General features: G+C 39.0%; 32 protein-coding genes. 19 read left to right on the top strand and 13 right to left on the bottom strand.

Annotated elements, in window-relative coordinates; translation table 11 throughout:
• Positions 1-209 precede the first annotated feature (209 nt).
• Positions 210-581: a LecA/PA-IL family lectin gene (locus Xentx_RS03780; RefSeq protein WP_074018940.1), complete on the bottom strand. Its 372-nt coding sequence runs from the start codon at positions 579-581 to the stop codon at positions 210-212.
• A 780-nt stretch (positions 582-1,361) separates the two neighbouring features.
• On the opposite strand from Xentx_RS03780, the gene rnd reads away from it, so the two are divergent.
• Positions 1,362-2,519 (top strand): ribonuclease D, encoded by a 1,158-nt coding sequence (gene rnd / locus Xentx_RS03775; protein ID WP_074018939.1) that lies wholly within the window; start codon positions 1,362-1,364, stop codon positions 2,517-2,519.
• Between the two features lie 167 nt (positions 2,520-2,686).
• On the opposite strand, the gene minE is transcribed toward rnd, so the two are convergent.
• The 3 genes from minE to minC are packed head-to-tail and all read right to left on the bottom strand — an operon-like array spanning position 2,687 to position 4,479.
• Positions 2,687-2,956 carry a cell division topological specificity factor MinE gene (minE, locus tag Xentx_RS03770; RefSeq protein ID WP_074018938.1) on the bottom strand — a complete coding sequence of 90 codons (270 nt, stop codon included), beginning with the start codon at positions 2,954-2,956 and terminating at the stop codon, positions 2,687-2,689.
• Between the two features lie 3 nt (positions 2,957-2,959).
• Entirely contained in the window at positions 2,960-3,772 is an 813-nt protein-coding gene (gene minD / locus Xentx_RS03765) for a septum site-determining protein MinD (RefSeq protein WP_074018937.1), read from the bottom strand.
• Positions 3,773-3,795: 23 nt separating this feature from the next.
• Positions 3,796-4,479 carry a septum site-determining protein MinC gene (gene minC, locus Xentx_RS03760; protein WP_074018936.1) on the bottom strand — a complete coding sequence of 228 codons (684 nt, stop codon included), beginning with the start codon at positions 4,477-4,479 and terminating at the stop codon, positions 3,796-3,798.
• Between the two features lie 159 nt (positions 4,480-4,638).
• Between minC and Xentx_RS03755 the strand changes: the two genes are divergently transcribed.
• Genes Xentx_RS03755 through Xentx_RS03740 form a run of 4 tightly spaced genes read left to right on the top strand, consistent with a single transcriptional unit; the run spans position 4,639 to position 7,202 of the window.
• On the top strand, positions 4,639-4,920 hold the full coding sequence (locus tag Xentx_RS03755; RefSeq protein WP_074018935.1) for a YcgL domain-containing protein: 282 nt from the start codon (positions 4,639-4,641) through the stop codon (positions 4,918-4,920).
• Positions 4,921-4,966: 46 nt separating this feature from the next.
• Positions 4,967-6,052 carry a lytic murein transglycosylase gene (locus Xentx_RS03750; protein WP_074018934.1) on the top strand — a complete coding sequence of 362 codons (1,086 nt, stop codon included), beginning with the start codon at positions 4,967-4,969 and terminating at the stop codon, positions 6,050-6,052.
• Between the two features lie 37 nt (positions 6,053-6,089).
• Positions 6,090-6,746 carry a fumarylacetoacetate hydrolase family protein gene (locus tag Xentx_RS03745; RefSeq protein WP_074018933.1) on the top strand — a complete coding sequence of 219 codons (657 nt, stop codon included), beginning with the start codon at positions 6,090-6,092 and terminating at the stop codon, positions 6,744-6,746.
• A gap of 18 nt (positions 6,747-6,764) precedes the next feature.
• The gene (locus tag Xentx_RS03740) at positions 6,765-7,202 is read left to right on the top strand and encodes a YcgN family cysteine cluster protein (RefSeq protein WP_208607538.1); all 438 of its coding nucleotides are present in this window, start codon (positions 6,765-6,767) and stop codon (positions 7,200-7,202) included.
• A 512-nt stretch (positions 7,203-7,714) separates the two neighbouring features.
• Here the strand turns inward: Xentx_RS03740 and Xentx_RS03735 are convergent.
• Positions 7,715-8,710, bottom strand: a complete 996-nt coding sequence (locus Xentx_RS03735; protein ID WP_074018931.1) for a 2-hydroxyacid dehydrogenase — start codon at positions 8,708-8,710, stop codon at positions 7,715-7,717.
• A 215-nt stretch (positions 8,711-8,925) separates the two neighbouring features.
• On the opposite strand from Xentx_RS03735, the gene Xentx_RS03730 reads away from it, so the two are divergent.
• The 10 genes from Xentx_RS03730 (at position 8,926) to Xentx_RS03685 (ending at position 25,129) form a co-directional block, all read left to right on the top strand.
• The gene (locus Xentx_RS03730; RefSeq protein ID WP_074018930.1) at positions 8,926-11,550 is read left to right on the top strand and encodes a YdbH family protein; all 2,625 of its coding nucleotides are present in this window, start codon (positions 8,926-8,928) and stop codon (positions 11,548-11,550) included.
• Positions 11,551-11,585: 35 nt separating this feature from the next.
• Positions 11,586-11,771, top strand: a complete 186-nt coding sequence (locus Xentx_RS03725) for a YnbE family lipoprotein (RefSeq protein ID WP_139292425.1) — start codon at positions 11,586-11,588, stop codon at positions 11,769-11,771.
• A 10-nt stretch (positions 11,772-11,781) separates the two neighbouring features.
• Entirely contained in the window at positions 11,782-12,102 is a 321-nt protein-coding gene (locus tag Xentx_RS03720; protein WP_074018928.1) for a YdbL family probable chaperone protein, read from the top strand.
• 139 nt (positions 12,103-12,241) lie between these two features.
• Positions 12,242-16,414, top strand: a complete 4,173-nt coding sequence (locus Xentx_RS03715) for an inverse autotransporter beta domain-containing protein (protein ID WP_074018927.1) — start codon at positions 12,242-12,244, stop codon at positions 16,412-16,414.
• Positions 16,415-16,708: 294 nt separating this feature from the next.
• A complete protein-coding gene (locus Xentx_RS03710; protein WP_074018926.1) occupies positions 16,709-18,487 on the top strand; it encodes a hypothetical protein in 1,779 nt (592 codons plus the stop codon).
• 445 nt (positions 18,488-18,932) lie between these two features.
• The gene (locus Xentx_RS03705; protein WP_139292423.1) at positions 18,933-20,168 is read left to right on the top strand and encodes a hypothetical protein; all 1,236 of its coding nucleotides are present in this window, start codon (positions 18,933-18,935) and stop codon (positions 20,166-20,168) included.
• A 313-nt stretch (positions 20,169-20,481) separates the two neighbouring features.
• Positions 20,482-22,125 carry a hypothetical protein gene (locus Xentx_RS03700; protein WP_074018924.1) on the top strand — a complete coding sequence of 548 codons (1,644 nt, stop codon included), beginning with the start codon at positions 20,482-20,484 and terminating at the stop codon, positions 22,123-22,125.
• 71 nt (positions 22,126-22,196) lie between these two features.
• Entirely contained in the window at positions 22,197-24,056 is a 1,860-nt protein-coding gene (locus Xentx_RS03695) for a hypothetical protein (RefSeq protein WP_074018923.1), read from the top strand.
• Positions 24,057-24,069: 13 nt separating this feature from the next.
• The gene (locus tag Xentx_RS03690; RefSeq protein ID WP_074018922.1) at positions 24,070-24,504 is read left to right on the top strand and encodes a hypothetical protein; all 435 of its coding nucleotides are present in this window, start codon (positions 24,070-24,072) and stop codon (positions 24,502-24,504) included.
• Positions 24,505-24,712: 208 nt separating this feature from the next.
• Positions 24,713-25,129, top strand: coding sequence for a hypothetical protein (locus tag Xentx_RS03685; protein ID WP_074018921.1), 417 nt, complete (start codon positions 24,713-24,715; stop codon positions 25,127-25,129).
• A 254-nt stretch (positions 25,130-25,383) separates the two neighbouring features.
• Here the strand turns inward: Xentx_RS03685 and Xentx_RS03680 are convergent, their stop codons facing one another.
• The gene (locus Xentx_RS03680; protein ID WP_074018920.1) at positions 25,384-26,022 is read right to left on the bottom strand and encodes an FMN-dependent NADH-azoreductase; all 639 of its coding nucleotides are present in this window, start codon (positions 26,020-26,022) and stop codon (positions 25,384-25,386) included.
• Positions 26,023-26,306: 284 nt separating this feature from the next.
• Between Xentx_RS03680 and Xentx_RS03675 the strand changes: the two genes are divergently transcribed.
• Complete coding sequence (locus Xentx_RS03675) at positions 26,307-27,743, top strand: MFS transporter (protein WP_083600866.1); 1,437 nt, start codon at positions 26,307-26,309, stop codon at positions 27,741-27,743.
• Between the two features lie 206 nt (positions 27,744-27,949).
• Here the strand turns inward: Xentx_RS03675 and Xentx_RS03670 are convergent, their stop codons facing one another.
• Entirely contained in the window at positions 27,950-28,297 is a 348-nt protein-coding gene (locus tag Xentx_RS03670; RefSeq protein ID WP_074018919.1) for an ArsR/SmtB family transcription factor, read from the bottom strand.
• A gap of 310 nt (positions 28,298-28,607) precedes the next feature.
• Between Xentx_RS03670 and hrpA the strand changes: the two genes are divergently transcribed.
• Positions 28,608-32,528, top strand: a complete 3,921-nt coding sequence (gene hrpA / locus Xentx_RS03665; protein WP_074018918.1) for an ATP-dependent RNA helicase HrpA — start codon at positions 28,608-28,610, stop codon at positions 32,526-32,528.
• Between the two features lie 160 nt (positions 32,529-32,688).
• Here the strand turns inward: hrpA and Xentx_RS03660 are convergent, their stop codons facing one another.
• The 6 genes from Xentx_RS03660 to ydgH form a co-directional block, all read right to left on the bottom strand.
• A complete protein-coding gene (locus tag Xentx_RS03660; protein WP_074018917.1) occupies positions 32,689-33,687 on the bottom strand; it encodes a fimbrial protein in 999 nt (332 codons plus the stop codon).
• A gap of 67 nt (positions 33,688-33,754) precedes the next feature.
• On the bottom strand, positions 33,755-36,217 hold the full coding sequence (locus Xentx_RS03655) for a fimbria/pilus outer membrane usher protein (RefSeq protein ID WP_244149815.1): 2,463 nt from the start codon (positions 36,215-36,217) through the stop codon (positions 33,755-33,757).
• A gap of 197 nt (positions 36,218-36,414) precedes the next feature.
• Positions 36,415-37,101 carry a fimbrial biogenesis chaperone gene (locus Xentx_RS03650; RefSeq protein WP_074018915.1) on the bottom strand — a complete coding sequence of 229 codons (687 nt, stop codon included), beginning with the start codon at positions 37,099-37,101 and terminating at the stop codon, positions 36,415-36,417.
• An 81-nt stretch (positions 37,102-37,182) separates the two neighbouring features.
• Positions 37,183-37,713 carry a fimbrial protein gene (locus Xentx_RS03645; protein WP_074018914.1) on the bottom strand — a complete coding sequence of 177 codons (531 nt, stop codon included), beginning with the start codon at positions 37,711-37,713 and terminating at the stop codon, positions 37,183-37,185.
• A gap of 804 nt (positions 37,714-38,517) precedes the next feature.
• Complete coding sequence (locus Xentx_RS03640; protein WP_074018951.1) at positions 38,518-39,909, bottom strand: basic amino acid/polyamine antiporter; 1,392 nt, start codon at positions 39,907-39,909, stop codon at positions 38,518-38,520.
• Positions 39,910-40,458: 549 nt separating this feature from the next.
• Positions 40,459-41,412 (bottom strand): DUF1471 family protein YdgH, encoded by a 954-nt coding sequence (ydgH, locus tag Xentx_RS03635; RefSeq protein ID WP_074018950.1) that lies wholly within the window; start codon positions 41,410-41,412, stop codon positions 40,459-40,461.
• A gap of 351 nt (positions 41,413-41,763) precedes the next feature.
• Between ydgH and pntA the strand changes: the two genes are divergently transcribed.
• A complete protein-coding gene (pntA, locus tag Xentx_RS03630) occupies positions 41,764-43,299 on the top strand; it encodes a Re/Si-specific NAD(P)(+) transhydrogenase subunit alpha (protein ID WP_074018913.1) in 1,536 nt (511 codons plus the stop codon).
• Positions 43,300-43,309: 10 nt separating this feature from the next.
• A complete protein-coding gene (gene pntB, locus Xentx_RS03625; protein ID WP_074018912.1) occupies positions 43,310-44,698 on the top strand; it encodes a Re/Si-specific NAD(P)(+) transhydrogenase subunit beta in 1,389 nt (462 codons plus the stop codon).
• Positions 44,699-45,048 lie beyond the last annotated feature (350 nt).

Raw genomic sequence — 45,048 nt, 5'->3', positions numbered from 1 at the left:
TCATTTGTATTACCACGGGGCGTTATACAGTAAATTACTTTTCTGGTACCTTGATGGGATATTATCTAATTTATGAAATGGCAGGTGTAATTAATTAACGCAGAACGCAATAAAAAATATATTTCAAATTAAAACTGTATTTTATGGTTATTATTGATGAGGTTGACATAATAAACCCGCAGGAAGTCGCGGGTTATATTTGAGATTATTTATTTTATTTCTTGGAGAGGAGAATAACGTGATTCTATTTTTACTTCAGCAAGGAAGTTGCCCGAGTTATCAAAATACCTACCTTGATCGTCAGAAAATATAAGTATCAGTTCACCATCTACGGGAACTGTTTTATGAAGCACACCATTACCAACTTTGTAAGTGTTGTTACCGATTTTTGCAATAAGGGTGTATCTTGTCTCTGTGTATTGATGAATACTACCTTGAGGTGCAGACAGCATATTGTCATCGTAGCCATATTTTACCCATCCATTGGCGACAATCGATATAACGTCTCCTTTTTTAAGGATAAGCCCTGTAGGTTGACCATTTTGGGCTAAGGCAGGAACAACTCCAGACCAATCGCACATAGTGTTACCTCTAATCATTATGTTTTGAAAGCGACTTTCTTAGTCTATGAAGGCGGTGGATACTTCTCCGCCGGTGAGCATCAATAAAATAGGTTCATCATACTGGAGAGTACGGCTTGACTATATTTGATAGGTTGCATGTTTTGTTGGCAGGATGACATAAAATGACAGGTGGGGAATTAATAGAATTTATCAGATGGGTAATACAATTCAGCATGCTTCCATTTCAAACGGAGGCGTGAATAACTACAGGAATTCCTTTAGTTTAAGGAGTCCCGTTACCGAGGTCATTAACTCAGTGACCTCGAAGAATACCGTAGTCCTCACTTTGGCTTGTCAATCAGCGAAACTTTGCGCTCAGTTCCAATCGGAGAAATATTTCGCTGATGGGTATACGAATATTTTCAGACACCTACGGCAACCCATTGATTCTTCCGAAGTCCTCACTTTGGCTCAACCATTACGGAAATCCCAATAGTTGATTCATGTGCTGGACAAAAGGAATAAACGTATTGATTTTATTACTTTTACTGGTCGACAACCCCGCTTTCCTTCCGTTTCAAACGGAGATGTGGGATTTAAAAGCCCATTTACGTCAAGGGCGGATTTCTGTCCTATAGTGACAAAGGTGAGTGAATTTCTCAAAGTTGTGGTAAGTGAAAAGTATGTCTAATACTATAGAAACAGTTATCCGAGTACAGGACGTTTGAGATTTTTTATTGTGTGTACATAACTGTGTACATTGTTATATTTTATTAGAATTTATGGTTATGTAACATAATGTATTTAAAGAATATTTTATTATCAAATTGTAATTATCAGTTGATTACTACCGATGCCCAATTGCAGTCAATCTGTGAGCAGGCAAAAAAACAAGCAAGAATTGCACTGGATACTGAATTTGTACGTACACGGACGTATTATCCTCAATTAGGTTTGATACAACTGTTTGATGGTGAACAGCTTTCTTTGATTGATCCTCTCGAAATTTCACAATGGCAACCCTTTAGGGAGCTATTGACTGATTCGAACGTATTAAAATTTATTCATGCTGGCAGTGAAGATTTAGAGGTTTTTAGTAATAGTTTCCAGTGCTTGCCAGAACCCATGATTGATACTCAGGTACTGGCTGCATTTATTGGTCATCCTATGTCATGCGGTTTTGCGACATTGGTTGCTGAGTATTTGCATATCGAATTGGATAAGAGTGAATCCCGCACTGATTGGTTGGCTCGGCCACTGAGCGAAAAGCAATGTCAATATGCTGCGGCAGATGTCTACTATTTATTACCGCTGGCCGATATCTTGATGGAAAAAACAGAACAGGCAGGATATTTGGATGCGGCAAAAGATGAAAGCAATTTGATAGCCCAACGCCGTAAAGAAGTATTGATGCCGGAATATGCTTATAAGTATATTGGTAACGCATGGCAATTGCGCTCAAGGCAATTAGCCTGTTTGAAAAAACTGGCTGCCTGGCGTTTAAATCAGGCTCGTGAGCGTGATCTGGCGGTCAATTTTGTGATCCGAGAAGAAAATTTATGGCAGGTTGCCCGTTATATGCCAACTTCTTTGGCAGAATTGAATGCCTTGGGATTGAGTGGGCAAGAAATTCGTTGTCATGGTCGCCGCTTGTTGGCGATGGTTGCGGAGAGTAGAGATATTCCAGAAGAAGAATGTCCGGCTCAAATTATGAATTTGATTGATTATCCTGATTATCGTAAGGCGTTTAAAGAAATTAAATCTTTAGTCACTCAGGTGGGGGAATCTCATCATTTCAGTGCCGAACTGCTGGCTTCTCGCCGTCAAATTAATCAATTACTTTGTTGGCATTGGAAATTGAAATCACCGGAGTATCAACCTGAGTTAATTAGGGGCTGGCGAGGTAAGTGGCTGGCTGAACCTATCGCTGAAATATTGGCAAATTATTCGGAGTAATAACGTTAGTTCAATAATCACCACAGTTTTATTTAAGAAATGTAAATTCCATTCCCTGCCTGATATATAGGCAGGGAAAATTGTCTTTACTTCTTGATCTATTATTTAAATAACGAATGGTTTTGCAAAAATCGCCACTTTAGATTAAATAGCGTCGTTTGATACTGCTATTTTAGCGATTCCTCAACCTCAGGTAATGTTACATTAAGTTCCAGTACAGAGATGTCATCATTTTTTTGCTCAAACTGTACAGAAAGCATGTCTGGATCGATTTGTACATATTTACAAATTACAGCCAGAATATCCCGTTTCATATCGGGCAAATAGGAAGGCTCAGAGTCACCACGGCGCCGCTCTGCCACGATGATTTGTAGCCGCTCCTTGGCGATATTGGCTGTCGGTTTTTTTCTCGACAGGAAGAAATCTAACAAAGCCATGCGTTACCCCCCAAACAGGCGTTTTAAAAAACCCTTTTTTTCTTCTTCGATGAAACGGAAAGGCCGTTCTTCACCGAGTAAACGTAAAACAGTATCTTCGTATGCTTTACCCGCGTCAGAGTCTTTGTCCAAAATGACGGGTTCTCCTTGGTTGGATGAACGGAGAACAGATTGATCTTCTGGGATGACACCGAGTAAAGGGATGCACAAAATTTCCAGTACATCTTCCATACTCAGCATATCGCCGCGGTTCACGCGCCCTGGATTATAGCGCGTCAGCAGAAGGTGCTCTTTGATAGGTTCGTCACCTTGTTCTGCACGGCGTGATTTGGATGCTAGGATACCTAAAATACGATCAGAGTCACGAACAGAAGAAACTTCCGGGTTTGTTGTAATAATTGCTTCATCGGCAAAGTAGAGCGCCATCAATGCGCCGCTTTCAATACCAGCAGGCGAATCACAAACAATAAACTCAAATCCCTGTTGATCCAATTCATTCAGGATCTTCTCAACGCCATCTCGGGTGAGTGCTTCCTTATCACGGGTTTGGGAAGCGGGCAGAATATAGAGATTATCTGTGCGCTTATCTTTGATAAGTGCCTGATTTAAGCTGGCGTCACCTTGAATGACGTTCACGAAGTCAAAAACCACACGGCGTTCACAGCCCATAATTAGGTCGAGGTTCCGTAAACCGATATCAAAATCGATAACGGCGGTTTTTTTTCCTCTTTGAGCGAGACCGGTAGCAATGGCCGCGCTTGAAGTGGTTTTGCCAACGCCACCTTTACCAGATGTAACAACAATAATGCGTGCCATGAAGCGATTCCTTGTTATAAGGGCTAGACTAAAGTTTCAATAGTTAATTCATTGTTTACCAGACGTAATTTTGCGGCCTTACCAACAAAATTTTCTGGGATTTTCTCGCTGAGCCAATATTGACCTGCAATAGAGGTGAGCTCAGCGTTTAAATGGGTGCAGAAAATCTGGCTTTCTTGATCACCAGATGCGCCTGCCAATACTCGTCCACGCAGCACACCATATATATGAATATTTCCATCAGCGATTAATTCTGCACCAGCACTCACATTATTTGTCACAATAAGATCACTGTTTGGTGCATAAATTCTTTGTCCTGAACGAACAGGTGTATTAATTATACGAGTTTTTTTGAAAATAGGTTCAGCCGGTTTATTTTCTTGAGTAAGAACTTTCTGACTTTTACCTTCTTTCAATAAAGGAAGTTCAGATTTTAGAACAACTTCTCGTTGTTCTTCGTTTTGACAACCGCTGATGCCAACGATGCGCAACCCAACTGACTCAATGGCTTGGTGGAGTGCGAGGAGATCTGCATCAACAGGGAGAGCAGATATATTGATGACAACGGGAGCATTTTTTAGGAATTCGGGTGCCTGCTCCATTTTTTCCTGCATAGCTTTATGAATAACTTCCGGCTGGTCATCATATAAATGAACGACCGAAAGCGTAAAATTACTGCCTTTTAGCTCAATTGGCGACTGTGACATCGATATTCTGACTCAGTAAGGTTAAGTTTCCCAAGGTAGTTTAACAAACATTTTCCTAAAATAGCCTCTGGGAGACGATATTCTTAAATATAATAAGCATGTTATAGTTAGTGAATTATTCAAGCAAGTCACAGAGTTAATTTAAAAGAGTTTATAACAATGATTTGTGTAATCTACAGAAGCCCAAAACGTGACCAGACATATCTGTATATTGAAAGAAGAGGTGATTTTTCGCGCGTTCCTGAAGATCTGTTAAAAGCATTTGGTGAACCTCAATATTCAATGATGATCTCATTATCTGAAAGAAAAAAACTGGCTAATGCTGATATTGAAAAAGTAAAAACCGCATTGAGTGAGCAAGGTTTTTACCTGCAAGTACCGCCGCCAATAGAAAGTTTGCTCAATGGACATCTGGTAACAAACAAGCCACTTATGCAATAAAAATCGCCGGCAACTGCCTGATCCTGAATTGAGGAGGAGCTGATTTATGAAATTAATCACTGGGCTAACTTTATTGACAGCAACTCTGTTGGCAGGGTGCAGTACATCAAGTAGTAAGCAATTGTACAATCCATCTGTGTTGACTCCACGCTCCCAGGCTGAAGCCAGGGCATTGGAGCAGGATTTTCCGTTGAATACCCGTGAGCCATCACAGTTTCCCGCTTATGTGGCTTTGCTGAAACAGCAAGCCAGAGAGCAGGGGATCAGTGAAAAAACATTGGATCGGGCATTTGCTAATATCCATTTTATTCCGCGCGTCATTAAAGCTGATCGTAACCAGCCAGAAAAAAAAGTAACTCTGGATGATTACCTGAACCGCGTCTTGCCAGCCTGGAAGATTGAACAGGGTGTTAAGGCATATGAAGATAATAAGTCCCAGTTAGAAAGGATCAGCCGCAAATACGGTGTACCCAAAGCCTATATTGTTGCTTTGTGGGGATTAGAAAGCGGTTTTGGCAAATTTCAGGGAAAAGAAGATGTCATTTCGGCGTTATCCACGCTGGCCTTTGAGGGGCGCCGAGAAGTGTTTTTTATCAAACAGTTACTGGCAGCGTTAGAAATAATTGAAAATCAATATATTGATGAAGATCAGGCGCTAAAAGGCTCTTGGGCGGGTGCAATGGGGCAAAATCAATTTATGCCAACCTCTTACTTAACGTATGGTGCTGATGGCGATGGTGATGGCCAAATTGATATTTGGCACAATAAAGCAGATATCTTTGCCTCGACTGCCAATTACTTACATAAGGAAGGATGGAAGCAAGGCTTACCTTGGGGGTATGCCATTTCGTTACCTACAGGCTTTGATATCTCCTTAGAAGGCATTAAGCCCGAACAGGGGAAAACCATTACCCAATGGCAGACATTGGGGATTTCATCTCCACATTTTGCTAAGTTGCCTGCAAATACCAAAGGTTGGATAGTCATCCCTGATGATTCGGCTCAACGGGCATTTTGGGTGACACAAAATTTCCGCACTATCATGCACTGGAATCGTTCTTACTATTTTGCTCTCAGTGTTGGTATGATGGCGGATGGTATTATGCAACGTACTCATTTTCTCACTCGCTGAAAATCAGATCCTGAAAACAAGATAAAGGAACAATGTTATGTACCAGCATCGGGATTGGCAGGGCGTATTGTTGGATTTTCCTGCTAATAAGGTTGTTTGTGTCGGTAGTAATTACGACAAACATATGAAAGAGATGGGTTCCCAATCCACTGTAGAGCCGGTGATATTCATTAAGCCTGAAACTGCACTGTGTGATCTACGTCAGCCTGTTTTTATTCCACAGGAATTAGGTGCTGTGCACCATGAAATCGAATTGGCTGTTTTGATTGGTTCGTCACTCAAAAATGCCAATGAAGAGCGAGTCAGTCAGGCGATTGCAGGCTTTGCAGTTGCACTGGATTTGACATTACGTGATTTGCAGCGTGAATTTAAACAATCAGGGCAACCGTGGGAAAAAAGTAAGGCATTTGATCGATCATGCCCGATATCGGGATTTATTCCTGTCAATGCTTTTGGTGATCCACAAAATGCTGAACTTTCTTTGACCGTAAATGGTGAATTGCGCCAAAACGGCAATACGAGTGACATGCGAACGCCTATCATCCCGTTGATTAGCTACATGTCGCGTTTTTTTACCTTACGTCCGGGCGATATTATCTTGACGGGAACGCCTGAAGGCGTAGGGCCATTGCAATCTGGTGATGTGTTAGATGTTTCTCTTAATGAGCACGTTTTGACAACCAGAGTGATTTAACTACGAGGAATGACAGAAATTATGTCTCAACCTTTCTGGCAGGTGAAAACCTTAGAACAAATGACAGATCAAGAGTGGGAAGCACTATGTGATGGCTGTGGTCAGTGCTGCTTGCATAAGTTGATGGATGAGGATACGGATGAAATTTATTTCACCAATGTTGCTTGCAATCAACTGAATATTAAAACCTGCCAGTGCAAGAATTATGAAGATCGTTTCAGATACGAGCCTGACTGTATCAAATTGACCCGTGAGAATATGAATACCTTTGAATGGCTGCCAAAGACGTGTGCTTATCGTCTGATTGGCGAGGGGCAAAGACTCCTTCCTTGGCATCCACTGGTCAGTGGTTCAAAATTGGCCATGCATGCGGAGCGTATTTCTGTCAGGCATATCGCTGTGCGTGAAGTGGATGTGGTGGATTGGGAAGAGCATATCCTTAATAAACCCATGTAATTATCTTTTGTTTGATATAAAAGGGATTTTATATCATGCATTGGATGTTTGGGGCATGGCATATGTGAGAAAACCTTATTAAATGCAATACGTTATGATATCAAGAAAAATTGTGCAGTTTTGTGAAATTGGGCATACTTATTAAAGATGATTATTTTTCAAAAATTAAATTTCACAGTATTTATATCGAGTGAAATGTAGTCATAAAAACAATTTTTTAAACTTTTATAGTAAACCATAGGGTTAAAGAACAAAATTTACATTTTGAGAATAAATATTAATCAAAGTATGCTCGCGCCCTGGGGCTCCGGGTGGTCAAGTGGCACAGGATGAGTGGGAAATGACTTTTGAAAACAAAGCAGACAATTAATTTTATCATAAAAGACTCACGAACAGGATACATTGTGTTTTCTGTTCGTGAGATTTGTAGCATTGTATTTTGGTTAAAAGGATTATCCAGTTAATATTGAGTAATCATAACCGTAGAAACGGTTGTTAGTGATTATTGAAAATTATTCAACAAGATTTGAACAAACCTTTCCAGAAACTAATTGCTGAATATTTTGCAAAGTTGTTTCACTGATACTGGTTAAGGCTTCTTCGGTTAAGAATGCCTGATGGCCGGTGAATAGCACATTATGGCAAGAAGATAAGCGGCGGAAGATATCGTCTTGAATAACGTCATTTGATTTATCTTCAAAGAATAAATCTCTTTCATTTTCATAAACATCCATACCCAGTGCGCCAATTTTTTGTTGTTTCAGTGCATTAATAGCAGCCACAGAATCAATTAAGGCACCTCGGCTGGTATTGACAATCATCACGCCATCTTTCATTTTGTTGAACGCTGTTTCATCCAATAAATGGTGGTTTTCCGGTGTCATGGGGCAATGCAAGGAGATTACATCCGATTCCGCATATAAAGTATCCAGATCTACATATTCCACACCTATATTCAAGGCCTCAGAATTGGGATAGGGGTCATGTGCCAGTAAACGCATACCAAAGCCTTTCAAAATTCGCAAAGTAGCAATACCGATTTTTCCTGTTCCGATAATGCCCGCAGTGCGCTTATACATGTTAAAACCAGTTAATCCTTCAAGAGAAAAATTGGCATCGCGGGTACGTTGGTAGGCACGGTGGATACGTCGATTAAGACATAACATCAATCCAACAGTATGTTCAGCAACGGATTCAGGAGAATAAGCAGGCACTCTGACAATCTGGATACCTAATTCTTTCGCTGCATCCAGATCGACATTGTTGAATCCGGCACAGCGTAGTGCCAGGATTTTGATGTTCATCTCTGCCAGTTCTTGCAGCACTTCCCTGCCACCATCATCATTGACAAAAATACATATGGCATCTGCTCCAACGGCATTTTTGGCGGTTTGTGGACTTAAAGGAAAATCAAAAAACTCGATATGATAATCAAAGCCAAGTTTTTGGTTGAGCATTTCAAAATGCTTACGGTCATACTGCTTTGTACTGTAAACAACCAGTTTCATAACAACATCTCCACTATACAGTAACTATAGAATCATTCGAGCCTGCAATAATGACGCTCCTGAAGGTTCTAAGCGTTATCTTTCGCTATACTCGAATAAATCGCCGAATAAGCTATTCATCGGGATAGCTTGTATAATAAATCGGCTTAGAGCCTGATATGAGATTATCATAACAGGAAGTTGTTCTCAGGGTGATAAGAAGAGACAAGGGTTTAATGGCAAAAATACTCAAAGTGTTTGCAGTGATGGTAGTTCTGTTGGTGTTATTGGGATCGGTGGGATGGTATACACTTCCACGTTGGTTACCTTTGATTGCCAGTTATTGGTTGCCACAGGGCGTCACTTTTTCTTTGAGCCAACCTCAATGGAAAAATAGTGCATTGTGGTTAGACGAACTGTCATTGCAGACAAAAGAGTGTGAATGGGTCAGGATCTCTGAGTTATCTGTGGAGTATTTATCCGGGGAAAATAGTGAAAATCGCCTCTGGAATATTCGTGCAGCTAATATTGACAGCCAGAGCCAATGCCTGTTGCAATTACCTGTAGCAGAAGGGCAAACAACCCCACTATCTGTGCAAGGAATATTATCCGCAATACCTTCGGTTAATCTTACTGTTGATCGTCTGGCTCTTATGCCTTGGCAGGAGTTTGCTGGCAAATTTCAATTTAGTTCCTCCTCTCAGAGGAAAATTTTTTCTTATCAAGGTGAAAAATTAAAACTCAATGCACATATTGCAGATAAACAGGAACTCACTGTTCAGCGCTTTTTCGTGAAATTGCCTGAACAGGTGATTTCCCTGAATGGAAATATTGCACTGCCCTTAAATACTGCAACGCTACCAAAACAAGGCCAAATCATAGCGCACTTATCTCTGAGCCAATATCCCGCTCCGTTGCAATTGACATTGAATTGGCAGGAACAGCGTGGGTTGCTCACCGTTATTGAAGGTAAAAATCAGCAGATATTAGCTGAATTACCCTGGTCACTAGACGAATCGCAGTTCCAGGTTGCTAATGGTAAATGGCAATGGTTGGAGGGCAATCAAACGTTGTCTGGAAGGGTGAATGTTACGATTGAACAATGGAAAAAAGGCCTGTCAGGCATGTTTGTCAGTGGGCGGGTAAATCTAGTCACTCAAAATGAGCAAGGTAAAGGTAATATTGTTCTTTCCGTGAAACCAACCCCAATCAATATAATCAATGCTCATATTCCGTTTCAGTTTACCGGGCAAATAAATAGCGGCAGGATGGTTATGACGATGTCATTGCCTGCCGTTATTACAGGATCATTGGTTAATCCTAAAATTATTTTTCGTCCAGGTGCCCTGTTTCGGGCATGGGGGAAGCTCAGTGAAACATTGACGGTCAAGGAAGCCAGATTACCTTTGGCGGGCACTTATTTGACTCGTAATGGCTTTACTGGCCGTCTTCAAGCCATTGTGACGGTCCAAGACCGTTATTGGGGGAGATTTAAGCTACATTTGGATGGTTCTGCAAAGGATTTTATACCTGATCATGGAAATTGGAATTGGCGTTATTGGGGGAATGGGCATTTACTACCGTTACAAGCCAAATGGGATATTGCGGGCAAGGGAAGTTGGAATCAATCAAAGATAACAGTAGATACATTAAATACTGGTTTTGATCTTATCCAATATGGTCTTGTGAAGATGCAGGAACCACGCTTAAAACTGACAAAACCGTTAATTTTGGATAGGGAGGCAGATCGCTCTAACTTAACGGGAGATTTGCAATTGTCTGTCCAGAAAACAGAATTTCGTTCTGGTGGTTTTTTGCCTGCTTTTGATTTTAAAGCCACGCTTGCAGGAGAATCCCCTGATAACTTTATGTTGAATGGCAAGCTGTACTCTAACGGTATCGAACCAATTCCCTTTTATGGTCGTTGGGATGGGGAACGATTGAGGGGAGAAGCCCGATGGCCGAGGCAATCTTTATTAGCCTTTCAACCTTTAATTCCGCCAGATTTGGGTATTACCGTGCTTGGTGGAACGATTTATGCTCAGGCTGCTTTTTCCGCAGCAAAGGGGCAAGAATTGCGGGCTGGTGGTCATTGGGTAGTCAAAAATGCGGGTATGTGGCTGAAAAATGGGGAAGTTAATGGCCTGGATTTTGTTTTGCCATGGCGTTTACAGGGTCACACGTGGCAATTAGGGCTGGGATCTCCCGTCCAGTTGCGGATCAAGGCAATTAAGAGTCTGTTTGATATGCAAAATGTAACAGCCGATCTGCTGGGTTACTATCCAGCAACGGACGAACAGCCATTGACGTTGAGTAATGTGAATGTGGATATGCTGGATGGGAAATTGGCCATGGATCAATTACAGATCCCACAAAAAAAAGCGGCGGTATTACGGTTTAACAAGCTGAATTTGAGTAAATTGTTTGGCGTATTGAAAGTCAAACAAATGGCGATGTCAGGAAAAATTAATGGTGAATTACCCGTATTATTGAATGATAAACGTTGGATTATTCAACGGGGTTGGGTATCCAATGAAGATTATCTGACATTAAGGTTGGATAAGGATACAGTTGATTCTATAGGAAAAAATGACTTATCGGCAGGTATGGCAATGGATTGGCTGCGTTATTTAGAAATCGATCGTTCAAAAGCTTATGTTACGCTCGATAATTTGGGGATCTTAACATTGCATTCAGAGATTAGTGGTGTAAATCCTGTAGTGGATAGAAAACGTGAAGTCAGACTTAACTATCATCACGAGGAGAATATTTTTCAATTATGGCGTAGTCTGCGTTTTGGCAGTAACTTGGAAGAATGGTTGCAGAAAAATATATCTGTAATGGATGGGAGTGATAAATGATAACGAACGTTGAATTCAAGTTGCCAACGGTCAGAATGGGTGTAATGTTGGTCAGTATAGCCTTATTCAGTATGACATTGGCGGGCTGTCTCAGGCTGGAAGTAGCGACACCAGATAAGCCCATCAACATCAACATGAACGTCAAAATTGAGCATGAAATTCATATTAAGGTCGACAGGCAAATTGAAGATATGCTCAAAAACAACTCTAACTTATTCTAAGGGCTAAAACATGAAAAAAGTAGGAATGATAATTCTGTTAAGCCTGTTATTCAGTTCTTTTGCTATGGGCATGACGTTGAATGAAGCAAAACAGCAGGGGCTGGTGGGAGAGACATTTAGTGGCTATCTGGCACCGATAAAAAATACCCAAGATGCCCAATCAGTGGTGAAAAAAATCAACAGTGAACGGCAAAAGAAGTATGCTGAAATTGCGGCTCAAAATAATATGACGACAGATCAAGTTGCTAAAATAGCGGGAGAAAAATTGGTAAACCGTGCAGCTTCAGGAGAATATGTGCTCGGTATTAATGGCAATTGGGTGCAGAAATAGGGGTAATGACTGGCTTGGTTGTAACATTAAAAATTTTTATCAATTAGTTGTTAAAAACCTAATTTTATGTACTATATAATTAGTTGACATTTTATTGTGCTTTTCAAATGAAAGAGAATAATATCTTAGGAACAGCAATATGTTACCGTATATAGTCAACATTATCCGTTTCTTTGTTTTTATGTGTTTTTCATTACTATCATTGTCATTGATGAGTGCTGGTGCTGATCACAATATAAAAACGGAAGAGAAATACTTACAAAATACAGAACAAAAAAACAACACAGATTTTAGGATTAAAAAATCAAGTAAAAAATTATTGAATTCAAATAATAAGAGAGAAGATAACTTAAATAAAAATAATGATGCTTCCATAAATCATAACTTAAATTCCATTAACCAAAATATCCAAATCGCAGGTAATATTCTATCTTCTTCGCCTTCGGAGCTAGCTGAACAGGCCAAATCTTATGCGTTGAGTAAATTTAACAGCACAGTAGCTTCCGGAGCACAAAAATGGTTATCACAGTTTGGTACTGCCAGAATTAGTTTTGGACTGGATAGAAAGGGAACGCTAAAAAACAACTCATTCGATCTGTTACTGCCGCTTTATGACAATAAAGTGGATTGGTTGTTCTTTTCCCAACTTGGCTATCGTAATAAAGACAATCGAGATACCATTAACCTGGGATTAGGTGGACGTTATTTTTACCAGAACTGGATGTATGGACTGAATACCTTTTATGACTACGATCTGACGGGCAAAAATCAGCGCCTTGGACTGGGTGGAGAAATATGGGGAGATTACATTAAACTTTCCGCTAATACCTATTATCGTTTAAGTAATTGGCAAAACTCACGGAATTTTGTCGGTTATTATGAGCGCCCTGCCAACGGTTATGACATTAATGGGGAGTTTTTTTTACCCGCTTACCCTAATTTGGGCGCCAAACTGACCTATGAGCAATATTTTGGCGATAACGTGACTTTATTCAATCGTGACACGAAACAGAAAAATCCTAACCTGGCTAAATTGGGGCTGACATACACGCCAGTTCCGCTACTTACTCTGGGTGTGGATTATAAACAGGGAGAAAGCGGGCACAGTGAAACGCAGTTTTTGGCGAATTTCAACTATAAACTAGGAGTTTCCTTGAGCGGGCAGTTATCACCAGAAAATGTGGCAGCGGCAAGGACATTAGCGGGCAGCCGTTATGACCTTGTAGAAAGGAATAATCATATTGTACTTGAGCACCAGAAAAAACCGATTGCGCAATTGTCGTTACCGGAAACTATCGTTGGATACAGCCAGGAACAGCACGAAATTACCGTCAAATTATCATCTAATGCTTTTGTTAAGCAGATTCATTGGACAACCAATAAAGATTTTGAGTTGCGTGGTGGAAAACTTTCTTCCCGCGTCGGCCACACCATAAAAATCATTCTGCCAACCTATTTATCCGGCGATAACCAAAATAACAATTACCCCATCTATGCTCTCGCTGAATTAGAAGATAACCAAAAATCAGCACCTGTCGAAATGCGTGTAATTGTCAGGCCATTTATGCTGAAAAAACAGGAAGGGACTTACTTTACCCCTGCGGGGCCACTGCCGGCAACGGGGGATAAAAAGGATGGCTATATGTTTAACCCCGTGATTACCTTTGATACGGTCAATGGTGCCCCAATAAAAAATGCTACCATTAACCATGTTCAGTGGATAACCGATCCTAAAATCGGACCGGATTCTGGATTGAAATGGATTGATTGGGAAACATCAGACTCTATTACACTTGATGAATATGGGCATTTCAAACGAAAACCAATATTAGTGAGTACCCGACCACATAAAGATGTCAAAGTGTACCTGCAACTGAATAACCAGCCGCCACAATCCGTGGGGGAGGTCAGCTTTGATAAGAAATCAACCAGTTTCCACATTGATAAAGTTGAGGTTTTACCACCTATACCGTCGCAGATAGCCAATGGTTCCCAGACTTACACTTACAATGCTGTGATATTATATGCTAATAACAATCCTGTAATAAAACAGAAAATCGCTAATGTGAATTGGAGTAAAGATAAGAACCACGATGGGCTTATTTGGAACCCACAAAATGGTGATGTCACAACGGATGAAAACGGGAGATTAACGGCAACCCTGGCCAGCACAGAGGCAATAAAAGATGTCACGGTTTCGCTGTCCATTGAAGGCCAACAGCCTGTTTCTGCACAATTTCCGGTGACCTTTACTGAGGATACCCAAGATTATCAGGTTAAAGGCGATATGCAGGTCAGCCCGTCAGGGACGTTAACGGCAGACGGTGTCCAGAAATATACCTATACGGCGATTATCGTAGGTCTTGATGGAAACCCTGTTTCCAAGAAAAACATTTCGAATGCGACGTGGAAGATAGAACATCCCGACAATATGCCTGAACTCACGCTAGATCAATCAGATAAGACAACCGATGACAAAGGACAATTAACGGCAATCTTAACCAGTACTAAGGCAGTCAATGGGGTTGTCGTTTCACTCACGGTTGGAAACCACAATCCGGTACAGGCAAAACGGGCGGTAGATTTTAAACCGGAACAAATGTCAGTAACAGTGACACCATCAAGCCCAAGATTAGTAGGTAATAGTTATACTCTGACAGTGAGTGTTAAGGATACTACAGGTAAAAATTCAGAGGCTGGTAAGACAGTTAATTGGACTATAAAGGCGCCTGACCAGACAGCGGTCACGCTTACCTCAACAACCAGCACGACTGATGGTAATGGTAATGCCAGTACAACGTTGACCAGTACGCAGGCTCAAACAGTGACGGTAGAGACTTCTGTAGAAGGTTCTGAAATCAAAAAGTCTGTGGATTTGATGTTCAAATGGCCAACAATTCAGAAAATAAAGTTAAAACAAAAAAATGGGAGCATTCTTCCAGGTGGGGAATATGATTTCACAGCAACAATATCAGGTACTGAGGCTGATGATATTGACAAATATAAGGGTAAATTTGAATGGATACTTAAGACTCCAACAGATAAAGGACTCTCTCTTTCACCGCAGGGAGAAATCAGTATTTCACCGAATAGCGGGACATTAACAGCGAAATTAATAAGCCAGAAGAATCAGCCTGCTGTTAAAGGCGCTGTTGTCTGTTTGATAATTGTAGGCGCACCTGCCTCTGAATTTCCGAAATGTGCCGATCCTGTCGATTTTCAAATAGAATTTGAAATTAGCCATGTTGAAGTTTGGCGTGTTAATCGGGCAGGGAAAGAAGAAGGATTTGATCCCAATAAACCATTACTTGGTGATGGAAAGTCAGAATATCAATACAGGGCGCTGATCGTTGAGAAAAAAGGTAATAAAAAGCCAATTTCTAATTATTCATTCAGTGATGTTACGTGGGTTAGGGATCATTCAGAAGTTACGGATCTAGAATTACCTCAGCCTGAATGGGATAAGGCAGGTAAGACGGATGGAGACGGGTATTTACATGCAACATTGAAGAGTAGAGTAGTGGGAGTGGGGATTGATGACGTTGCAGTAACATTAAGTATGGATGGGTCAGATGGAAATACGTTATCCCAGTCTGCCAATGACAAAGTAAGTTTTAAGGTTGTGCCAGAGCCAGTAGCGATAAAGGTCTATAAGTATAATTATAAAACAGGAACAGTGGATAAATCCGTTAGCAAACTTTTTACTGAGCAGGAAAGGCCATATAATATTTTTAGGCAATTGGCCGCTGAATTAAAATCAGTGAAAGGTGAAGAACTCGTTGAACCTGGGGATACTGCCGACTATAGCCTGCAACAAGACGGAGGGTGGCCTGCAATAAATGTAAACTCTCAAACCGGATTGGTTACATTTAACAATACAGGGCACGGGAAAGTTATTCTTGATATTACGAAAAAAAATGGAACAAAGCGTCAATATACTTATACATTTTTTCCAAAAATGTGGCTTATATCTATACCGGGAGCTTACAATAACACCTACCCATTGAATGACAATAATAATTGTGAACGTCCAATAAAGAGTGATCAACATAACCTATCACCTCTTTATTCAGAACTGATTTCAACAGGAACAGGAACGGCATTATCTGATGAATTTCCGGACGCCTATAAATTTGGTATTTTGGATGATTTTAATCATATAGATAAAACGACTTATATTAAAATGCTAAAATCTCGTCAAAATAATGGGGATTATTTAGCATATGACACAGCTACTGGTAAGGAAATACCAAATGATGGCCCGAGTCAATCAATAAATGCATATGTTTTATGTGCACTATATTACAATTAACCAAGAGTATAATTTAACAAAGAGCAATATTTCACATCAAGCCGTGTAATTTTATCTATACTGCACTTATATTAATTAATGGATCATCTATTCTTCGGAATGATTTCATTAATATTATTAAATAAGTTATATCAGAAGCCATTCTCCAAAATACCATATAGTGAAAATAAACTCAGGTGATAACTTTTAATTATCACCTGATAACTATTTTTCATTATACATTTAACTTAAAATTTAGCTTAATATAGTAGAGTTCATAGGTAATATTTATATATTCACACAGTGAGGTGTATTATGTCAGAAGCAAAAAAAAGTAACTTAAAGGGTAGTGGTACTCCCACAATAAAAATAGACGAAAAGTTATCAGTAACACCTGATACCACTTTAATTTATGGGCAGCAATTTTACCTTGATGTGACATTAACAGCCAGCACTGGTAATTTACCACAGGGGTATTCTATTAATATCACCGCAAAAGTCGATAGTGGTATAACAATAGCTCCACCGATGTTTAAAGTTGTAACATCGGGTCATGAAAATAGTATAAATTCCGGACTATATAGCATAGTAATTGATGATTATGATGATAATACCATAAAAAACGGTAAAGTATCTTTTACTGTTGATCTAAAGAGTAGAATGAACAATAATTCTATTTATAACACCACATTTAGCTATAACGTAAAAAAAATACTTTTCTATTCTTTGCAATTATTGCCTGACAAACCGGTTTGCGTTATTCCTAAAAAATATTCTGATCCAAAATTCAATGATCCTAATGATAAATATATTCGGTATGAAACACAGTTATTAGAAGATACAGGGAGTTTATCATCAAATATTCCAATGAAAAAAGTGCTGGTTTATATTACATCTATACCTGGAGGTGATTTCAGTAAGGATATTATTATTACATCTGATCCAGATTCGAACGGTCCAAATACACCGCTAATAATTTATACGCCTGAAACTGTAGATGGTGTAACATTTATTAATATTACAAGTAATGAGAAAAATGGAAAAATAAGATTCCGTGTCTATCCAAATAATAAACCAAAGGACAACAATAGTAAGGCTAATTATAAGCCGACTTTGCTTTCTTTGGGGTGTGTGATTTCAGGACTGGAAAGGTATACGCATATGGCAGAAAGTGTATGTTTTATTACTCCCAGACCGATTTTTAACTTCGATGATTTAGATCTATTATTGATCCCTAGCGCCAATGGTGGTGTAATAAATCGTAGGTCATCAGATGAGATTACTTTTGAAGTTATGATCCAATCTTATGATAACCCTAGTTCAGATGATAAAATTTTATTTTTCACCAAAGAAAAAGACCATATTCCTGATATTAATAGCTTAATATTACCCATTTACAGTATGCAGACAGGAGAAGAAGCTAATTATTCTTTTTCTATTCCTTTTGCCAACTTTAAACCTGATGAATGGACGGAGATTTTTTATGTGATTACTAACACAGGAAATACGCGTTATTCAGGTGGACAGCAGATTAAATACTCAGGTGAAGATGCAGACTTTGTACCATCTGATGGAGTAAAAAGAACCTATAATAAAGTTCAGGTTTATTCCAGTTTGGCTGATTATAAAAATGACCCACAGTTAGAGCAGGCAGGGGAAGAAAACACATTATTCTGGGAGAATAGTTATACCACCAGAGTGGAGTTGTCAAATTATATTAACAATGGCGGTAATGATGCTTATGTAAAAATAACAGCAACTAACGATCCAACAGATGATAAACGGCCAAAAGTGGGAGATACTGTATATGTAAATATGTACGTCAAGTCGGGTAATAAGAATTTTTCCCACCAATTCACTGGCACAAAACTTTTATCGACTCCAGATACTGTTCCGGCAGGTAATAAAACATTATGCTCTACAGTGATTCCAATTAAGCACCCGTTATATTATGGAATAAGATCTTATAATGACGGTTCACCCGCATTCGTTTATTTTGAATATTATACGATGGATAAAAATAACAAGGCAACATTCAGTCATTATTGGCGTGGAATGACGGACACCTCACTGCCTGGCTTAGATGATGATTGATTTTTTATATTTTCGAAGTGATTTATTATTAGTGAATAATTTCATGTTTTTGAATTGAATTGAATTAAATATTCTATACATAATAAATTAATGTTAATGGTTAGTGTTATTATAATAATATAAATCCTATTATTTTGCGTTTAATGGTTTTCAAAAAATAGTGCATCGGAAGGAGAATAAATCCTCCGGTGCATAACTAGAAATACTGTAGTTTGAAAGACAGTAGAAATAGGTATATTACGGCGAAATGTTGGTTAAAAAATAAAAATTTGTCAAGATATTTTATAGATTCCCCTTAAGCCTTTACTAAATGGTGATGACAATTGTGAAAAGTCAATGAATGGTGAACATAACCAATCACATTTTTATTCAGACTTGATTTCAACGTGAACAGGAATGTCATTATTTTATTAATTTCCGAATGCCTATGATTGTGAGGTTCACTATGTCAGAAAAAAAAAGTCATTTACAGGGCAGTGGTACTTCTCCAATAGATGAGAAGTTATCAGTAACGCCTGATACCACTTTAATTTATGGTCAGCAATTTTATTTTAACGTGATATTAACGGTTAATACTGGTAATTTTCCAGCAGGGTATTCTATTAGTATCACTGCAAAAGTCGATAGTGGTATAACAATAGCTCCACCGATATCTAGGGTTATAACATCTGGTCATGAAAATAGTATAAATTCCGGACTATATAGCATAATAATTGATGATTATGATGATAACACCATAAAAAATGGTAAAGTATCTTTTTCTATAACTCTAGGTAATGGTAGTAGTAATATTTACAATAAGAATTTTAGTTACAATGTAAAAAAAATACTTCCCTATACTTTGCAGTTACTGCCTGACAAACCAGTCTGTGTTATTCCTAAAAAATATTCTGCACCAACACAACAGGATCCAAAGGATAGGTATGTTCTTTACAAAACTCAATTATTAGAAGATACAGGAAGTTCTGGAAAAAAAACACCAATAACAAATGTGCTGGTTCATATTACATCTAAACATGGGGATGATTTCAGCAAGAATATTATTATTACGTCTCATCCAAAATTAGGATTACAACCAACAATTTACTCTCCCACCATTGAAAATGGTAAAACATTTATTAGATTGATGAGTGATAGTCATGATGGAACAATAAAATTCCGTGTCTATCCAAATAATAAACCCAAAGATGGCAATAGTAAGGCTAATTATAAGCCGATCTTGCTTTCTTTGGGGTGTGTGATTTTTGGTCAGGAAAGGTATACGCATATGGTAGACAATGTATGTTTTATTACTCCTAGGCCGTTGTTTGACACAGATCTCCTAGAATCATTGCTGATGCCTGATGCTGACGACAGTGTAATAAAGGGTGGACCAGAAGATCCTACATTTAAAGTTACTATTCAACCTTATGATAACCCTAGCCCAGATGATCATATTTCATTTTTCACTAAAGAAAAAGATAAGGTCCCTGATATTAATAGCTTAATATTACCTATTTATAATATGAATGATGCTAACGAGGTTAAATATTCTTTTCCCATTCCTTTTTCCAGCTTTAAACCTGATGAATGGGAAGGGTTTTTTATGTTATTGCTAAAAAAGGAAATACTCGTTACTCAATGGGAGAGATGTTTAAAGTTTCAGGTGGTAGAACAAGCCTTATACCGTCAGATGGAATAGAAAGAACCTATAATAAAGTTCAATAGAGTAATGGTTCTTGTGGTTAAACTAATATAAAGTCTGTTATTTTATATTTAGCGTATTTCAAAAAATAGTGCGCCGGAAATAGAGTGAATACCCCGCCGCATAACTAAATAGGTTTTCATAACACTGAGAGTATCAGATGTTGGAGTTCCTTACCCCGCGCTCCGCGCGGGGTAAGGAATACTCCTATCATTTTGAAACGCTATTTAGAATAATTGAAGTTTGGAAGGCAGTGAGAATAGACATATTTCGTCGAGACATTGGTTGAAAAATTAAAAAGGTACTGATTATGATTGATAAAGAAAATATATTACAAAATGCTGTCCTATCGTCAGTTGTTCTGTCCGTGCCTCATCGTTCAGATGTGGTTATTGGGCAAAGTTTTTATCTTTATATTACCATGATGTTCAATGGGAAATTACCTTCGGAATTAAATGTTAATTTAACAGCGATTAACGGAATAACTGTAGACAGTTTGACTAAAGCCACTCCTGTTACTGGTATAGAAAATGCTCTACGCTCAATTGCTTATTTAACTATTGATGATGACAGTACTTTAAAGTCCGGAGACACCATTGCGTATAAATTAGAGATATCTAATTTGCATACGCAAGAAATACATTATACTGCTAATTTGATTGATGCAGATTCTCTTAGGCTGTCAGTCGATCAATATATTTGTGAAGTACCACACACAGAGACTCATATTGATAATCAAAATAAGAATTTTATTCTTTATACTGCGAAATTGAAAAATAGTAATGGTAAGGAAATGATAAATACACCGATCCAGATTTCCTCAGTTATTAAAGATAGCCTAAATAATAAGGTGATTATTACTACGGATCCGGATGATGGGCAATCCACTCCTGTGACTCTTTATCCCATTGAGGAATATGAACAGGTTGTTATTCCTATCAATAGTAATCACCATGGTAAAATCAGTTTTCGTGTTTATCCAAAAAAGAATCAACCCATTACACTGCGGTTAGAAAGCGAATTGCCTGGGCTTGAAGTCTATTATGCAGCACCTTCTGTCTATATGCTGAACCCTAAGCCTGCCGATCCGCGTGAATTGCTTCCCGTCCCGATAATAAATAACTTGAGTCATGGTCAATTGCAAGCATTTGGCTCAGATTATACATTTGATGTAACCGTTGAGCCTTATACTAATTTGCATGATGATGATAGTATTATATTTTTTATTGATGACAAACCTGTTTTACCCATTAAGATGATAGCGCACTCAGATATCCCTGATCACAGTTTTAAACTGTATTATGATCTGTTTCCAAAAAATAATATAGTACATCTTAATTACGTAATCGCCCCTGTAAGCGGGAATAATAGATATTCAAAAAAATTACCGATCACCTATATAGGTGGTGGTGAAAATAAACCGTCAAATAACATTGAACGTGTTTTTGACATGCCTGTTGTCTATGCTAGTTGGGCAGATCCTAATAGTCAACCACCGTTAAATCAGGATGATGACAATTTTATACTGGAATATGGCTCAACTATTAATAGTTCTTCAATCGCTGGCTATCAGGAAGAAGGGAATGAAGGTTATGGACTATTTGTAAAAATAATAGGAACAAATGATTTTACGGATACAAGCAAACCAAAATTTGGCGATACCATTCATTTCACAATGTACCTTAATGGTGATTCAAGTGATGATTTGAGTAATGATGACCAATATAAACAGATCAATGAACCCTTCTCCACGGTTATTAATCATGTTCCTGACCATGATGGCGGTAAAACATCCACAACGGTTATTAAAATTAAATACGATTTGTTGGTTAACTTTGCGAGCAGTTCAACTTATGGAATGCCAATGATTTATTTTGAATATTACATTGATAATGAAGGTGTGAGGCAATACAGTCATTATTATTATAGCCAAATAGAAACTGTCGGCGAATAATAAGAGTGGAAGAAGTGAACTCAGTTCATCTTTTATATTTATAATTACGAAAGTTTATGGGGTGAATAATAATGTCATCTAAGAAAATTACGACTTCTATAAAACCAGGTTCAGATTTAGTCATAGGGGAAGAATTTATTCTCGACATCTTTTTAACATCTGATACACCTATTTCTAGTGATGCAAGTGTCGAATTGACACCTTATGGTGGTATCGGGTTGCGTAGACATGTACCTCCAATCGTATTATCTGATAATAATAGAAAGGGAACGATTTCTGTTGAATTACGTGTCGATAATAATATTGTTGAAAACAATGAAATTACATTAGATATTCAGCCAAATTCAGCAGCAATAGGGTTTGAAAAAATCAGTGTATTCTATTATGCCAAAACGCTTGACATCTCGTCAGTACAATTGGCTGTCGGTGCTGATTATTTAGATATGCCAATTGGAATTAATGATCCACCAGGTGGGCGATATTTTGTGAAAGTGGGCACGGTAAGAACTGCAATCACAAATAAGGATAACACAGCCAAATTATCCGGTACACCTGTGAATATACTTGACACTCCTGACAGGAGTTTTGATAAAGTAGATTTTTATCAGGATGATAAACACACGAAAATACCTATCAGGAAGATTGGTAGTAAAAGAGGTTTCATTATTAACACAGATCCTCACGGCAAATTAAATTTTTATATTTATGCCAAACAGGAAAGTTCTGTTGTTCTGACTCTTTATTCACAGATATTTGGTGCAACAGGTGAAATTTCAGCTGATAAAACGCTATACATTTTGGATAGTGATCAAACAGATATCAATTCAATGGATTCGTTATCGGCTCCGATTATTGTTGAAATCAATAATAACGTTTTACATAACGATGGTAGCTCTTTCGGCTTCTCTGTTAACATACCACCATATGATAATGCAGAGGGGAGTGATACAATATTTTTCTTTATTAATGGGAAAATGATTGATAATCCTCACCGTTTGTTAGATCCAGACCACCTTGGAACACCTTTTATAACGTTACCTTATAGTGTTTTCAACGAAAATGAAGAAAAGGTTAATTTTTACTATAGTGTTATTAAGGAAAGTGCGGATAGATTGGTTTCAGACTCTCTCGAATTTACATATACAAAATATATTCCTCCAGCGGATAATGTTTATGAAAAATGTCAGGTTTATTCGAGTTTAGGCGTAGGGAAAGATAATTTAGTAACGGAAAATGATGTTATAAATTATAAGACTATTTCTCATTATAAAGACAATGCCAATCATGAGGGTTTATTTGTTAAGATTATAGGAACAAATGATCTGAACGATAAAACTAAAATACCTTTAGGTAGTGAAGTGATTTTGAATTTACACATTCATTCAAAGCTCAAAAAGTTAGATAAACCTTTCGAATCGTGGACAATGCCAACGACAGCTGGTGATGATGGTGTCACCAATCATGTCATCATTGGTATACCACAATTATATCTTGCAGGTCATGATGCATTTGATATTCATGATCAAGGAAAAATTTATTTTTCTTATACCGTGGATATAGATAGTACTAAAGTAACTAGTCAAATATGGAAAGGACAAATCAATACTGTTCCACCCGATGAAATAGCGTTAATAATAACCGGATATCAGCCAATCGGTGATAAATACGAAATACTTACAATCCAGATTAACGATAAAAAGACATCTGAACAAATTAAAAATACATCCATCTCTTATAAAATAGATCCAGCCGTAAATATGAGTAATGTATCTGAAATTGCTTCAAATCCCGATACGATACAATCAATGAATACAAATGAATATGGACAATTTAAAATAAACCTGCAAGGACAGAATGGAGGATACGGAATTATAACGGTTACAGCCAATGATCTTGTCGGCAGTATAAAATATACTATGGGACAATATTAAGGGGATATTAACAATGGCAACAAAAACACTTTCTTTTCCGGATATAAAAAATGGTTGGTATGTTTCGTATTTCTTACAGACGTTAGCAGGGTATGATTATACCGTAACAATACAAGATAGTGTCACTGGAAATATTTACGGCACTTGGAAAAAACAGAACGATGGAGATGATTCTCCCTATAGCAATACTCATTCATTTTGGTACACAGGATCAGACGGAAAGCTTATATGTAATGTTGATTGCCCAGAAAGCAGCCGTCTTGATAATAGCTGGGCTGAAAGTATCATAACGCCAAGTTCAGGGAACCCAACTTTGGGAAGAACCTATTGTGCTGCTTTTGAGGATAACGGCATTAAGCATAATGGCACAGACTACAGAATCGAATACAATAACTTATTTATCTGTCTGGTCGGGTGGTCTCACTACCACGACGACCCCAACGAATAAATATCCATTTTGCAATCAGAGACTACCCTTGGAAAGGTTTGAGCTGCATGGGGAAACTCGCATATATGGTTCTTAGGAGAGTAGTGGCCGTTACCGACCACTACTTATCCGATTCAAATGTCCCCGTTGGGTTCTATAAGGGTTACAGCCAATAATCTTGTCAGACGCATAAAATATACCATGAAACAATATTAAGGAGATATTAGTAATGGCAACGAAAACACTTTATTTTCCGGATATAAAAAATGGTTGGTATGTTTCATATTTTTTTCAGACGATAGCTGGATATAGTTATATAGTGACACTACAAGAGAATGATACTGGACATAATTACGACACTTGGAACAAACCGAATGATGGAGCTGATCCTGCCATCCGATATTCCAATTCATTTCTATACACAGGATCAGATGGGAAGCTTATATGCACTATTGATAGTCCGGAAAGTAATCAACTTGATAATACCTGGGCTGAAGGCATAATAACGCCAAATTCGGGAGAAAAAACCCTGGGAAGGAGTTATTTTGCAGCCTTTGAGGATAATGGTGGAATACTCGAATATTGTAACCTTTATATCTGTTTGGTAGGAGCGCATATTGCTGGCACAGTGGAAACGAAGCAGTAAAATGCGGCATTTGACTTTTTTGAACTGGATCTAAGCAAAAGTTATATACCTATGACATGGTTGCTACCATTGTCAATCATTGAAAAATTTTGGTGTGTATATGGCATTTCAGGATGGTTCGCTAAAAGACAGGGATGTTGGATTTTGCTTATGGATGAGTTTTTATTATTTTTGAGTATGACCATATATTTTAGCGCGCCAAATGGCGCGCTATCTGATCTTAATTACGTGACATTTTATCGAACAATACAATATTAAGCAACGATTTTTTCAGATTGCTTCTGTCCCATTCTCGCTATGACATCATCTATCGCGTTACGAGCATCTTGATGTGTCTGGTTAGCGGACTTTGCACCCATAGCTAAGCCTTCAGCAAATACAAATTCTACATTTGTGATACCGATAAATCCGAGGAAGGTACGTAAGTACGGAGTCACCAAATCTGTTGGGTTATTTTTATGAATACCACCACGACTGGTCAAAATAACAGCTTGTTTGCCTTTCAGTAGTCCTTCTGGGCCTTTTTCAGTGTACTGGAAAGTCACGCCGGCACGGGCAATTAGATCAAAATAGGCTTTTAATTGAGTAGGGATAGCAAAGTTATACATTGGCGCGGTGATGACAATAACATCGTGTGCTTTTAACTCTGTAATCAACTCATCTGACAGGGTCAATACTGTTTTTTGACGTTCTGTCAATTCTGCACTGCTCGGACGCAAGGCATTGACTAATTCTCCATCTAGTACTGGAACTGGATTTTCAGCCAGATCACGTGTGGTAATGTTGCTCTCTGAATGGTCAGTCAACCATTTTTCTACAAAGTAGTCGGCCAGTTTATTGCTTTGGGAATATTGTGCCAGAATGCTGGATTTCAGAACCAGTACTTTACTCATTCTTTACTTCCTCAGTTATTTACAACTCTAGTTATCTAAGATACTAATAACTTAATTGATAATATCGATTGTGCATCATATTTTATATAGGGAATTGTTCAATCAATAGCTCAATATTTTGAGATATTCATTCAAATTCATTGAATCTGAGGAAGTATAAGTTACGCATGCCCGCTCAGTTCTGAGCAGAAAAATTCTTAAAATAAAGCTTGCAACAGGTTTGATAAAACACATATATTTTATTGTACGTATTTACACAAACAATAAAACAATGAAGAGGTTTTATGTCTAGGAATCAAGGTGATCATCAGCATCGGTTGGGACTAAGCCTGGCTTTGCTGGCATTTGCTCAGTTAATAATTTCTTTAGATATCAACATAGTATTTGTTGCTCTACCTGAAATAGGAAAAGGACTTGGTTTTTCTGATCAAACACTTCAGTGGGTCGTTAGTGCTTATACTGTGTTTTGTGGTGGTTTCCTGCTCTTTGGCGGTCGTGCTGCCGATTTGCTTGGTCAACGTCGAATGTTCATTGGTGCTTTGTGGTTGTATGCAATTTCGTCATTGATTGGAGGAATGGCCTGGCGTCCTGAGGTGATTATTGCTGCTCGCGCTGTTCAGGGAATTGGTGGTGCTTTCCTTTTCCCTGCAACACTTTCTCTAATCAACCGACTGTTCCGTGAAGGTCCCGAACGTAACAGAGCGCTGGCGGTATGGGGAGGGGCTGGAGCGAGTGGATTAACAATCGGGTCACTTGCTGGTGGTCTTTTGACAAATTATCTGGGTTGGTCATCGGTGTTTTATGTGAATGTTCTGTTGGCGGGTATAGCAATCATTGCCGCTTTCATTGTTATTTCTGCTGATCCAGTCAGGCATGAGAAACGTAGTTTCGACCTTCCTGGTGCATTGACAGTCACAGTTGCATCTACTCTTCTAGTCTTTTCACTTGTGCAGGGGCCTGAATATGGTTGGGGAACGCCTGTTATCAAGTATGCACTACTCTTGGCTTTGGTAAGTCTCATCATGTTCATTGTGATCGAGTCAAAATCTCGTGATCCATTGATGCCGTTACGTCTTTTCCGTAATAAGAACTTGGTTGTCGGCGTTACTATAACTTTCATTTATATGGGGACGTTTGGTGCGTTACCCTATTTCGAAACTGTCCTGTTCCAGAACGTGATGAATTACAATGCCCTTGAGACTGGCCTTGCGTTTATTGTTCCTTCCATATCCATTTTTATGGGGACTCAGGCAGGGGCACGCCTTGCGAATTCCATAGGGACGAAAAATGCCCTGATTACGGGTTGTATTATTGGTATTGTCGGAACGCTGTTAATGATGCCTGGAGCATCAGTATCCGCTTCTTATAAATCCATTCTGGCTGGTTTGATTATTTCTGGCTTGGGTCAGGGAATTGTCTGGACAGCCATGTGGATTGCTGCTGCAACAGATGTTGACCATAGTGAACAGGGTATTACTTCAGGTATGGCGTCAACAACTCTGAATGTTGGAAATGCTATTGGTCTAGCGATTCTGATTGCCTTGGCTACAGGTATAGCGCAGCGGGATGGACCAGAAGGTGAAACTATTTTATTGGCAGCAAGTATATGGTATGCGTTCCTATATGCTGCAATAGGTATAGCGCTAGCGTTACTTATTACACTTACCTTGCCCAGAAGAAAGATATTGATTACATCCGTTTCTGAAGTAATAGAAAAATAATCATTTCTCCGGCCGTTAATGGCCGGAAAGGAGCACAGATTTACTGGAAAAATATTTGGTTACATAGGGGATAATATTATGGATGATTCTGCATTAGAGATTGATAATGAAATGGATATCAATTAAGGTCGGGAATGAAGAAACCTTAGAAGATTACGTTAATTCCTAGCATATGAGGTAAAACAATCAGCAATCATAGCTTCCTGTCAATTATCTGGATTGTATTGTTTAATCGTATCCCCAGTAAGCTCGTCTTCTTCTATAGCCATAAGAAATGAGGCAAGTAGCCCTGGAAAGCGGGCATCCAAATCTTCCTTGCGAAGAGATAACAAATTCTCCCTACCTGAAGGTTTTTGCCAGATAACACCACTGTCACGAAGGACTCGCCAGTGGTGAGTTAAGGTTGATTTAGATACACCTTTAAGGATAGAGCCACAGGTATGTTCCCCTCCGTCGGCCAACACATGAACAACAGTCATTCGCATTGGATTACCTAACGCAGAAAGTACATTTTCAAGCCGTATCTGATTACGTTCTGGGTGATACTTTATCATTTTCGCCCCTTTTCTTGATTAGTTCTAAGATACACAAATTATCAGACAAATGGTTTGCGAAGTATACACTTTCAGAGTGTAAATTTTGTGATAGTAATCTTAAGAAAATAGGCTGAAAAACTCTCTATCAAGTATTGGAATCGAATATGACCAAGAAGATGATAAATTGCCGAGGAGGGGGATATATATGGAGTACATGGGATTACACAAGATATGTTACACTTCTAATATCGTTATGTCATAAAAAATAATCCTCTTGGCCTGCAAAGACAGCGCTACTCAGTTAAAAAACGTCACAAGGATTTATCACGTGAAATCACCTTTGACAGCACCATTTGCTGAATTATTCGCTGAACTTGATCACACACCGCTGCGTGATCAGTTCCGTTTAAAAAAACGTCTGCATGGAGCAGCAAAAATTAAGAATCAAGTCTCCTTGCAGGCTGTAGGACAATCCATCGCGGCAGATATAGAAACTGCAAAACAGAAAGTCATGAATCTCCAGGCTGCATGTCCTTCGATTCAATATCCTGAAAACCTGCCGGTTAGCCAGAAGAAAGATGATATCTATAAAGCCATTCGGGATAATCAGGTTGTTATCATTGCCGGAGAAACCGGTTCAGGTAAAACAACTCAGATCCCCAAAATCTGCCTTGAATTGGGAAGGGGAATTAAAGGGCTGATCGGTCATACCCAACCCCGTCGTTTGGCAGCGCGTTCGGTTGCTAACCGCATTGCGGATGAACTGGAAACGCCGCTTGGCTCGACGGTCGGTTATAAAGTTCGTTTTAATGATCAGGTCAGTGAAAATACGCTGGTTAAATTGATGACTGACGGTATTCTATTGGCAGAATTGCAGCAAGATCGTTTGTTATTGCAATATGATACGTTAATTATCGATGAAGCTCATGAACGCAGCTTGAATATCGATTTTATCCTCGGTTATCTGCGTCAATTACTGCCAAAACGCCCAGATTTGAAAGTTATCATTACCTCTGCAACCATCGATCCTGAACGTTTTTCCCGCCATTTTAACAATGCACCGATTATTGAAGTATCTGGACGTACTTATCCGGTAGAAGTGCGTTATCGTCCTGTGGCTAGTGGTGATAATGACAGTGATCGAGACCAGCTTGAAACCATTATTGACGCTGTGGATGAATTAGGGCGTGAAAGCTCAGGTGACATACTGGTATTCATGAGCGGTGAACGAGAAATTCGTGATACGGCGGATGCTCTCAATAAACAAAATTTCCCACATACCGAAATTTTGCCACTTTTTGCACGGTTGTCTAACAGCGAACAGAATAGAATCTTTCAGCCTCATGTTGGCCGCCGCATTATTTTAGCAACCAACGTGGCAGAAACATCACTGACGGTACCTGGTATTAAATACGTGATCGATACAGGTTTTGCACGTATTAGCCGATACAGTTATCGCACTAAGGTGCAGCGCCTGCCGATAGAACCGATATCGCAAGCATCTGCTAATCAGCGAAAAGGGCGTTGTGGCCGTGTTTCGGACGGGATTTGTATTCGTCTTTATTCGGAAGAGGATTTTTTGTCACGTCCAGAATTCACTGATCCTGAAATTTTGCGCACTAATCTGGCTTCCGTTATTTTGCAAATGACCTCCATTGGTTTGGGAGATGTCAGTGCGTTCCCATTTGTTGAAGCCCCGGATAAACGTAATATCCAGGATGGGGTTCGCTTGTTGGAAGAGTTGGGGGCTATTGATCCGGAGTCATTGTCAGAAGGCGCTTATCGGCTAACCCCAATAGGACGACAATTGGCTCAGTTGCCTATTGATCCCCGCTTGGCGCGTATGGTACTGGAAGCTAAGGTACATGGTTGTGTTCGCGAAGTGATGGTAATTGCTTCCGCATTGTCAATTCAAGATCCACGGGAAAGACCGTTGGAAAAGCAGCAAGCTTCTGATGAAAAACATCGTCGTTTTGCGGACAAAGATTCAGATTTCATCGCCTTCCTGAAGCTATGGGATTTTCTGGTGGAACAGCAGAAAGCGCTTTCCAGTTCCCAATTTCGCAAACTTTGTCGGCAAGATTATCTGAATTATCTTCGTGTTAGGGAATGGCAGGATATTTATACTCAGCTACGGCAAGTTGTGAAAGAAATTGGCCTGCCGATTAACAGTCAGGAAGCAGATTATCGCAGTATCCATATTGCCTTGTTGGTAGGGTTGTTATCTCACATTGGGCAGAAGGACACGGATAAACAGGAATATACTGGTGCGCGCAATGCCCGTTTTTCTGTTTTTCCTGGCTCTGGACTATTTAAAAAACCGCCAAAATGGGTGATGGTGGCTGAATTGGTGGAAACCAGCCGCTTGTGGGGACGTATTGCCGCACGCATCGAGCCAGAATGGGTAGAGCCATTGGCGGCCCATTTAATCAAAAATCACTATAGTGAACCGCACTGGCAGAAATCCCAGGGGGCGGTAATGGCAATGGAAAAAGTCACCTTATATGGTTTGCCAATTGTGACGGGCCGTCTGGTAAATTACAGCCGAATCGATCCCATGTTGTGCCGCGAGTTATTCATCCGCCATGCATTGGTAGAAGGTGATTGGCAAACCCGTCATTCATTTTTCCGCGCTAATTTGAAATTGCGTGAAGAAGTAGAAGAACTGGAACATAAATCTCGCCGACGGGATATTCTGGTGGATGATGAAACCTTGTTCAGTTTCTACGATCAGCGCATTGGTAAAGATGTTGTTTCTTCGCGCCATTTTGATCGCTGGTGGAAAGTCGCCAGTAAAGATCAGCCCGAATTGCTCAACTTTGAAAAGAGTATGCTAATCAAGGGTGATGCAAATAAAGTCAATGCGTTGGATTATCCAAATTACTGGTTTCAAGGTAACTTGAAATTCCGTTTGAGTTATCAATTTGAACCAGGAACCGATGCTGATGGTGTAACAGTTCATATTCCTTTACCGGTTTTGAACCAAGTCAAAGATGAAGGATTTGATTGGCAAATTCCGGGAATTCGTCATGAATTGGTTGTTGCGTTGATTAAATCATTGCCAAAACCAATACGTCGTAATTTTGTTCCGGCGCCTAACTATGCGCAGGCATTTCTGGAGCGTGTGACACAACCTCAGGCTCCTTTACTGGATAGCCTTGAGAAAGAATTACGCCGCATGACTGGAGTGACAGTGTTACGTAATGACTGGCAGTTGGAACAAGTGCCTGATCATTTAAAGATCACATTCCGCATTATTGGAGAAAAGAAAACGGGGGAAAAAAATAAATCGTTAGCAGAAAGCAAAGATCTGTCAACATTGAAACTGAAGTTGAAAGAAAAAGTTCAGGAAACGCTTTCGGCGGTTGCAGATGATGGTATAGAACAAAATGGGTTGCATATCTGGAGCTTTGGTACATTGCCGGAATGTTATGAGCAGAAACGCGGGGGCTATTCTGTTAAGGCATTTCCGGCATTGGTGGATGAAAAAGACAGTATCGGCATAAAATTGTTCGAAACCGAATCAGAACAGCAAAATGCAATGTGGGAAGGAACACGTCGCCTGTTGTTGTTGAATATTCCATCGCCGATTAAATACTTGCATGAAAAATTACCGAACAAATCTAAATTAGGGCTGTATTTTAATCCCTATGGAAAAGTATTGGATTTGATTGATGATTGTATTTCCTGTGGCGTTGATAAACTGATCGCAGAAAATGGCGGGACAGTCTGGAATGAACAAGCATTTTCTAGTTTGCATGATAAAGTTCGTGCCGATTTGAATGACGCAGTGGTGGATATTGCCAAACAAGTGGAGCAGATCCTGACAGCAGTCTTTAATATCAACAAGCGCCTGAAAGGGCGGGTGGATATTTCTCTCGCACTGGCGCTATCCGATATTAAAGAACAAATTTCCGGCCTGGTCTTCAATGGATTTGTGACTTCCCACGGTTGGAAACGTCTGGTTGATGTTTTGCGCTATTTGAATGGCATAGAACGTCGATTGGAAAAATTGACGGTAGATCCTAACAAGGATAGGGCGCATATGAGCAGGGTTGAATATATCCAACGTCAATGGCAACAATGGTTGGCAAAACTGTCTGTCCAGCAAAAATCGTTGTCGGAAGCAAAAGAAGTTCGTTGGATGATTGAAGAGCTTCGGATCAGCCTGTTTGCCCAACAATTGGGTACTGCGTATCCAATATCAGATAAACGTATTTTACAAGCGATGGAAAATATAGCATCGTGATATGTAGGGGCAGTTATGGTTTATTCTGCCCCTCAATCTCGTTATTTTACTTATAAAAACCTTATAACTCTTTTTATAGTTACAACATACTTGCAAAATCAAAAAAATAACCCCCACTAACAACAAACAATAATACTGCTAAGCAGGGAATAACCTTTACTTATTGATATACAAAAGTAATTGTTACTGTAGCATCTGCTTTACCCGGTTTAACTTCTGCTTCCGTTTGGGTATAACGGGCAACTAATGGGATGGTTATATTTCCACCAGACTGAGTGGAGCCAAATACGACTGGAGTACGCATCGTTACGGGGCGGTTTTGATATAGTATCTGTAAACCAACCCCTTTTGCCGTGACGTTGTCACTATAATCCAATGCCCAGATATCTTGGGTATTCCAGTTTGTAGGCCTTCCATCCAGCGTCAGTCCAACATTCACATTAGCATCGCAATTTATATTGATATCAAAATGTTGCATTCCCGCTGTACTGTAAATGTTGCGGAAATCGCTTTTTTTAATATCTCCCATATTGACTGCGATCATCTTTTGATTGAGAGAACAACCTTTGGTCATGATATGGGTATTCGACAAATAGAAAGTATGAACAGGGATATTGTGACCTAATGTAGCACGAGTTAGTTTCGCCGACTTAACAGCCCCTGAACCGGTTGTTGGTGCAATCTTGATCAACTGTACCGTTAAGTAACCCCATGATTTACCGCAATATTGTTTTTTCCATTGAAATTGCGGCGGTGAAGGGCAAGTGAATGGATAGGTCGCTGTTCTGGGCAGCCAATCAATACCATAACGTGGCTCCCAGGTGTTAATACGGATACCGACTCCCGGAACACCGGATTCATAAATGGCATCCTGATTATAGCTTGCAGGTGTAAGATCAGGCTGTTCCCATATTGTAGGCAAGAAAGTATCGCAGAGGGCGATATTACCTTTTTCATCCACCTGATCCAGACGTATTTCTTTGATAGTTGTCCCGATAGGATGGTTCCTGGGAATTGTAATATTACCAAAAGAAACTGGAGTCATACCAGGCACAAAACCCGCATAATATTGGCAATAGTCGTTCGCTAAGCTAGAAAAATTACTCATCGTGCCGATGAGAAATATACTTGCTAATAACAATTTTAATTTGTTGGTCATAAAATAACACCCACTGTTTTTTAGTTATATATCAAATAAATATATCGACATTGCTATTTGCAAGAGATTATTCGCAAGAAGCTTCAACCATATACAAACCTGAAGCAGGTTCTTCATCAGGTAATCGATAATTGACACGACATTCTTGTATTGTTTTGTGTCCCCATTTAACCCATATGCGGCCTGATTTAGGAATGCCACTGAGATAAGCTTGTCCATCATTACTGACAATCGTGCTGTTGGTATCATTGATGTCATGTTGTTTTTCTAGTGTCGCAGTTGCACCAAATGGGATCTCTTTACTTTTATGGGAAAGAATCAGCAAAACGCGATAACCAATACGAGTCTGGAAATTGGCCAGTGTCAGTGAACCTTGAGTTGGAATAATAGCTTGCGTATTGATATCAATATCAACGTTATTACCCATTGAATAAGTATCCAGCGCAATACGGTTTCTTCGATAGCTGCTGACATAAGGTACAATGGCATAGCCTTGCCAGTCAGTTTTGATACCGGTGTGATTTTGCACTTTGATGTTTGAAGCGCCATTGGCGCGTACTAATACCGATGTCTCTCCCAATGGTTGGGAAAGGGTTATGCCATAAGGATGGGCAACAATCCCGCCATTTAAACCATAAGTGAGTTGCCTGGAGTATTTGTCGTAATTGTAACCAGCATTGACTTGTCCATATGCTCCTTTATATTCTGCGCTGATATTTCCACCAATACTTTGACTACGGCCAGTATAATTTTGCTGAATGCTATAAATCAGGTTGTTATCTTCAAGAGCTGTACCATTTAAACTGATTTGATGAGATGTATCGCTGCTTTTGTTGCTGGTCATGTTATAGCTTACCCAGCTATTTTTCAGCCAACGATCAAAAGGAACTTGCACGCTGAATGAGACAATTTGCTCACTACGATTTGAACCGGGGAAAGCGCTGTGAGAATAATTTAAGCTATAATTAATTGAATTGTAACTTGTGTTATAACCAGCACTGATATTCCTTTCGTAGCCTTTCTGATGCCAATAGTCTTGTTGAAAAGCAGATAAATAAATGGTTCCCCAATCCCCAAGGGATTGATTAATATGTAACTGCAATTTACTGCGTTTATTAGTGCTATTGTAGTTCCTTTCATCGATTGTAGTATTTAACTCACTCGCTTCTTTAAAATCGTAAAAATTTTGTGTCGAGTAACGATAACCTGAGAAAGTGAGGTTAGTACCTGTCTGAGATAGATCTTTGGCATATTGGAAACGATAAGATTGACCATAATGATTAGCATTCGATATTAAATTGGTTTTGGCGAAGGTCACATCAAAGGAAAGGGAACCCCAATTGGAAAGACTATAGCCTGTACCCAAGGCAATGGATTGATAATCTTTTGCAATCGTGGTTCCACCATAGGCAGTGACACGATTGGAAATACCATAAATCACCGTACCTTGCATGAAATAGGGTTCTTTTCCACGGTGAGAATTAGATTGGTATTTTCCCAAGGTCAGGGAATGTCGCAGGCTATTTTCACGTAACATAATCGGTACAGTGGAAAAAGTTTGCACAGAACGATGTTCTTTCCCATCAGCTTCTTTGACAATGACCTCTATATCTCCTGTTGATGTTGTCGGATAGAGATCATTGATAACAAAAGGCCCGGGAGAAACGTAAGATTCGTAGATAATGTAACCATTTTGTTTGATGGTGACTTGGGCATTGCTTTGGGCAATTCCTCTAATTATCGGTGCAAATCCTTTTAAGCTATCGGGCAACATATTGTCATCAGAAGACAATTGCATACCGCGAAACTGAAAGCTATCAAAAATAAGTGAGGGGGTATAACTGTCTCCAAATATTAATTGGCTTTTCAGTGCATGGATATCTCGCTGAAGGTATGTGTTGATATTCTGCCATTTTCTATCTTGACTACTGTAAGTAGAATAGTTGCGCAAACGCCAGGCTTCCCAATTAATACCTGTTCTGAGGTTAAGAAAATGGTTTTCTGTTGAACCAGGTTGATCATCCTGCCAAGTCATGGAGCCACTATAGCTATAGTTAACCAACAGGGAAGTTAATCCCTGATCCCACAAATGAGGAGGTACATAATCTCTCGCCAGCCTATTCAAGGCGGCTTGGGGAATACTGATATCCAGCCGCTGATGTTTAAAATCAAAAGACGTCGATGCGGACGGAATATATTGATCAAGATCAGTAAGTTCCGTTTCTTGTGGCAAAGTAATCAGTGTGGGGAATAATTCAATATTTACTCCGATTTCCCTGAGTTGTTGTATCTTAATTTTGGGAGATAGCTTGTTATTGACGATAATAAAATCAACATTCCCAGTATCTACTTTTTCCCGATTAAGATAGATATCTACCCAATAACGCCCGGGAGGTTGCTGATCATCTTGAGTAAAAATAGATAGATCAATATCTTCAAAATCTGAATGGATTTCCAACGCATTGATGTTGAAATACTCTTCAGCGTGAGCCTTATTATTGTTATACATCACAAGAGATGTAGTTAACAATGCACAGAGAGGCACCCTAAAATATAGACAATGCAAGCTTAGCTTGATAAATAATGCCAAATTATCAAGACTATTTTTTTGAAGAGAATGACGATAGTTATCCATAATAAATTTCTATTTTGATATACCCACTATTCTCCAGATTGTCTCTTGAAGTTTATTGGGTATATAGTTTTTCATTACAATTAGCTTTTGAATTACAACTTACGTCTTTCTTCTGGTGACACGCCACCAAAATCATTAATTATTTTCCAAGTCACTTGGCTGATGCTTTTTATAGGAATATTCCAAGTTCTTTGTTGAAAAGGAGGGATCATCCCCGCAGATTTAATCTCGTAATTTTCTACATTATTGCCAGTGATTAACTCAGAAAAAGAGATATAGTAAGGCGTTGGATTTTCCGCAATGAATTTGTCCCCATCGACTCTGAACTTCAGAGCTTTATAAGCAATACCGGCATTATCGGCTAAGTTGGCAGGGCGATAGAATAACTTAAACCGAGATTTTACCGTGATTTGTAATTGATTTTGTTCTGATTTTGTTGTAGCGGGAATAGACTTGATATTGAGCCAGAACAAAGATTCTTTATCATCAGGTAATTCATTGCCAATTTTAACAATTCGTAAAACATTCTCATTCTCGGCTGTTAATTTGAACAGTGGGGGAGTGATAATAAAAGGCGTTTTCATTTCATCATTCTCACCTTGAACCCACGATTGAATAAGGTAAGAAATGTCGGTTTCTGGATTGTTAATGGAAATAGAGGCTTCTTTCTGGTCACTAATATAAACAACACGTGTGCCGCCAATGACGACTCCAGCAAAAGAGATATTCGTATTGAAAACGCTGATAAGAATAAAAATTAAAATGCGAAAATATTTCAAAGTGGTCGCTCCAAACAATATTTAGACCAGAGAGATATTGTTTTGGCTTCCCTGCCATAACTTCCTTTAGTTATAGGTAAATTAGTTATAGACAATAGTGAAGTTAGCTACTGCATCACCTGTACCTGGAGTCACAGTTTTAGCCGTTGCAATGTATTTGGCAACGAATTTCAATTCTTCTGTTTTTCCATGTGAAAAATATTGAGGACGTGAATTTTCTGCCAGATTGATCATGGTATTACTATCATCTTCATAAAGTGCAATTGCAACACCCTGAGCAGGATTTTCTCCTCCATTACGACTTAACGCTAAAAATCGGCTACTGGCTCTGTCCGTCTGCCCATCAAATTTGACCTGTGCGTGTTGATAATCTTGTGGGCAATCGGTCAATTTAATACTAAAACGGGTAGAGGCAGAAGTACTATAAGGTCCATTAAATGAATTTGAGCTGATAGTTCCCATATTTACGGTTTGGTTAGCAGAATTTGAATCTATTTTACACGCGGTAGCAGTAATCTTTCCCGTAAATTTAATTTGCCCATCAGCAGCATGGGCGGTGGACATAAATACAAATGAAGCAAATACAGATGAAATAATTAACTTAGTTTTCATTTCTTAATGCATCCTACTTCTGACGAGCTTATTCGACAGAGAAACAGATTATTGAGTTAATGTTAATACCGTACATAAATACGGCAACAAGTTGGTTAGGTTTACTTCTGATAAACAACGAAACAACATTTCATATTTCCTCATCAATAGATAAGGTAAAAAATATAGTAGCGATTAATTAACAAAAATCAAAATAATAACTTGACTAATCTCATACTTTGAAGTTTTAAGCTGTTAGGAAAAAATTAATAGAATTGTTATGCATAACATAGATTTTTTTCTGAACTTCAAAGAGCTTTTATTCTGTTCTATAAGATTAATTATTAATTGATGACATTCTGTAAAAATAAAAATGATGCAAGACACATAATGCGTTTGAATTTTGTTTTTTACAAAAAGTTTAAATAATTATTATATGTTTATTATTTATTTGTAACTCAGTTTTTTCATTTTAATTTTTATATCTATTTTTTGTAATTATGTAAGAGGTTGTATCTATTTTTAAGGTAAATGAAAATGAATTACATTTGCTTAAAGTTAATTTTTTTTTGATAAAATCTTTATGATAAATATCTTATTACAGCTTACATCCTATTTATTTGAAGAATGCACTGGAATTAAATCAGAATTAATTCTTATGTTTTGGCTTTAAAATGATCTATTCTTCGTGATTTAATTACAACATACTACTAAAATATAAAGAAAAAATTAACTTCCCCACCACAAAATCTATCTCAAAAAAAACCAAAAAAATAAGAGGAGAATTTAGTTTCTCCCCTTAAATTGCTTAGTTGTAAATTATTATTAATGCATTAATTTCCATGTAGATGGAAGCACCATTAAGAACAAAATCACAATGGTTGATTTTTCTATAACGCTTAACGGTACTTTCTTCTGATATTGTCTGCGTGAATACAGAAAAACCAACAATCCAGGGGCATATAGCACTATCGAAAGCAAAAGATTCATTAGTCCTGAAGCATAGAGTAACCATAACCCATAGGTGCAAGCACCTAAGGCAATAAAGAACAAAGCACGGCTACTGCGTTGAAAGGCAACCTTCATTAAAAATGCACCTACAAGAAAGTAGGGGACAAGGATCATCTCAGAAGCAATGGAGAGTAATGTATTGTAGTTACTACCACTTAACCAAATTAAAACCAAAGAAAGTTGTATAGCACCATTCGTGATCCAAAGTGATGATTCAGGCGCTTTCTTACTGTTTTGTTTTTTGAAAACCTTCGGAAATGAGCCGTGTAAAGAAGCGATAAATGGTACTTCTGCTGCCATAATTGTCCAACTCAGATAAGCTCCACAAACAGAGATGATCAAGCCAGCAATAATCACAATTTCACCTGAAGAACCTATTAATCCGACCATCAAAGTTGCCATAGAAGGATTACGCATAGCCGCTAATTCAGGTCTAGTGATCAATCCTAATGAAAGCAGGGTAACCAGCACATATACTCCTAATGCTGAAATAACAGCCAGCACAGTTGCGATACCAATATCCTTGCGTTTTCTAGCTCTGGCTGAAACAACAACTGCACCTTCAACACCGATAAAAACCCACAGTGTAATTAGCATCGTGTCTTTAACTTGCTGCCAAACAGGAACTCCCATTTCAATACCACGGAAATCAAATGAAAACACATCCATTTTGAAAGCGATGGCAGCTAAGATAATAAATAGGGTCAATGGTAATAATTTTGCCATTGTAGCCAGCAGGTTAACTCCCGCAGCCGTTTGTACACCTCGCAATACCAACCAATGAACAAACCAAAGTAAAATAGATTCACCTATTAACGATTGCCAAGTATTACCATCACCAAAAATTATTGAATGTTCAGTATCAGTGAAAAAACTTAACGCAGCAAAAACGATAACTAAGTAAGAAACATTGGCAATAATGGCACAAAACCAATATCCCCATGCAGAGCAGAATCCAACTAACTCCCCAAAACCCTCTCTTGCGTAAGTAAAAATACCGCTATCCAAATCAGGGCGAAGTCGTGAAAGTAACAGTAAGGAAGTGGCTAAAAAGAGAATACCTATGCCTGTTATTCCCCAACCAATCATTAATGCAGCAGGACTTCCTGCTTGCGCCATGTTTTGCGGCAAACTGAATACGCCGGCACCGACCATAGAACTGAGTACCAGTGCTGTCAGAGATGTAAGGCCTAATTTCTTTTCCAAAGATACGTTCCTAAAAATAATATAATCAACACGATTAGCCAGAACACTTGTCCCGAATATCAAACACATATTGGACATTTATTGCATCCATGCGAAGAATTGCAGAACAGATTCAGTAGATAAATCTAAAAACAGGGCGATTCTACGGAGTGAAAGGATTGTATGCAATGGTTGACTATGCAAAAAAATATAAATTTTATGCATAAAATTATGTAAAGAAGTAAGAAAACGCATTATAAATAATTTTTCTAATGCGTGTTATTATCTTAATAAACATAGCAATGATCACAAGATAATCATTCTGTATAATACCGGCTATTAATTTTACATTATAGAAATAAATAAAAAACAATTATGTAAATTTCGTCAATAAAAGGGAAGGATAAACAGGATGATTTACAATTCATCCCTCATCGTAACGTTATTTAATTGTTAATTTTTGGAAGGTTATTGATGCAAATAAATAATAAAATACCAAAGAGATCCAATCAAAAAGGCACAAACAACATTTGTGCCTTTTTCAAGAATTGCTGAACTACAATACTATGATTATTTGAATAAATCTGCACTGATGGTAACGTTACCACCATTAGATTGCCATTCTCGAGTAATATGGTAATACTTTGCACCTTTCTCTGCCGCACGCTTAGCAACCTGATAAGAAACTTCAGGTGCGGTAGTATAATAGCCATAAAAGGTAATGGAATCGAACGGAACCATCTGAGCCGCGGATGCTTTATTCAGCTCTTGAATTTTTGTGCCATCAGGTAAAGTTACAGTGTAACGACTACCTTTTGATGACTGGGTTTCAAAAAATCGCCCAACGACATTACTTGTCGAAGTTGAAGAAGCAATACCTGGAATTTCGACTTTCCTTGATTCTTCTCCGCCTTGTGCCAGAGCCTGGCGTCCTGCTTCAGAATCTGCTGGGATCACAGCTTCACCAGACTGAATCTTACGTTTTGGCGCATCTTCTTTATAAACATATGCTGTAACTATTTGGTTTCCTCCATTATTCGGTGCAATATCACGGACAATAAAGAAAGATGCCGCATCTTTCTTTTTAGCTGCTTTAGCGATAGCTTCTTTCATATCAGGGTCAGTCGGAAAATAACCATTAACAGTTACAGTATCGAAAGGCTCTAAGGTAATGGCTTCAGTTTTAGGTAACTCTTTGATGCCACGATAAATGCGATAGTTAGGTGTTTTATCTGCTTTTTCTGCATTTTTGTGGTACAAATCGGCGATAACACGCAAATTACCACTTCCATTGAGATCATCGAGGCTTTGAATGTAAAAACTGTCAGCGCCTTTTTTATCTGCCTGACGGGAAACAGCATCCGCAGCTTCATAAATTGCATTAAAACGACCAGTAACTGAAATCCGCTCAAAAGGTTTAAACTCCGCCGCTTGTTCTGGAGTCAATTCTTTAGCTGCATGTGCAGCGGTCATCGTGGTTAGTGAGAACACCGCGGTAGCGATGATCGTTGTCTTCAGCTTCATAAAAAATCCTTTCGCCTTGCGCATTAAAATATTTATAACGTGCTGAACATTGTTATGCATCACATAGGTTGCAATTATTACATGTAATAATGCTAATTGCCGCAAGAAATTATGCCTTCTAAAAAAACAGTTACTCGCTTTTAGTATATGACACTAAGAATTTTACTAAATATAGTAAGTTATACGAGCCAAATAATTATTTACATTAAAAGGTCATTTTGTTTTTCTGATTTTATGATAATTCGTTGACATTATTTTCATTGAGTTACTATTTGGTATTCTATTTAATCGTTAAATTAGCTTCAACAAGGTAATAATCAACAATATTTCATTCTTAAAGAAGGAAACATTATGCGTATTGGTGTACCAAAAGAGCGACTTTCCAATGAGGCGCGCATTGCTGCCACACCATCAACCGTGGAGCAATTGAAGAAATTAGGGTTCGACGTCACAGTTGAGACAGGAGCGGGGCAACTTGCTAGTTTTAATGATGCTGCGTATCAAAAAGCAGGGGCTGATATAGAAGAAATCCATCAGGTTTGGCGATCAGATATCATTTTAAAAGTAAACGCTCCTGAAGATGATGAAATTGCCCTAATCAAAGAAGGCGCTACTCTAATTAGTTTTATTTGGCCAGCGCTAAATCCGTCATTAATGGCAAAACTGGCAAAACGCAAGGTAACTGTTCTTGCTATGGATGCAGTTCCACGAATTTCCCGCGCACAATCTTTAGATGCCCTCAGTTCAATGGCAAATATTGCTGGTTATCGTGCCATTGTCGAATCCGCCCATGAATTTGGTCGTTTTTTCACAGGACAAATTACAGCGGCAGGTAAAATACCACCAGCTAAAGTTATGATTATTGGAGCAGGTGTTGCCGGATTAGCTGCAATTGGTGCTGCTGGTAGCCTGGGTGCGATTGTCCGTGCTTTTGATACACGCCCGGAAGTCAAGGAACAAGTACAAAGCATGGGTGCTGAATTCTTGGAATTAAATTTCAAAGAAGAAGCAGGCAGTGGTGACGGTTATGCAAAAGTAATGTCAGAAGCTTTTATCAAAGCAGAAATGGAATTGTTTGCTGCACAAGCAAAAGAAGTCGACATTATCGTTACAACAGCATTGATTCCGGGGAAACCGGCACCACGGCTTATCACGAAAGAAATGGTTGATTCCATGAAACCTGGTAGCGTAATTGTCGATCTGGCTGCCCAAAATGGCGGTAACTGTGAATATACGCAAGCCAATAAGCTTGTCGTTACAGCAAATGGGGTGAAAATTATCGGCTATACTGATTTGCCCAGTCGATTGCCTACCCAATCATCACAACTCTATGGTTCAAATCTGGTCAATTTGCTGAAACTACTGTGCAAAAAAAACAATGGAGAAATCATCATTGATTTTGATGATGTCGTTATACGTGGCGTCACTGTCATTAAACAAGGTGAAATTACATGGCCAGCTCCGCCCATCCAAGTTTCGGTTCAACCAACAACTGCCAAACCAACGTCAATAAAAAAAGAGGAGAAATTAGCAGAAAAACCGAAACCTACGTGGCTGAAGTATGGAGCTCTCGCGCTAGTGATAATTCTGTATGGCTGGTTAGCACATGTTGCCCCGAAAGAGTTTTTATCTCATTTTACTGTTTTTGCCTTATCCTGTGTGGTGGGTTATTACGTTGTTTGGAATGTCAGCCATTCGTTGCACACACCATTAATGTCCGTCACCAACGCTATTTCAGGGATCATTGTAGTTGGTGCTGTACTGCAAATTGGTGAAGGGGGATGGGTGGGTTTCTTCTCATTCATTGCCGTATTAATTGCCAGCATCAATATTTTTGGTGGCTTTACTGTCACTCAACGTATGCTGAAAATGTTTCGTAAAGGATAAGGGGTAACTTATGTCGAACGGAGTAGTTACAGCAGCTTATATTGTTGCCGCCATTTTGTTCATTTTCAGCCTTGCCGGACTTTCCCGCCACGAAAGCTCCAGACGCGGTAACATTTTTGGTATCGTTGGTATGGCAATTGCGTTGATTGCCACGATTTTAGGGCCTGATACTGGCAAAATTGGCTGGATTATTTTAGCGATGGTTATCGGTGCGGTTATTGGTATTCGTCTCGCCAAAAAAGTGGAGATGACCGAAATGCCAGAATTAGTAGCTATCCTACACAGTTTTGTCGGATTGGCGGCAGTTCTGGTTGGGTTCAATAGTTTTATCACCCATGATATTTTTGCCAGCTCTATTATGGTAAATATTCACCTGACAGAAGTTTTCCTTGGGGTATTTATTGGTGCCGTAACATTTACTGGTTCAATTGTGGCATTTGGTAAATTACGTGGGAAAATATCGTCCAAACCATTGATGTTGCCACATCGGCACAAACTTAATCTGGCAGCATTGGTTGTCTCCTTGATCTTAATGTTCACCTTTATCAAAACAGAAAGTGTTGGCTTGCAAGTCTTCACTTTACTGGTGATGACAGTTATCGCTCTCGCTTTTGGCTGGCATTTAGTGGCCTCGATTGGCGGTGCAGATATGCCAGTCGTTATTTCCATGCTGAACTCATATTCAGGCTGGGCGGCGGCGGCGGCAGGTTTCATGCTAAGTAATGATTTACTGATAGTCACAGGTGCCTTAGTGGGTTCTTCGGGGGCAATCCTTTCTTATATTATGTGTAAAGCGATGAATCGTTCCTTTATCAGTGTCATTGCTGGCGGTTTCGGTACAGATGGCAGTTCTTCCGGTGGTGATCAAGATTTGGGAGAGTACCGCGAAACAACCGAGGAAGATGTCGCTGACCTGTTGAAAAATTCTACTTCCGTTATCATTACCCCAGGCTATGGTATGGCAGTTGCTCAAGCGCAGTATCCTGTACATGACATTACAGCCAAATTACGAGAGAAGGGCATAAATGTTCGCTTTGGCATTCACCCCGTTGCGGGACGGTTGCCAGGTCATATGAACGTATTACTTGCTGAAGCCAAAGTTCCTTATGATATTGTCTTGGAAATGGATGAAATTAATGACGATTTTTCTGGAACGGATACGGTTTTAGTTATAGGAGCCAATGACACTGTAAACCCAGCCGCTCAGGAAGATCCTTCAAGCCCTATTGCTGGCATGCCAGTTTTGGAGGTTTGGAAAGCACAAAATGTCATCGTATTTAAACGTTCGATGAATACGGGATATGCCGGAGTGCAAAATCCATTATTCTTTAAAGACAATACACAAATGTTGTTTGGTGATGCGAAAGAAAGTGTAGAAGCCATCCTTCGGGCTTTATAACTGAAAGGGGATCAAGCAACTTCAAGATCCAAAGAGCTTCGCGTTATAACGCGAAGCTCTTTTCTTTTTTATATCACTCCAATTGGCTGTATGGTTGGTAAATTTCTTCCTATGCCAGAAACGGCCTGGATGCTGTCTTCCCTGAGATTTTGTTGGCTTTAGTTATCCCGTCAAAGAGCATAAACACACTTACGATAGTAACAGCGTTGTTGCGTTATGTAGGATAAGCTAACAAGTATTATTGGACATTATATACCAATCGCCATTGAAGATGCTTGATTTATCCCCCAAACCAGATCATGCTTACGACCATGAAAATTCATCTGACACCAGAACAAAAACGTGCCCTC

The organism is Xenorhabdus thuongxuanensis (assembly GCF_001908095.1).
Classification (GTDB): Bacteria; Pseudomonadota; Gammaproteobacteria; order Enterobacterales; family Enterobacteriaceae; genus Xenorhabdus; species Xenorhabdus thuongxuanensis.
The sequence above is the reverse complement of the archived record's forward strand: the minus strand, read 5'-3'. Positions and strand labels throughout refer to the sequence as shown.

Bases quoted from the DNA above. Each gene is read 5' to 3' on its own strand.
- minE (WP_074018938.1), bottom strand. From the start codon at position 2,956: ATGGCTTTGTTAGATTTCTTCCTGTCGAGAAAAAAACCGACAGCCAAT.
- rnd (WP_074018939.1), top strand. From the start codon at position 1,362: ATGTATTTAAAGAATATTTTATTATCAAATTGTAATTATCAGTTGATT.
- pntB (WP_074018912.1), top strand. From the start codon at position 43,310: ATGTCGAACGGAGTAGTTACAGCAGCTTATATTGTTGCCGCCATTTTG.
- Xentx_RS03720 (WP_074018928.1), top strand. From the start codon at position 11,782: ATGAAAAAAGTAGGAATGATAATTCTGTTAAGCCTGTTATTCAGTTCT.
- pntA (WP_074018913.1), top strand. From the start codon at position 41,764: ATGCGTATTGGTGTACCAAAAGAGCGACTTTCCAATGAGGCGCGCATT.
- Xentx_RS03645 (WP_074018914.1), bottom strand. From the start codon at position 37,713: ATGAAAACTAAGTTAATTATTTCATCTGTATTTGCTTCATTTGTATTT.
- Xentx_RS03685 (WP_074018921.1), top strand. From the start codon at position 24,713: ATGGCAACGAAAACACTTTATTTTCCGGATATAAAAAATGGTTGGTAT.
- Xentx_RS03755 (WP_074018935.1), top strand. From the start codon at position 4,639: ATGATTTGTGTAATCTACAGAAGCCCAAAACGTGACCAGACATATCTG.
- Xentx_RS03725 (WP_139292425.1), top strand. From the start codon at position 11,586: ATGGGTGTAATGTTGGTCAGTATAGCCTTATTCAGTATGACATTGGCG.
- minC (WP_074018936.1), bottom strand. From the start codon at position 4,479: ATGTCACAGTCGCCAATTGAGCTAAAAGGCAGTAATTTTACGCTTTCG.
- Xentx_RS03735 (WP_074018931.1), bottom strand. From the start codon at position 8,710: ATGAAACTGGTTGTTTACAGTACAAAGCAGTATGACCGTAAGCATTTT.
- Xentx_RS03715 (WP_074018927.1), top strand. From the start codon at position 12,242: ATGTTACCGTATATAGTCAACATTATCCGTTTCTTTGTTTTTATGTGT.
- Xentx_RS03780 (WP_074018940.1), bottom strand. From the start codon at position 581: ATGTGCGATTGGTCTGGAGTTGTTCCTGCCTTAGCCCAAAATGGTCAA.
- Xentx_RS03730 (WP_074018930.1), top strand. From the start codon at position 8,926: ATGGCAAAAATACTCAAAGTGTTTGCAGTGATGGTAGTTCTGTTGGTG.
- Xentx_RS03700 (WP_074018924.1), top strand. From the start codon at position 20,482: ATGATTGATAAAGAAAATATATTACAAAATGCTGTCCTATCGTCAGTT.
- Xentx_RS03710 (WP_074018926.1), top strand. From the start codon at position 16,709: ATGTCAGAAGCAAAAAAAAGTAACTTAAAGGGTAGTGGTACTCCCACA.
- ydgH (WP_074018950.1), bottom strand. From the start codon at position 41,412: ATGAAGCTGAAGACAACGATCATCGCTACCGCGGTGTTCTCACTAACC.
- Xentx_RS03750 (WP_074018934.1), top strand. From the start codon at position 4,967: ATGAAATTAATCACTGGGCTAACTTTATTGACAGCAACTCTGTTGGCA.
- Xentx_RS03690 (WP_074018922.1), top strand. From the start codon at position 24,070: ATGGCAACAAAAACACTTTCTTTTCCGGATATAAAAAATGGTTGGTAT.
- Xentx_RS03680 (WP_074018920.1), bottom strand. From the start codon at position 26,022: ATGAGTAAAGTACTGGTTCTGAAATCCAGCATTCTGGCACAATATTCC.
- Xentx_RS03695 (WP_074018923.1), top strand. From the start codon at position 22,197: ATGTCATCTAAGAAAATTACGACTTCTATAAAACCAGGTTCAGATTTA.
- minD (WP_074018937.1), bottom strand. From the start codon at position 3,772: ATGGCACGCATTATTGTTGTTACATCTGGTAAAGGTGGCGTTGGCAAA.
- Xentx_RS03670 (WP_074018919.1), bottom strand. From the start codon at position 28,297: ATGATAAAGTATCACCCAGAACGTAATCAGATACGGCTTGAAAATGTA.
- Xentx_RS03660 (WP_074018917.1), bottom strand. From the start codon at position 33,687: ATGACCAACAAATTAAAATTGTTATTAGCAAGTATATTTCTCATCGGC.
- Xentx_RS03705 (WP_139292423.1), top strand. From the start codon at position 18,933: ATGTCAGAAAAAAAAAGTCATTTACAGGGCAGTGGTACTTCTCCAATA.
- Xentx_RS03745 (WP_074018933.1), top strand. From the start codon at position 6,090: ATGTACCAGCATCGGGATTGGCAGGGCGTATTGTTGGATTTTCCTGCT.
- Xentx_RS03675 (WP_083600866.1), top strand. From the start codon at position 26,307: ATGTCTAGGAATCAAGGTGATCATCAGCATCGGTTGGGACTAAGCCTG.